The following is a 57,671-nucleotide window of genomic DNA, read 5'->3' on the forward strand; positions in this document are numbered from 1 at the left end:
GCCGAGTTCGATGCGGTAGCCTCGAATTTTCACCTGATGATCGATTCGTCCCAAATATTCGATGTTCCCGTCCGGCAGCCACCTCGCTAAGTCTCCTGTCCGATACATCCGCTTGCCAGCTTCGAATGGATGGTCCACGAACTTCTCTGATGTCAGTTCCGGGCGGTTTAGGTAGCCCCGCGCCAGTCCGTCGCCTGCGATACACAGCTCTCCCGGTACCCCGACAGGCTGCAGCTGCATCGATCCCGGCGTCATCATGTACAACTGTATATTTGAGATCGGCTTGCCGATAGGTACAGATGCATACGCTTGGTCCGCCTCACAGTTAAAGTACGACACATCCACCGTTGCTTCTGTCGGGCCGTACAGGTTAATCAGCCGGGCACCGTTCACAGGCGTGATAAAGCGATGGAACCTTGCTGTATGTGCTGGAGTCAACGCCTCCCCGCTCGCAAATACCTGCCGCAACGTACGAAGCTTCATTTGTCTGTGCGCCGGTTGTCCTTCCGCATACTCCAGGAAGGCATGCAGCATAGCCGGGACGAAATGCATCGTCGTGATGCCCTGCTCTTCAATCGTGTTCCAAATCATTTCAAGGTATTTCTCACCGCCGGGCGGCAGCAGACACATCTTTGCACCAGCCAAAGCCCACCAGAACAGCTCCCACACTGATACATCGAAGGTGATCGCCGTCTTTTGCAAAATTGTATCGCCGCTGCCGATCGGGTAAGTCTCTTGCATCCACATCAGCCGGTTTATAACCGGCCGGTGTTCCACCATAACCCCCTTTGGTTTTCCGGTCGATCCCGAGGTATAGATGACATAGGCCATATCGTCCGCACCGGCCAGCGGCTTTAGGTTCGAACCGTCGTCATCGTAAACAGAAGTATCATCGAGATCGACGACCGTACCCGCAAAAGCAGCCGGTTCCTTCACGTGACGCTGTGTAAGCAGTATTCTTGCTCCTGAATCTTCCAGAATGTACCGGATGCGCTCCTCCGGGTAATCAGGGTCGATCGGCACGTAGGCGCCGCCCGCTTTCAGGATTGCATAAATCCCGACCATCATTTCCAGCGAACGATCCGCCATAATGCCGACAAGCTGCTCAGATTGAAGTCCTTTGGCGACCAAGGTTCGGGCCAGCTGATTGGCGCGTTCATTTAATGCGCGATACGTCAGCTTCTTATCCTCAAAAACTATCGCCGTCTGCTCCGGCGTTCGCTCCGCTTGTTCCTCAAACAATTGATGAATCGTCTTTTCCTTTGGATACTCGGCCGCCGTATCGTTAAACTTGTCTGCGAAGAGCGATCGTTCGTCCGCTGTTAATATATCCAGTTCTTTGACGCGAATCGCCGTATCTTCCGCCATTTTCTTGATGATTTGCATAAAATGCGCCTGCATCCGCTCGACACTTGCTTGATCATAAACATAACCATTGTACACAAAATGAATTTCAATTTCCTCAGCCGGTATCACAATGAAATTAAAATCGTAATGGGTATGTTCATCCATATGAAAATCGGTAATGTCTAATGAGGTGTGGTCCTGCTTCATATGCTCCATTTGTTTCTCGACAGGGTAATTCTCAAACACCATAATATGACTGACCAACTGCTGTTTTTGCTCAGTTTGAGCCTGAATTTCATACAAGGGAAATGTATCGTATGCCTGAGAAGCCAGTGCCCGCTCCTGATTCGTTTTCAATGCTTGTTCAACTGTCATTTCAGGCTGAGTATAAATACGTACGGGAATGGTATTGATAAATAAACCGACCATGGTTTCAATTCCCGGAATTTCTGCCGGCCGGCCGGATACGACCGTGCCGAAAACGACATCCTGACTCCCGTTATATCTTTGCAGCAATAAGCCCCATGCGGTTTGTATCCATGTATTGACGGTGACTTGATGGTGGCTTGCGGCCCGTTTGATCTCGTCTGTGAGCTGCTTTCCTAAACGAAACGCATGCTCTCCTTTTTCGTATCCTTTGGCCTGGTTGGAAGATTGTTCTTGTAACAAAACAGTTTGCCCTTCATAGCCTTCCAAATAATTACGCCAATAGGCTGCTGCCTGCTTGTGATCTTGTTTATCCAGCCATTCGATATATCGGCTGTATGGAGTGACGGCTCCCCGCTTCGGCTGCCTCCGCTCAAGAATCGCATAATAGGTTTCAAACACTTCTTTCGTAATAAGAGGCAAACACCAGCCATCCATTAAAATATGATGAAAGCTCCATATCAATCGCGCTTGGTCTTCATCTGTCCGCAGGATCGATACGCGCATTAAAGCATCTCGGGTGAGATTGAATCCTCGCGCCTTATCTCTTTTCGCAAAATCGGCAATAAACTCGCTGCGTTGATGACTGTTCATGCTGCGAATATCTTCAACAGCCGTTTCGATCCCTTTGGACCGGAATACGATCTGCAGCGGCTGTTCTTTCCATTCGGTGTAAAAATGAGTTCGAAGAATGTCGTACTTTTCGGCCAGTTGTGCCAAACTCATCTTAAATGCCTCGATATCCAAGAGGCCTTTCAAGTCAAAAGCGGCTTGTTCAAAATAAGCTCCGGAAGCCGAATCGATCAAGCTATGGAACAGCATTCCCTTCTGCATAGGGGTTAAAGGGTATATATTTTCAATTTCGCCAAGATGCTGTGTTAGCTGTACAAATCGATCTAATTCGTCGATTGTCATTTCTTTTAGCGACATATCGCTTGGCGTCAGCTGAATTTGTTCTTGAGCTGCACAATGTTCAATGACTTGCTGCAAACTGCTTTTTAAGAGATCTGCGCATGTTTCAATTGTTTCTCTGCGATATTGTTTTCCGGAGTAACTGATTGCCAGCGACAATTGGCCGTTTGAAATCATGCCGTTGATATCAAGTGTATAGGCTATAGGGTGTTTGTCGCTGGCTATTTTCCCGCTGGAGTAAGGAGATACCTCGATTCCCCCATTTCGGATATCTTGATCAAATTGACCCAGATAATTGAAACTGATTTCCGGATGTCCGATGCATTCGGGAGCCTTCAGATGATCTGACAAATACTTGATCAGGCCATAACCTATTCCTTTTTGGGGAATCTGACGCAAAGTTTCTTTCACTGTCTTAATTCGCTGTGAGATATCCTGGTCTGCCTTGATTTGGAGCGAAACCGGGTATTGGCTTGTGAACCAGCCAATTGTACGTGAAATATCGAGATCTGGAATAATAGACTCTCTGCCATGTCCTTCGAGATGAATGAGAATGTCTTCATGTCCAGTCCAGCGATGTATAGCGATACCAAGTCCGGTCAGCAATAAATCGTTAATTTCAGTCGTATAAGCCCTGTTTGATTTTTTTAATAAACACTCGGTTTCCTCGACCGTCCATTGGACGATGAACGTTTCCCGGTCTTCGGCCAGACCGATCTCGTGCTCGTTATCCTTTGGCAATGCATGTACTGGGATATCTTCACGTCCGAACCAGTATTGATTTTTCTTTTCAAATTCAGGGCTTATTGCATAACGTTTCAACTGTTCGGCCCACAACAGGTAGGAGTCCGTTTTCTTCGGAAGCCGGATCGCTTCTCCGTTTTGAAGCTGCTCATAAGCAGCAGCAATATCCTCGATTAAAATTCTCCATGAAACGCCATCGATGACCAAATGATGGATCGCAATCAGCAAATGATCCCCCTCTTGGCACTGAAACAATCCGAGTTTCACAAGCGGGCCTTCGGCTAGATGAATGGATTGCTGAATTTCATTAGATACCGTTTCTATCGCTTGGGAAACATTGGTTTCTTTGAATAATGAAATCACTTCGAGGCTGAACAGATCGCCTTCATCGATCCCCCGATTTCGAGCTTCGTATCCATGTTCTGTCGGAACATGGACCATGCGCAAAGCATCATGATGCTCCGTAATCTTTTTCATGACTTCCCGAAGCTTCGATTCATTCAATCTCTCTTTCCAAAAAAGCATAACCGCTTGATTAAAATGGTGTGATTCGGGGTATTGCTGGGCAAAAAACCAATGCTGAATCGGGGTCAGCAAAGCCTGACCTTTGATTTCTCCTTGTTCTGCGATTCGGGTTATTGATTCTACGTAAGGAACAAGCTCTGAGATCGTTGGGTACTTAAACAAGTGTTTGATTTCAAGCTTATATCCAGCTTCGTATAAGTTTGAGGTCACTTGAATCGACTTAATCGAATCCCCCCCTAATTCGAAGAAATGATCCGAGACTCCGACCCGTTCTAAGCCTAAGACCGACTCCCATACTGCGGCTAGTATTTTTTCCAGTTTTGTACGCGGAGCTATATAGTTCATACCTGTGAGATTTCCTAATGGAGAAGGCAGCGCCTGACGATCTATTTTTCCATTGGAAGTAAGCGGCATCGCTTTCAACTGAACGAAATAAGCAGGTATCATATAGGAAGGAAGCTTGTGGGATAGCTGTTCCCGAAGCTCGCCTGCGGTTAAAGGATGATGTGCGGTATAATAGGCGCACAAGGATGCGTCCCCGTTGATTTCTTGCACAATAACGGTGACTTCTTGAAGCGACGGTATATGGAAAAAGGCTGCTTCGACTTCACCGATTTCAATACGGTAACCTCGGATTTTCACCTGGTGATCGATCCGGCCTAAATACTCGATATTTCCGTCCGGCAGCCGTCTGGCTAAATCCCCCGTTCTGTACATGTTCGCTCTGGGCACGAAAGGATGCTGGACGAACTTCTCTGCTGTTAATTCCTGCCGGTTCAAATATCCTCTGGCTACTCCGGCCCCGCCAATATACATTTCTCCGGGAACGCCGATCGGCACCGGCTTCATATCGGCATCCAGCACATAAATGTTCATATTGGCCGCGGGCGTACCGATTGGCACGAATTCTCGTCTGTCTTTCTCCGGATCGCAGGAATGAATCATACATCCGACGACGGTTTCCGTTGGCCCGTATTCGTTAAAGATTTCAATTTGATCTTGAAATTGCTCGCTGATGCTTCGGGCCAGCCCTGCGCTTAAATTGTCGCCGCCTACAATCATTTTCCGGATTGTGCACTCATGGGAAATGTTCATTTCTTTCAATAACTTCAAGTGAGCAGGGGTCAGCTTGATAATATCCACTCTGGAATCCTGTACAATGGCTGAAAGCAAAGACGCCTTGTCTTCTCCTCCATAGACAATGATGGCATTTCCGCTGATGAGCGGCGTAAAAATAGACGTTACCGTTAAGTCGAAAGCGATGGACGAATATAGCGGAAAAGTGGTTTTCTCTCCTTTCACATATATCCCGCAAGCCCACCAAATATAATTGGTTAAGCCTTGTTGCTCAATTAATACGCCTTTGGGGCTGCCCGTAGAACCTGACGTATAGATCACATATGCCAAATCCTTCGCACTGCTGATCTTCTCCAGATTAGAGTGATCTTCGTGATAAGAGCTTTCCTCATCCAACAGAATGTTCGTGCCTGCATGGGCTAATCGCTTCCGAAGATGGCGCTGCGTCAAGACGATCTCCGCTTTGGAGTCGTCTAATATATACTGTATGCGATGCTCCGGATAATCCGGAGCAATCGGTACGTAGGCTCCGCCGGCTTTTAATATGGCCAGTATTCCCACAACCAACTCGATGCTATGTTCGCTGACGATAGCTGTGAGCCGATCCGCTTGCACGCCATGGGCCCTTAACGTTCGAGCTAATTGATTGGCCCGTTCATTGAGTTGACGATACGTGAATTGCTTCTCCCCATAGATGACAGCCGTTTGATCCGGCGTTCGTTCCGCTTGTTCCTCAAACAATTGATGAATCGTTTTTTCCATTGGATACTCGGCTGCCGTATGATTATAGTCAACGAGGAATTTATTTGTTTCCGCCTCGGACAAAATATCAAGATGGCCGATGGCAAGATCGGCTTGAAATAACATGATCGAAAAAATACGATTTAAATGTTCGATCACTTGCATCATATACTGGCGATCATAAGCTTGTTCATCATAAGTTAACTTTAAATGAATCGAATCATTTTCTATGGAAAACTGAAATAACGTATCAGAAGCAGCCGTTTCTATAAAACGAATGGGGTGAATTTGATCTAATGATACGATCGTATGGATCATTGGCAAATGAATCGAATCATAGTTCAAATTTAATGGACCGACCATTTTATCGAAAGGAACGTGCTGATTTAAGATGGCTCCGTTCAGCGTATGTTTGAATTCATTAAATATGGATTTAAACGTGCTGTCCGCATTTATGTTTTGTTTGATTAACATGATTTGGTCTAATCGAAGGTCTTCATCGGTTTCGTCTTCAAAGGTTGGAACACCTATAATAACGCCCTCTTCCCCCGTATATTTGTACAAAAGACACTCAATTCCAACCAGGAGAACCATATAGACGGCCATTGGCGTTTTATTCGTAATGGTCATGATGCGCAGGGATACATCGGAGCTCAATGAACTTTGAATACAGTTAGGGGCACTCGATGCATCGTGTTCTAAAGTTGAGCTCGACATTTGAAACGAAGGGACTGCACTGGGACGATCTTCCGCATTGAACATGCTGCTCCAGAACAACTCCTGTTGCTTAAATTCTGACATTAATATCCCTCCAGTAAGTTTTAGCCGGCTGGCGGCTGTCACCGCATAAAATCATGCCGGGGGACAGCCGTTATCGGCCATTTTTAGAAATTCAATTCAATTTCGCTTGCAAAGTGTTCACTTTTATTTACTTTCTCACTTAATTGAATTTCTTTTAAAGGAATCGATGGGTCTTTTATAATCGCCGACAGAATCATGATGTAATCTTTGGCCAAGGTAGCGATGGTTTTCTTTTTAAATAGCTTCGTACAGTAATCAAAGCTGCCTTGAATCTCGTGCGGGTTCATCACGAAGGTCAGCTGCAAATCAAATTTGGCCGCCGTATTCGTTTGTTCATATGGTCTGACAGTGAGAGAATCCACTTCGATATCCGTTTGTTCCGTATTTTGCAGCACGAACATCGTATCGAATAACGGATTGCGGCTTAAATCACGTTTCACTCCCAGTTTCTCAACTAATTCTTCAAAAGGATACTCTTGATTTTCATAAGCTTTCAGCATCGTTTCTTTTGTTTCCGTTACATAGTCCATAAAGGTCTTTTCTCCAGCCGGAGCCGTACGGATGGCCAGCGTATTCACGAACATCCCGATGATATGCTGTAAATCTTCATGCATTCTTCCCGCAATAGGCGTACCGACGACGATATCTTCTTGACCGCTGTATTTGGCCAGCAGTATGTTATAGGCGGACAGCAAGATCATATAAGCGGTCGACCCGGTCAATTCTTCCATCTGTTTTATACCTTGGACCACAGTCTCGTCGAGAACAAAATTGTATCGCTTCCCTTCAAAGCTTCGAACTCGCGGTCTGGCAAAATCTTTCGGCAGCTCAAATGGCGGAAGCTTCTCGTGAAAGACACCCAACCAATAGTCCTCCTGTCTCTTGATGCGTTCCTTCTGCTCTGCCTGCTGCTGCCATACAGTGAAGTCTTTGTACTGAATCCGGAGCGGGGCTAATTCTTGCCCATCATATAGTTGAATCAGTTCTTCGACGAAAATATTCATGGAAACGCCGTCCGTAACGATATGGTGCATGTCAAACATGAAAACGTGCTTGTCCTGTTCCAATTCAATGAGTCCGGCTCGAAGCAATGGGGCCTGGCTAAGATCGAACGTTCGCACGAAATTGCGGAAAAGCTCCTCGACCTCCTCAGCAGCTGCCTTATACCTTTCTATAGAGAACTCCGCCAGAGGCTTGATCACCTGCATCGGTTCTCCGCGAATCATTTCAAATCCGGTACGAAGCGATTCATGGCGCTGAATCAGTCTGTGGAACGCAGTTTGTAAACGATCCGTGTCGATCCTTCCTTCCAGCGTCAAAATCCCCGGCATGTTGTAACTTAGTTCTCCGCCTTCAATTTGCGTAGACAGATATACCATCTTTTGTACGGAAGATACAGGATAAACATCTTTGACTTCTGCAACAGGGATATCATCCGGTCCGCAGGTTTCCGCGCCTGCAATGACCTTCGCCATTTCTTCAATCGTCGGGCGTTGAAACACTTCTCTTAACGATATGCTTTTGTTGAATTGCTTATGGATTTTGGCAACGAGCGTCATCCCCCGTAACGAATGCCCGCCGAGATCGAAAAAGTTATCTTTCACGCCAACTTGTTCTAATTTCAATACTTCTTTCCAGATGCGGACTAACTGCTCTTCCGGTTTCGTTCTTGGAGCAACGTAGTCGATCCCGGTTTGCAGCCCTGCTTCAGGCAGCGGCAGTGCGCTGAGATTCACTTTTCCATTGGAGGTTAACGGCATTTGCTCCAGCTGCATCAGGTATGAAGGAACCATGTAGCCCGGTATCTGATTGGAGAGCTTTTCTTTAAGCTGACTGATCGGCAATGATTGCTCCGCTGCAAAATAGGCATACAAATCGCTTTGCCCCTCTGCATTTTCTCTGGCCAGGACAACCGCTTCCTGTACATGCTCGATGTTGAGAAGAGCGGCTTCAACCTCGCCAAGTTCGATCCGGTATCCGCGAATTTTGACTTGATGGTCCATTCTTCCGGCATATTCAATGTTTCCATCGGGCAGGTAACGGGCAAGATCGCCTGTTTTATACATCCGTTGATTTGTATCATAGGGATGCGGAACAAATTTTTCGAGCGTCAAAGATTCCCGGTTATGATAACCTCTTGCCAAGCTGATCCCGGAAATACAAAGCTCACCGACGATACCGACAGGCTGAAGCGTTCCGGCTTCATTCAAAATTAAAATTTCCGTATTCGAAATCGGTTTGCCGATAGGCTGAAGCTCTTGATGAATTTCCGGATCAACGGTATACATGGTCACGACATGCGTTTCTGATGGACCGTAATGATTATGCAGCGTGACATGGTGGCGCACCAGCATTTCTTTCAGCATACTCGTTACGATGAGCTGTTCTCCCGCGGCGATAATATGATCCACGCATTCGGCAAACGGTTCGAAATATTGTTTCTCCGATGCAAGGAGCTTAAGGAACGCGGTCGGAAGAAACGCCGTTTGTATCCTGTATGTCTTGACAAAATCGTTGAGCTGACGAATTTCGCGTTTTGCCTCGTTGTCAATGATATAAAGTGTCCCGCCGCTTAAGATCGTGGAGAAAATCTCTTGATAGCAAACATCGAAGCTCATCGCGGCAAATTGCAGCACCCTGTCAAAACGAAGCTGCGTATGTTCCCACTCATAAGAGAGCAGATTCAACATGGTTTTATGCTCTAATTGAACCCCTTTAGGCTTTCCTGTTGTACCTGATGTGTAAATGACGTACAATAAATGATTTTCCTCATAAGAAAGGTTGAGATTGCTTGCCTCGCCTTGATATACCGCCGGATCGTCAAGCAGGACCACAGCGCCTTCAAAAGAAGGCGGAACGGTATGATCGGCACAAGTTAAAAGCAACCTGGCGCCCGTGTCTTTCATTAAAAACGCACGTCGTTCATCAGGAAGCTCCGGATCTATCGGAAGAAACGCCCCGCCGGCCTTTACTATTGCTAAAATCCCAATAATCATATTTGCCGAGCGTTCCGTGAGAACGGCAACCACTTGATCAGCGCCTGCTCCTTTATTCAAAAGGACGCGTGCAAGCTGGTTGGAGCGTTCATTCAACTGACGATAGGTCCAGGTCTGACCTTCAAACGAAACGGCGACGTGGTCAGGAGTGCGCTCAGCCTGCTGTTCAAATCGTTGATGAATTGTTGTCATCCGTTGATCGTTCACCGCGGTATCGTTGAAGAGCTTCCAAATATCGGTTTTCTCTTGCGGTGTCATCATATCCAAAGAAGCAAGCTTGGCTTCAGGATGTTCGATAATCGCATCGATCAGCTGTATAAAATGCTTCATCATGCGTTCAATCGTTTCCGGTTTGAACAGTGTCGTCAGGTATTCCATCGTGCAATGAATGCGTGTCTCTTCTTCTACAGCCGTTAAGGTTAAGTCGAATTTAGCCATCGTATGTTCGCTGGGATAAGGTTCAAATGTCAAGTCATTCATCACTAATTGTTCCTGCTCCGTATTCTGCAGCACAAACATGGTGTCGAACAACGGATTGCGGCTTAAATCCCTGGTGATGCTCAATTGATCGACCAGCGCTTCAAATGGATAATCTTGATGCTCGTATGCTTTTAATGCATTCTCCTTCACTTCGGAGAGATATTGAGAAAATGTCTTTTCTTTAGCAGGGTAATTACGCATCGCCAGTGTATTGACAAACATGCCAATGATAGAATCTAAATCTGCGTGCGGCCTCCCCGCTATAGGGCTGCCGACAATAATGTCTTCCTGGCCGCTGTATTTGGACAACAATAAGGTATAGGACGCAAGAAGCACCATATATAAAGTCGATTCTGTGTCGAGTGCCAGTTGTTTTAACCGCGCGCTTCTTTGCTCATCAATCGCAAAGTGCATTGCAGCCCCCGAAAAATCTCTTGCGGAAGGCCGTATATAATCGGTTGGCAGATGAAGGATAGGGATATCCCCGCTGTACAGCTCCAGCCAATAGGCTTCTTGCTTTTGTATCTGCTTTAATAGCGCTTCTCCGGTTTGCCACACTGCGTAGTCTTTGTACTGGATACGCAGGGGCGGTAATGCCTCTCCTTCATACGTCCTTACAAATTCTTTGATCAGGACGCTCATGGATGTCCCGTCAGAGATAATATGATGCATATCAAACAGCAGGATTCCGTGATTAGGTTGAAGCTCAATCACCCCAACGCGAAGCAGCGGAGGCTCATCCAGTTGAAATGCACGAACAAACTGACGGATACAAAGGTCCGTTTCATCTTCACTGGCCTGATACGTCTCTACTGCAAATTCAACGTGATCCAAGACGTATTGAACAGGTTCTCCTTCAACCATTTTAAAGCCGGTGCGCAAAGATTCATGGCGCTGAATCAGTTGAGCAAAGGACTGCTGTAATTTATCTTTATCCAGCTTCCCTTTGAAAGCCATCATGCCCAGCATGTTGTAACTGAGCTCTCCGCCTTCCAAATGGTTGAGAATATACAATCTTTTTTGGGCAGAGGATACCGGATAATATTGTCTCTTTTCAATTGCAGGAATAGAAGCATACCCGGTTTGCTCCATCATCGTGATCGCCTGTGCGAGCTGTTCAATAGTCGGGAACTGGAACACGTTTCGCAAAGGGATTTGAACATGCAATTGCTTTTGAATCTTTGCAATGAGCGTCGTCGCTCGCAGGGAGTGTCCTCCGACATCGAAAAAGTTATCTCGAATTCCCACCTGCTCTAATCCGAGAACATCCTGCCATATTTTCGTTAGCTGTATTTCCGTCGCAGTTCGCGGCGGCAAGTATTCCGTGTCCCCGTATCGCTTTCCGTCCGGCTTCGGCAATAATTGACGATTCAATTTTCCGTTCGCCGTTAGCGGCATCTGATCCAGTTGCACAAAATAAGCCGGAATCATGTATCCGGGTAAATATCGGGCGAGACCATCCCGAAGTTCGCTGATCGGAAATGGCTCATCTGCCACATAGTACCCGCATAAATAATGCTCGCCGTCTGCATCTTCAAGAGCAGAAACGACGGCTTCTTGAATCTCCGGAATGTTCAACATCACTGATTCGATTTCACCGATTTCAATCCTAAAGCCATGAATCTTCACCTGATGATCGATCCGCCCGATAAATTCTATATTTCCATCCGGCAGAAGGCGAGCCAGATCGCCGGTTCTATACATTCGGCTTGATGGAACAAACGGGTCGTCAACGAATTTTTCATTCGTCAATTCCGGCAAGTTCAAGTATCCGCGTCCGACTCCGTCCCCTGCGATGTACAACTCACCTTGGACGCCCGCTGGCTGCAGTCGCTGCTTGGAGTCGAGAATGTACATACGATTGCTGCCCAGCGGCTTGCCTATAGGGACGTGAATTTGACTGCGAGTCCAAGCATCGGATGAAACCTTGATGTTGAACAGGGACGCATCCACGCAAGTTTCGGTAGGGCCATATACATTGGTGATCGCCGGGGCTGACCCATGAGCGGTAAATAAGTGCATGAACTTGGTTACCGTCGTTTTAGGAAGCGCCTCTCCGCCGATTAAAAGATGACGAAGCGGTACTCCCTGCCTATCATCTGCAGCTGTCAGCAGCTTTAAGTGGGCAGGCGTTCCGTCAGTTACGTCAATGTGATGCTGCCGATAGTAATGACATAAGGACGCACCATCGGATACCACCTCTTTAGGAACGATAAACAGGGTATGTCCTAACAACAAGGAAGCATACATTTGCTGGACCGAAGCATCGAAATAATATGGAGCGAGCATGGCCACATTCACCGCATCATAGGCAGAGTAAACCTGGAGACGCAGCCCTTCGATGAGGTGAATCACCTGGCGATGTTCAATCAGCGTGCCTTTGGGCTTGCCCGTCGTGCCGGAAGTATAAATGGCATAGGCCAGTTGATTGGACGGGCATGGCAGCGCCAGATTGACATTTGTTTCATGATAGGCATGTTCCTCCTGCATATTGATACACGTTCCGGAAAAGACGACGCTGTCTGGGATTTTCCCGCGTATAAGCAATACGTTAATGCCTGAATTCCGTACAATATAATGGATGCGTTCTAAAGGAGAATCCGGGTCTATTGGCAAATATGCTCCGCCCGCTTTTAAAACTGCTAAGATTCCTGTCATCATCTCCAAGGAACGATCAACCATAATGCCGACAAGTTGACCCGCTTGCACGCCTTCAGCTCGCAAGGTTCGCGCAAGCTGATTGGCTCGTTGGTTCAGTTCCCTGTAGGTTAACTGTTCTTCCTCGAATACAACCGCTGTACGGTCCGGCGTACGAAGCGCTTGTTCCTCGAACAGCTGATGAATCGTTTGTTCACGTGAGTAATGCATTTCGCTAGACTGAAAACGGTTGAGCTGGTGCTCTTTTTCTTGCTGAGTCAAAAGCTCCAATTCTTCTATTTTGATGTACGGATGCTGGGATACTTGATTCATTAGCTGGTCAAAATGTCCGCGGATCCGCTCTACTTCTGATTGTTCATATTCATTTTGGTTAAAACCAAAATGAACGGCGAGTTGTTCGCCAGGGATGACAACTACATTAAAATCGTAATGGGTATGTTCTTCTATATGGAAATTCACGATATTTAATTCCGCAGCACCATTGCCTGCTTGCCCGACTTGTTGTCCTATCGGATAGTTTTCAAAGATCATTATATGGTCAATCAGATTTTGCTTTTGTTCCGTTTGTGTCTGAATTTCATATAAAGGATAGGTATCGTATGATTGGGAAGCCAGTGCATTTTGTTGAACCATTTGCATCGTTTCAGCAAAAGAGCTGTCCTCATCGCAGCGGACTCGAACCGGAATGGTATTGATGAACAGACCGATCATCTGTTCCACACCGGGAATTTCCGCCGGCCTTCCCGACACGACACTGCCAAAGACGACGTCCTCGGACCCGCTATATTTCTGTAATAAAATTCCCCACAACGTTTGGATCAACGTATTTAACGTAACTTGATGCTGATTTGCGATCTGCTGTAATTGTTTTGTCTGTTCGTGATCGAATTGACAGATTACATTGGCATAGGCATATGCTTTTCGTTCATGCTGCGGTCTTTTATGAAGTAGCCTGGTTTCACCTTTATACCCTTCAAGATACTCGCTCCAGTACCGTTTGGCCGCTTCATGATCTTGACGGTCAAGCCATTCCATATAGTCGCTGTAAGGAGCTGTGTAAACGGATTCTATTTCTCTGCCCTCTTGAAGGGCGATATAATGCTCAAACACTTCCTTCGTGATAAGAGGCAGGCACCAGCCATCCATGACAATATGATGAAAGCTCCAAATGATATGATATTTGTCATCTTCCATACGGAAAATCGCTATCCGCATCAACCGATCTTGAGCCAAGTCAAACCCTTTCGCCTTATCTTCTCTTTGGTAGGCTCGGATTTCGTCCTCACGCCGGTTCTTATCCATGTCACGCAAATCTGCAAAATGAACTTTCGGTCTTTGCGTTTTATAGACAATTTGTAAGGGAATATCGTTCCAGCCGCTATAAAAACGGGTTCTGAGCACGGCATATTTTCCAAATAAACGTTCCAAGCTTGCTGCAAATCTGTCAATCTCTAACGCTCCCTGCAAATCAAACGATGCCTGTTCGAAATAAGAACTTGAGTCCTCATCCAGCAAGCTGTGAAACAGCATTCCCTTCTGCATCGGAGTGAGTGGATACACGTTTTCAATCTCGCCTGCATGCGGCAGTTGAATAAGGAGCTGGTCCAATTCGTCAACGGTCATGCCTTTTAACAAAATATCGCTTGGCGTCAGTTCCGCTTGTTCTTTATGAACGCAATGGTCAATGATTGTCCGCAGGCCGCTTTGAATAAATGCCGATAACCGCTTGATCGTTTCTCTTACGTACTGTTTGCTGCTATAGCTGATCGTCAGCATTAACCGCCCCTTGGCAATCATTCCGTTTATATTCAATACATACGGCCTGACATGATTCCCGCTTGAGTCTGTACCGCTGGAGTAAGGAGATAATTGAATCGCATGATGCTGCAAATCTTGGTCAAACTGCCCCAGGTAATTAAAACTAATCTCCGGACACATTTTGGCTGATGTTGAACCGCTTAAATACCTTGCTATTCCATATCCGATCCCTTTATGCGGAATTTGGCGCACCCCTTCTTTGGTCGTCTTGATATAATAAGATATTTCTTTGCCTGGCTGTGCGTGAAGCACAACCGGATACAGGCTTGTGAACCAACCCACCGTGCGGGAAATATCCATATCCGGGATAATCTGTTCTCTTCCGTGCCCCTCTAAATGAACCGGAATTTGTTCAAGCCCAGACCAGTGCGATACGGAAAGTCCCAGTGAGGTTAACAGCAGATCGTTTATTTCGGTGTTATAAGCGCGATTCGCTTGTTTTAATAACAGCTCCGTTTCTTCTTTGGTCCATTCCACGGTTACCGTTTCACTGTCTTTTGCGAACGTATGCGTTTCATGAAAATCTTTAGGCAGCGGTTTCACATCGGTTTTTTCGATCTTTGTCCAATATTCCTGTTCTTTCTTTAAGACCGCACTTTGCGCATACTCCGACAGCTTCTCGGCCCATAGCCGGAAAGAGTCTGTTTTTTGCGGCAATTGAATCACGTGCCCATTCTCGGCTTGCCTGTAACCGCTAGCGATATCCTCCAGTAAAATCCGCCATGAAACCCCGTCTACAATCAAATGGTGGATGACAATAAGCAAATGATCCCCATCTGCACATTGAAACAATCCGGCTTTCATTAACGGCCCGGCGCTTAAACGCATACTGCCTTGTATCTCGTTAGCCTTAGCTTCAATTGCGGTACCAGGGTCGGCTTCTGCTTTCAGATTCATGATTTCAAGATGATACAGCTCGCTTTGGGCGATCTCTGCATTCCAAGCCTCGTATCCATTTTCCGTCGCCTGGAACGTCATGCGAAGCGCATCGTGATGCTCTCCCAGCTTTTGCAGTGTTTGGCGAAGCGGTGATTCCTGAAAGCCTTCCGGTGCATACAGCATGACAGCTTGATTATAATAATGCGGATCTATCGTTGTTTGATCAAAGAACCAATGCTGAATAGGAGTCAGGTTGAGCTTTCCTTTAACTTCACCTTGATCGGGTATACGCAGATTCTGCTCGATATGCGGACTCAATTCGGCAATTGTCGCATATTGAAACAAGTGTTTGATTTCCATTTTGTATCCTTGCTGATTTAATCTGGAAGATACTTGAATGGATTTAATGGAATCTCCGCCAAGATCAAAGAAATTATCCAGAATACCTATGTTTTCAGCCCCTAACACCGATTCCCAAGCAGAAACCAATATTTCTTCCACTTTTGTTCGGGGGGCCTTATACTCTGCTCTGTCCTGCATCCGTATATCCGGGGCCGGCAGCGCTTTTCTGTTTATTTTCCCATTGGAAGTTAAAGGCATTTTATCCAGCTCGATAAAATAGGCAGGAACCATATAGCCAGGCAGGGCATGAGACAATTGTTCCCGGAGCCGGGATACCGTTATTGGCTGGCCGCTTACGTAATACGCACACAATTGTTTAAATCCGTGGACATCTTCTCTGGCTGTGACGACCGCTTCTTTGATCGCTTCTGCTTGATGCAGCGCCGCCTCGATCTCGCCTAATTCGATACGATAGCCTCTGATTTTGACTTGTTCATCCATTCTGCCTGCATATTCGATGTTCCCGTCCGGCAGCCACTTTGCCAAATCCCCCGTCTTATACATCTTGGCTCCGGGTACAAACGGATCATTGACAAATTTCTCTGCCGTCAATTCCGGACGGTTTAAATATCCTCTTGCCACACCGGCGCCGCTAATATATATTTCTCCAGGGACACCGATCGGCACCGGCTTCATGGTCTCATCCAGCACATAAATACTCGTGTTTGCAGCCGCCGTACCGATCGGTACCGATTCTCGCCTGTTTTTCACGGCGTCGTATCGGTAAATCATGCATCCGACAACGGTTTCCGTCGGTCCGTATTCGTTGCATATTTCAATTCGGCCTTCGAACTGTTCATGAATACTTTGGGCTAACCGGGTGCTTAAATTTTCCCCGCCCACAATCATTCTTCGGACAGCTGTTTTATCGGCAATGTTCATTTCCTTCAAAACCTGCAGATGAGCCGGGGTCAATTTAATGATATCTACCCTCGGATCTTGCACAATCGATGCAAGCAAAGCGGTTTTGTCCTCTCCGTCATAGACGATGATCGTATTACCTGTGATCAACGGTGTGAATATGGAAGTCACCGTTAGATCAAAAGAGATCGACGAGTACAACGGGAAGTTGGTTTTCTCGCCTTTTACATAAACCTCTCTCGCCCACCAAATATAATTGGTCAAGCCACGGTGCTCGATCAATACGCCTTTGGGCTTGCCTGTAGAACCTGACGTATAAATGACATACGCCAAATGGTTCGCGTCACTGAGCGGTTCAAGGTTAGAGGAATCTTCGTGATAGGAGCTTTCCTCATCCAATAAAACCGTGGCGCCTTTATAGCCGATCTGCTCCCGGACATCACGCTGCATCAAGACGACCCCGGCTTTGGAGTCTTCCAGCATATACTGGATGCGGTCTTGCGGATATTCCGGATCTATGGGGACGTAGGCTCCGCCGGCTTTTAGAATGGCAAGTATCCCTACCACCGATTCGATACTGTTCCGGGTGATGATGGCCACGGGGTGATCCGCTTGCACGCCCTTCGCTCTTATCGTTCGCGCCAGTAGGTTTGCCCGGTCGTTGAGCTGCCGGTACGTGAGCTGCTCGTCCTTATGGATAATGGCTGCTTGATCGGGCGTTCGCTGCGATTGCTCTTCAAACAATTGATAAACCGCCGTCTGCGGATATGGCGAAGACGTATCGTTCAGCGTCTGAAGAAGGTGTCTTTTTTCACCTTCCGTTAACAATTCCACTTGTTCCACCTGGATATCCGCATCTGCAACGACTTGATGCAAGATTTGTACGAAATGCTCCCGAATCCGCTCCATGCTTGTCCGATCATACACCTTGGCGTTGTATTCAAAATAGATGTTCATCGCTTCACCCGGTATAACGGTTATATTAAAATCGTAGTTGGTTTGTTCCTCCATTTGCACGTTGGAGATTGCAATAGATGATCCGTTATCCTGACCTATGCTTTCCATATACTGACCAACAGGGTAATTTTCAAATATCATTAAATGTGTAATTAAATGTTGTCTTTGGGTTGTCCGTGCTTGTATATCGTACAACGGATACGTCTCATACTTTTGAGATCCTACGGCCTTTTCCTGCGCCTGTTTCATGAGTTCGGCAAAAGTCGTTCCAGCTTCACATTGAATTCGCACAGGAATGGTGTTAATGAATAAGCCAATCATGGTTTCCACGTTTGGAATCCCCGCCGGTCTTCCGGATACAACACTTCCAAAAACAACGTCCCGGCTCCGATTGTATTTCTGCAGCAAAACCCCCCATGCCGTTTGCAGCAGCGTGTTCAGCGTGACATGGCGCTTGCTGGCTGTCTGTTTCATTTTCAACGTGAGATCGGCGCCTATTTCACATGTCACTTTCTCCGGAATGTAATGTTCATCTTCCGTCAGGTGATTGTCCTTAGGGAGGACGGTTTGTTCTTCATATCCGTCCAAATATTGATCCCAATAACGCTGGGCCTCTTCCGCATCTTGCCGATCGAGCCATTCAATATATTGACTATACGGAGTAATCGTCGCTTGTTCAGGCTGCTTTTGCTGAAGTAAAGCAAAGTAATGGTCGAATATTTCTTTCGTAATAAGCGGCAGGCACCAACCGTCCATCAAAATATGGTGAAAGCTCCATATAAAACGATATGTCGATTCCTCCGTACGAAGAATAAATAACCGCATTAACGCGTCTTTCGCTAAGTCGAATCCCCGAGCCTTATCCTCTCTGGCATATGCCTGAATCATCTCTTCTTTTTGCGCGTCATTCATCTCGCGTAAATCAATGAATTGAAAACCGATCTTTTTGGTTTTCAATATGATTTGCAGCGGCTGGTCTTTCCAGCCTCTGTAAAAATTCGTGCGGAAAATATCGTATCTTCGCGATAAGCCATCCAAGCTTTTTGAAAATGAATCGATATCTAAATCTCCATGCAGATCAAACGTCGTTTGCTGAAAATAAGCGCCTGAATTCGGGTCAAACAAGCTGTGAAACAGCATGCCTTTCTGCATCGGCGTTAACGGATAGATATTTTCCACTTCGCCTAATTCACATGTTTGCTCCAAAAGCTGTTCCAGTTCGTCTATCGTGATATCCTTTAACAGAATGTCGCTAGGCGTCAATGATGTCTGCTGCTGGCTTACGCAATGCGCAATGACTTCTTGCAGACTATCTTTCAAGCTTCGGTAAAATTGCGCCATGGTTGATCTTTCGTATTGTTTGTTGCTGTAGCTGAGTGTCAGCGATAATTTCCCCTCTGCAATCATGCCATTCAAATCAAGCACTGCCGTTCTCACTTGGTTTTCATTCATCGATAACCCTGTGGAATAAGGCGATACCTGAAAAGCATGATGCTGAAGGTCTTGGTCAAACTGGCCCAAGTAATTAAACGAAATTTCCGGATTCAGCTGCAGGCTGCCAGCTTCCGGACGTCCCGATAAATATTTGATAACACTATAATTCATTCCTTTATTGGGGATACGGCGCAGCCCTTCTTTTACAGTCTTGATGCGCTGCGGCAGTTCTTTTCCTGCTTCCATCTTCAGTACGACAGGATACTGGCTTGTAAACCATCCTACCGTGCGAGTGATATCCGCATCCGGAATAACCGGTTCTCTTCCATGGCCCTCTAAATTCACGACAACTTCTTCCATGCCAGTCCACCTGTGAACAGCCAGTCCTAATGAGGTCAGCAGCAGATCATTAATGTCCGTGTTATAGGCGCGATTCGCTTGTTTCAGTAATTGATCTGTTTCTTCTTTTGTCCATTGAATCGTCATTACGTCGCTGTCTTTCAATAATGAACCTTCAACGCTGTTATCCTTAGGCAGCGGCTGCAGCTCCAGGCTTGAAAGCTCGGTCCAATAAGTAAGCGCCTGCTCCATATCGGTTTCTGACGCATACTTGGATAATTGCTCCGCCCAGAATGGAAACGAGTCTGTTTTTTGCGGAAGCCGGACCGTTTGTCCCCGCTCCGCCTGCTCATAGCCGCTGGCAATATCCTCAAGTAAAATGCGCCAGGATACCCCGTCGATCACTAAGTGATGGATCGCAATAAGCAAATGATCTCCGTCCGGGCATTGGAACAAACCAAGCTTCATCAAAGGCCCTTGGCCTAATTCCATACTGCTTTGAATCTGGGTCGCTTTATCGGCAACAGCTTTGGCCGGATCGGCATCCCCTTTACAATTCATCACTTCCAGATGGTATAATTCACTTTCTTCTGTTCCCGCAATCCGAGCAGCATATCCGTTCGGCGTTTCTTCAAAAATCATCCGCAGCGCATCGTGATGTGCTGCGACGTGTTCCATCGTCTGGCGAAGCGAGGCCTCTTTAAAGCCTTGCGCCGAATATAACATCACGGACTGATTATAATGGTGTGCATGCGGCATCTTTTGTTCAAAAAACCAATGCTGAATCGGAGTCAGACTTGTCCTGCCCTTCACTTCTCTTTGATCGGCCGTTCTGCTTACCGGCTCTATAAATGGGCTAAGCTCAGCAATCGTGGGATATTTAAACAAATGCTTCATGTCAACCTTGTATCCGGCTTGATACAATCTGGAAGAAACCTGGATTGATTTAATCGAATCTCCGCCAAAATCAAAGAAATTATCCAGAATTCCTATACGCTCAGCGCCTAATACCTCTTGCCAGATAGACGCCAGCCGTTCTTCTATTGGGTTTCGCGGTGCTATGTATTCGTTTTCCGTCCGCGTTTTTTCTTCGGTAACAGGCAATGCTTTCAGATCAATTTTTCCATTGGGAGTGAGCGGTATGCGTTCCAAATGGATGAAGTAAGAAGGAATCATATAATCGGGAAGTTCACGGGACAACATGGCTCTGAACTGCGCGGCGGTCAAAGAAGGCTCTCCGACATAATAGGCATACAATTGCTTGGCTCCGTCTTCGCCTTCCCGCGCAACGACTGCCGCCTCACGAACCTCTTCCAGATTGAACATGGCCGACTCCACCTCGCCAAGCTCGATACGGTATCCGCGAATTTTGACTTGATGGTCGATTCGCCCCAAATATTCGATCCTTCCATCTGGCAGCCATCTGGCGAGATCGCCCGTTTTATACATTTTTTGTCCAGGGAGAAGCAAATGTTGAACAAACTTTTCTTCTGTCAATTCAGGCCGATTGAGGTAGCCGCGGGCCACTCCCGCTCCTCCGACATACAGTTCTCCCGGTACACCGATCGGCTGGATTTGTTGGTGTGTTCCTAAAATATAGGCTTGATGATTGTCCACCGGCTTGCCAATTGTGATCTGTTCATCGGCAGAATGAACAGGATGAAACGTAGAAACCACGCTATTTTCGGTCGGACCGTATTCATTATTGAGCCGAATCTGAGGCTGCAGGGAAAACAGCTTTTCTGCCGTATCGGATTCAAGTTGTTCTCCGCCTACAACGACATGTTGAACGTGATGGAAGTCCTCTTCATTCATCTGTTCGATCATAGCTTTTAACAGTCGGGGAGAAGTCGAGAAATGGGTAATCCTTTCCTTCCTCAGGACGTTTTGAATCGCGAAAAGATCTTTGTTATCTTCATTAGGCAAAAGATACAAAGTTGCACCGGAGATAAGCGGGCCGAAGAAATTTAAAATGAACGCATCGAAAACATAGGGGTACAAAACAAGTACGCGATCCTCTTCGGAATGCTTGAAAAACGCCTTCTTCCACTGGAGCGAGTTCACAATCCCGCCGTGTTCCGCCATAACCCCTTTCGGCTTTCCTGTTGTGCCCGAAGTATAAATGACATAGGCCAAGTCGTTGTGGTCTGCTATTGGCGATAACAATGAGCAATCGGCATGATAAGATGTTTCATCATTCAGATCAATCGTCGGACCGTCAAAGACGAGGCTGTTTTTAAACTGCCGCTGAACAACGAATACGTCTGGATTCGCATCATTCAGCAAATATTGAAGCCGCTCTTTTGGATATTCAGGGTCCAGGGGCACATAAGCGCCCCCCGCCTTCCAAATGGCAATAATGGACACAATCATTTCCAGTGAACGCTCAGCCAAAATAGCGACCAATGTATCGGCTTGAACCCCGCAGCTTCGTAACGTTCTTGCCAAACGATTGGCTTTTTCATTCAATTCCCTGTACGTCAGGCGGCTGTTTTCGAACTTGACGGCTGGATGATCAGGCTTTCTTTCAGCTTGCTCTTCAAACAATTGATATACAGTTCGGCTTCCAGGGTAATCTGCGTGAGTGTCATTAAAATCAAACAGCATTTGATGCTTTTCCGCTTCAGGTATGACTTCTGCCGTATGAATTGCAGCTTGAGGCTGGAACAAGATTACGGACAACAGATAATCGAGATGGGACACGATTTGGTTCATATAGCGCTCATCATAATGATTGCCGTTATAAAAAAGCTTCAAATGAATCCCGTTGTTCTCCAAATCAAAGTGAAACAGCGTTTCGGTTGAAACGTCTTCCTTAAATTGCAAGGAATGAATTTCATTGAGTGAAACGACGGTATGGATCAGCGGAATGCGCTCATTGTCGTATTGCACGTTTAAATGCTGGACGATTTTTCGAAACGGCAGATTTTGATTTTTCAGCGAATCATTAACCGCTTCTTTTAGTTGTTCAAACATGGTTTTAAACGTACTCTCGCAACTAAGCGTATTTTTCAATGGGACAATGGTGTTAACAGCTGAAGGGCTGCTTTTTTGCTTAGATGACGTTGGAATGCCCAGAATCAGACTCGTCCGATCCGTATATTTATATAATAAGCATTCAATGCCTGCCAATAAAATCAAATAGGCTGCCATATCGGATTGATTAGCCATTGTCATGATTCTTTGAGATACTTCTGGAGATAAGGAACGGTAGATGCACTTTTCCTGATAGCCGGTACGGGCCAATGACGCTTTATCCGCTGCTTTAAAGTAAGGGAATACGCTTAGGCCATCCTCTTCATCAAACAGGTTATTCCAGTACGTTTCTTGATTTTTAAATACCGACATTGGAGCACCTCATTTTGTATAATTTAAAGAAAATAATGCATGTTCCCCTTGCTTCCTAAAAGTTCAATTGAATAGAATCGATCGTGTTATCTTCTTCCGCGCTGCTTCCGCTTAATTCGATATGATCGATTTGAACGTTTTGATGTTCTATAATCGCGGATAAGATACGTAAATAGTCGTTTGATAAAGCTTCGATTCTGCTTTTCTTAAATAGTTTCTTCGAGTATTCGAACAGACCGTAATGTTTGTCTTGGTCCACCTGGATCGACAAGGTCAGATCGAATTTGGCAACCGTATGTTGAAGCTTATACGGCGCGAACCGAAGGGAATCCATTTTCAATTCAGCTTGATCAAGATTCTGCAGCACAAACATCGTATCGAACAAAGGATTACGGCTTGAATCTTTTGGAAGATGTAAATGCTGGATCAATTCTTCCAATGGATAGTCTTGATTTTGATAGGCATTCAGCATGTTTTCCTTGACTTCGTTTAAGTAAGCATCGAATGTTTTACGGCCTGCCGGGTGATTGCGAATGACTAACGTATTGACGAACATTCCCACAACAGGCTCTACATCTATATGAGTCCTCCCGGTGATTGGCGTCCCTACGACAATATCCTCTTGTCCGCTGTATTTGGATAAAAGAATCGTATAGGCTGCCAATAAAATCATATAAAGAGTTGCCCCTGTGGTTTCTTCCATTTGGCTTAAGCGCTCTTTCAATGGTTCCGGTATAAGAAATTCAAATGATTCGCCTTCGTAACTGCGTATGGAAGGTCTCTCGTAATCCGCAGGCATATCCAGTGCAGGAATGTCATCATGAAACCGATTCAGCCAATACGCTTCCTGATTCTTGATGTTCCGTCTCTGGACTTCCGTTTGCTGCCAAACCGCATAATCTTTATATTGAATAGAAAGCGGATCCGGTTCGTTCCCCTCATATAGTTGACTTAGATCTTTCATCAGAATATTCATGGACACGCCATCAGAAATGATATGATGCATATCAACCAGCAGCACATGCCTTGAAGGTTCAAGTTCAATCAGTCCGACTCGCATCAACGGCGGCTTGGTTAAATCAAAAGCTTTGATGAAATCAAGCACACGATCTTCCACTTCTTCTTTTCTTGCTTGAATTCGTTCTATTGTAAATTCGACGCTCGGATGAATACGCTGTGCCGGTTCGCCTTCATATAGTTCAAAGCTGGTCCGCAAAGCTTCATGACGCTCGATTAATTTTTGGAAAGCGGCGTTTAATCGGACCGGATCGATGTTCCCTTCTACACTCATGGCGCCCGTCATATTGTAAGTCAGCTCGCCGCCATCCGCATGGCTTAACAAATACATCCGTCTTTGAGCCGAAGAAACTGGATAATAGGGCATTTCCTTTGCAGCAGGAATCGATGCATATCGATTTTTTTCCATGCGTAACGCCATGTCAGCCAACTGTTCAATGGTAGGAAACTTAAATATGTCTTTTAGAGACAGATTCACATCAAGCTCTTTGTGGATTCTGGCAGCTAAGGCCGCCGCCCGAATGGAATTTCCTCCAAGATCAAAGAAATTATGCTTGATCCCCGCATGGCTGATTCCGAGCACCTCTTGCCATAAGGCTGTCAGCTTGGTTTCAATCTCGTTGCCCGGCGGTACATACTCGGCTGTCTGCTGCAAAGTTGTCTCAGGCGCAGGCAGTGCTTTACGATTTATTTTCCCGTTGGACGTTAACGGCATATGCTCCAGTCGGACAAAATAGGACGGAACCATGTAGTCCGGCAGCTCCTGTGACAATTGTGCTCTAAGCTGTGCTGCTGTTACAGGTTTATCGCTCACATAATACGCACACAATTGTTTTAAGCCGTCTTCTTCTTCTCTGGCTAAAACTGCGGCCGCTTGCACCGCTTCCGCATTATGCATCGCTGCTTCGATCTCACCAAGTTCGATTCGATGCCCTCTGATTTTGACTTGTTCATCGATTCGGCCCAAATAGACAAGATTTCCATCCCGCAATCGCTTAGCCAAGTCCCCGGTCTTGTACATCTTCGTTCCCGGGGCAAACGGGTTCTCAACGAATTTCTCTGCCGTTAAATCCGGGCGATTCCAATAACCTCTGGCGACACCTGCTCCGCTGATATATATTTCACCGGGTACCCCGATCGGCACCAGATTCCTGCTGGCATCCGCCACATAAATGTTCGTATTGGCGGCCGCAGAGCCTATCGGTACAAATTCTCGCTTATCCCTTTTAGCGTCGTAATGATAAATCATACAACCAACGACCGCTTCCGTCGGTCCGTATTCATTGAATATGTCCAGCCGGCCTTTAAACTGCTCGCTTACACTGCGGGCCAGGCGGGTGCTTAAATTTTCTCCGCCCACAATCATTTTCCGAATTGCCGTTCCCTCGGCTATATTCATTTCTTTGAGTACATGTAAATGCGCCGGGGTTAACTTGATCATATCTATTCTTGGGTCCTGCATAATTGTTGAAAGCACCGCGCTTTTGTCTTCTCCATCGTAGACAATGACGGTATTTCCCGTGACCAACGGTGTGAAAATCGAAGTCACCGTTAAATCGAAAGAGACGGAGGAGTACAGTGGGAAGTTGGTTTTCTCGCCCTTCACATAGACCTCTTTCGCCCACCAAATATAGTTGGCCAGTCCTTGGTGCTCAATGAGTACGCCTTTCGGATTCCCGGTGGAACCTGACGTATAGATCATGTAGGCCAAATCATGGGCATCGCTGATCAATTCAAGATTCGAGCTGTCCTCATGATAAGAGCTTTCCTCATCCAAAAGCACAACGCCGCCATCATACGTTAATTGCTTATGCAGGTGGTGCTGTGTCAAAACAATCTCCGCCTTTGAATCTGTGAGCATATACTGTATCCGATCTTCCGGATACTCCGGATCAATGGGCACGTATGCGCCTCCGGATTTTAGAACAGCCAAAATTCCAACAATCAGCTCGATACGGTGCGGGCAGATGATGGCAACGAACCGATCCGCCTGTACGCCCTTCGTTCTCAACGTCCGCGCCAATTGGTTTGCCCGTTCATTGAGCTGCCTGTACGTGTACCGCTCATTGCCAAATATAACGGCTTCATGGTCAGGCCGCTGTTCTGCTTGCTTTTCAAACCATTGGCATACCGTTTCATCGTGCGGATACGGCGTCTTTGTGTCATTAAACTCCATCAGCAATTGATGCCGTTCGGCGTCAGATAGCATAGGAACGGCAGATAAAGACATCTCCGGCTCTTGGACAAGGCTATTCAAAATGAGGGTATAGTGCTTTGAGATCTGTTCAATGGTTTCTTGTTCAAACTGCTCTGGATTAAAATCGAAATGCATCTCTAATTGCTGTCCGGCATCTTCGATCGTTAGCATCAAATCATATAAAGAGACTCCGGGATTTCGTTCTTTTACCCTAAATGTACATCCATTTTGCTGGATCTCATAAAATTCAATGTTTTGAAACACAAACATCGTGTTAAACAGCGATTTTCCTGTTGTTTCCCGCTGCACATTTAATTTCTCCACCAGCCTGTCAAATGGGTAATCCTGATTTTCGAAAGCATCAAGTGTTTGCCGCTTTACTTCTTCCAAGTAATCTGCAAACCTTTTATTGGCGTTCGGCTTGGTCCGAATCCCGATGGTTTGAATGAAAATACCGATCATGCTTTCGATATCCGGATGATTTCTTCCGGAAGCAGGCGTGCCTACGACGATATCTTCTTGGCCCGTATATTTATGAAGCAGCACTTTGTAAGCAGCCAGAAGCAGTGTATACAGAGTCGTTCCCGCCTTTTGGGCCGTATCTTTAAGCGAACGGATGACATTTGGCTGTAAGGAGCACGTCACGCGCTGGCCCTCAGAAGACCATTCCATCGACCTTGAACCGTCTGCCGGCAGTTGAAGAATAGGGATTTCTTCCTGGAATTGCTCCAGCCAGTATTTCTCCTGCTGCTCCATGGTCTCTCCGCTCAACCACTGGTTCTGCCATTCTGCGAAATCTTTATATTCAAATTCAATTTCCGGCAATGGCTCATGATGGTATAAAGCAAACAGCTCATTCGTAAGTATGTTGATGGAGTAACCATCCGAAATAATATGATGCATATCGATGAGCAGTTCCGCCTGCTCGTTATCGATCTTGATCAGCTCTGCGCGAACCAAAGGAGCTTGTTCCAGACGGAAAGGTTTTACAAACTGATCTGCATAGCGTTCAAATTCATTTCGGTCCATCGCGCGGACATGAACGTTAAAATCAAGCTCACTTGCCATTTTCTGGATAATTTCACCATCTATAATCTCAAAAGAAGTGCGAAACGCTTCATGCCGCTGCATGACTTGTTGAAGGGATGCGACCAAGGCTTCCTCATTGTACTGCCCTATAATCGATATTTGGCCAAACATATTTTGCGACAGTTGAGTCGGTTCCAGCTGATGCAGGAAATATACTCTTTGCTGCGCTGGCGATGTCCGGTAATAGGCTTTCTTCTCAACAGCCTTCATAGGGTGGTGCATGACTTTCTTTTCGCTCCGGATTAAACTTGCCAACTCCTTAACGGTCTGATGATTGAAAAATTGCCCTATAGAAACTTTTTGGTGTAATGTTTTCTGTACTTTGGATAGCATAAGCGTTGCTTGCAGCGAGTTTCCTCCCAGAGCCAAGAAGTGATCTGATCTGCCCACCCGTTCAAGTCCGAACAGTTCCTCCCAGATCTGTGCCAGCTGCCGCTCCGTTTCATTTTCCGGCTCTTCGTAGACGGCAGCAAGATTTGCCGCATTGTTTAATGTTGCAGAGACTCGCTGCTGGTGACCGGCATACAGCTCTTGTAAAGCTTGCTGTTCTTCATCTGAAAACATCTTCAAGGTCTCAAAAGGGACTGAATCCCCCTCAGCCATTTTTTGCAGCAATTTCGCAAAGTCCGCTCCCCACTTTTCCATGATCTCAGGGCTGATGACGTTCGTATTAAAATCGAAATCAAGAATATATTCTTGATCCACGTCCGTTACGTTAAGAAATAAATCGTATGAAATGCATTTCACAGGGTAAGCAATGGGCTCGGCCTCCGCCTTTCCGAAATGCAGCTTTCGAAAAGGCCTGTCCAAATTAAATATAATACGCATATCCGGCACTTGATCGTGCGGAAGCTGTCTGGCCACCAGTGTCATCGGAACAGCTTGATGCCGCATTGCTTGATTCACGTTTTTCTTCATATTGTCAAGGAAACCGGATAAGGTGCTTTCTGAAGATGCCGTGTTCTTCACCGGAACCATATTGACGCAATTTCCAATCAGCACATGGTGATTCATATGCGATTGACCTGCCGTTGGAATCCCGATCACAAGGCCGGACTGTTTGGTAAGCTGGTGCAGAAAAAGGTGAAATGCGCCCAGCATGGTCACAAATACGCTATTTTTCATGCGAATGCTTAATGATTTTAAAGCCTCGCTTAAAGGCCGCCCCAGCCTAACCGTACACTGATCACCCTCAAATCCGTGGGAATAACGGGAAGAAGCCGCGCTTGGCAGGGCTGCCTGAGGTATCGGTTCAGAGAAGTGCCGCCGCCAATAACGGACTCCTTCTTCATACTGGCCGCTATCAATCTGCGCTTGCTGCCAAGCTAAATATTGGTGAAACGGAGCAGCCTCATCCGACGGAAGCGGTTTTCCTTCTGCAATGGCCGCGTAAGTGCTCTCAAGCTCTTGTACAAAAACAGCGATCGACCAGCCATCGGCAATGATATGATGAAAGGTAAGCACAATCAGATGTGCGTCTTGATTCGATTTAAGCACATGAATTCTAAACAATGGCTTCTGTTCGTGAAAATGAAACGGCTGCTTGGCATCTTCCGTCAGCCATTTCTGAATTTCCGCCTCTCGATGCTCATCCGGGTGACCGGTAAAATCGACGACAGGAATTTCCACATCCATCCGTGCCTGCACTTGCTGTACTTCGTCATCGACATGAATGACCGTGCGTAAAGCGTCATGGCGGCTGACAATATGCTGAACCGCTTGTTTTAACAGTGTATGCTGCACTTCACCCTTCACTTTTAACATAATGGATTGGTTTAAAGCTGCAGAAGCATCATTCCCATAATGGGATACCATCACCAATTGTTTTTGTTCAGGAGAAAGCTCGTACGCCTCGGGTTCTCTATGGCCCCCGTCATCAGGGGAATGCGGGCCTTCCGGAATAAATCCGCCCCGGCGAAGATCCTTCACTGTGTCTTGGACGGCTTGAATGATATAAGCAATATCATCCGCAGTATGAGCCGTAGACAAGAAGCAGTTGCGTCCTTCCCAAACATAGACCCCTTTATAATTGAGGTGGTAAAAGAACAAATCATTATCAACCGATGAGACAAAACGGAACAAGGATCCGAATTGAACCATACGAATAGGCACTTGGGACTGTTCAAAGTAGCGATTTAATTGATCGACCAAGTCTGTCGTCTTTTGATTTAACTGCTTATACAGATTTTCTCCCTCGGATTGAAGATGCCGAAGCACGGCTAGTGACATTCTCATGGTAAGCGGGTGAGTATTGAAGGTGCCGGCCACAAACGTGCGTTTCGCCTCGTCCGTCGGATAGGAGCCGTCCCCATACTGCCAGGTTCCGCCGTCGATCGCATTCATGAACTCAGCTTTTCCGGCAACAATACCTAACGGCTGCCCGCCGCCGATGATTTTTCCGTAGGTCACCAAATCGGCTTGAATGCCGAACCATTCCTGTGCACCGCCGAGACCGATCCGAAATCCGGTTATAATTTCATCCATAATCAAAGCTGTCCCGGATTGCTGCGTGAGCGCACGCAGTTCTTTTAAGAATGATTTCGGCTGCAAATCCGGCCTGCGGCTTTGCACCGGTTCCACCAGTACGGCTGCCAATTCATTTCCCAGACTGCGAATCACGTCCAGCGAATCCGGATTGTTGTAATGCAAAATAATCAAATCATTCATATAGTTTTGCAGGATGCCCGGAGCCAGCGGATTTGCAGGCGAAGCCCCGCCTTTCGTATTGGCTACACCTAATACGCCGTCAAACGTACCGTGATAAGAGCCTGAGAACACCACAACTTTCTTTCTTCCTGTGGCCGCCCTTGCCAAACGAAGGGCAACCATGACTGCCTCTGTTCCGGAATTATAGAAAGCGACCCTTTCTGTCCCGGTGCATGCGCGAATTCGATCTGCAACTTCTCCGGCGACATTCGACATCGGTCCGAGCGGCGGCAATGCCGATTGGGTTGAATCATTGATAACTTGCGTAATAAAGGACGGATGATGTCCAAAAAGATTAACCCCGAAGCCCATGGTGATATCGATATATTCGTTTCCATCAATATCCCACATCTTGGAGCCGTCCGAACGTTCGGCAATAATCGGGTAAACCATTTCCTTCCAATACGAACGGAAGCTGGACAAGTTGCGGTTATTTGCATGAGCAAATCGGGTTTCGTCCGTATATTGTTTGGAACCTTTCGTTTTGTCTGTGTATTTCTTGATAAAGGTTTCTAAATATTGTCTTTGCTGTGCAGTATAGTGTCCCTGTTCATGCAAGTGCTGCGGCTGAAAAGGAACATAAGGCTTCGCTTCTTGAGTCAATTTCTTTTCTGCAGTGACAGAGGGGGTCCCTTGCTTGGAAGAAGGGAACGATTTTTCTTGCGCTTTAGCGTATTCTTCCGCTGCGGAATGATGACTGCTGTTTCTCAACAAATTAAAGCTATTCAATTGAGCTTGTAAGGTGTCCTGAATTAATTGATTCTGAGAAGCAATAATTTTTTCCAGCATTTGCTCTTGGTGATCTTCTCTATGATCTGATTCGGGCTGTGTTTCTGAAACGACAAGCTTTTCATGCGCCGCCACACTCTCTTGAGGCGGAGCGGATGCAGCCGTTGGCGCGTCCTCAGCCAAGTAATCTACGACACTTTGAAGGTTGTTCATCGTATCAAAAAAGCGCTCCATCGGGATGTCCACATCAAATTCATCTGCAATGGCTTTTTTGACCTGGCTCAGCATGATGGAATCCATACCGAACCCGATAAAATGGGCATTCAGGTCGATTTCCTCCGCTCTGATTCCAGAAGCATTGCTAATCACAGTCTTGAGGAAGGATTCAATATGTGCCTTCGTATGATCGATACCCAATGCTGCTTCCCCTCTTTCTTTTCCTTCTTTAAAGCGCAAATGGTCAGCTTCAGCCCAGCATCGATTCCGTTCAAACGGATATAAGGGCAATGAAACTTTTCGTACAGCTTCATTGGAATATAAGGCGCGCCAATCAATTACGGCCCCTTGCACAAATAATTCAGCGGCACGATTCAGCCATGTGATTCGTTCATCCTTCGTGCTGGCACGATGCTGCATCAGATGAGCGGCTTGTTTATTCAGATCGTCTTTGTCGGCAGGCAGCATTTCCTTCATGTTCTTGTAGCCAAAGTATACCTGAGGAAGATTTCTCTCTCCTTTAATCAAGCAGGTCAGCTTATCTATTAATTCTTGCTTACTTGATACAATCATGGCCACACAATGATCCAAATGAGCCCTTCCTGTACTGGCTGTATAGCAAATTGATTTCAATGAAGCTTGATTGTCATCCGAAATATAATCCCGATACCGCTGAGTGAGTTCATAGAGCGAAGTTTCAGTATGGGCGGATAAAACAAATAGGTTCGGCTCATTCCCGGCTTTGGATGCATACTCACTTTGAGGAGTATATTCTTCCAGTACCACATGCGCATTCGTTCCGCTAAAACCGAACGAGCTGATTCCGCATCGCAGCGGTCTGTCAGCAGGTGTGAAATCCATCACTTCCTGATTTACATAAAATGGTGAAGATTGAAAATCAATTAACGGATTCGGTTTATTAAAATGCGCTAATGGCGGGATTTTTTTGTGATTCAACATGAGGACAGATTTTATCAGTCCGACAATGCCCGCCGCTTCAAACAAATGTCCGATGTTCGATTTAACAGAGCCAATCGCACAAAATTGTTTCTTTGCCGTATGCTTTTCAAACGCTTTACAAAGCCCGTTAAATTCAACCGGATCGCCAAGCTTGGTTCCGGTGCCATGCGCTTCGATGAAAGACAGTGTTTCAGGAGCAATTCCCGCGTCTTTCCAGGCCATCTCAATGACTTCGGTCTGAGCTGCCGGATTCGGTGCGGTGATTCCTGCGGTTGTCCCGTCTTGATTCATCGCGCTTCCCTTTATCACGCCATATATATGATCTCCGTCGCGAACCGCAGCCTGCAAAGGTTTCAACAGGACTGCCGCCACGCCTTCGCCGGATCCTGTGCCGTCCGACTCTTCGCTGAACGTTTTGGTGAGACCGTCTGAAGACTCCATATCGAGCCCGATACGCATCGGCAATAGCGATGTTCGAATACCTCCGGCAATTGCCATTTCACACTCGCCTGTAAGCAAAGATTTGCATGCCATATGAACGGCAACAAGTGATGAAGAGCAAGCCGTATCCACGGTGACCGCCGGCCCTTTTAAATTTAAAAAGTAAGCGATTCGGCTCGCTAACACGGAAGGAAGATTCCCTACAATATATTGATGAAGTTCCTCCGGATAATTCGCAGAGAGGAGACGTTCGTAATCGTAGCCCACCTTCGAGTACCCTGCATATACCCCGACCCGGCTCCCGCTAATGGTGTCGCCGGCATAGCCTGCATCCTCAATCGCATGCCATGCGGATTGCAAAAACAGCCTTTGATTGGGGTCCATGAACTGTGCGCTTTTGGGAGCTAAGCCAAAGAACGAATAATCAAATCGGTCGATTTCGTCTAAATAGCCGCCCTTAACAAACTGACTTTCATTGAATTCGCTTTGAATGGATTGTAAATAATCCTTCGCATCTTTGACTCTTGGTTCAGGATATTTTCGAATGCTGTGTTCTCCTCTTTCCAGCAGGTGCCAAAAACCGCTTTTATCCGATGCCCCCGGAACATTGAGCGACATTCCGATAATGGCGATGTCTTTCGACGAAACATGGCTTGGCTTCGCTGTATCGGCTTGCTTGATTTCAGCATGGTTTTCAGCCAGAAATGCCGCTAAATCTGTGATAGAAGGATACGTAAATAGATCGGCAACCGCAAGCTCACGGCCAAACTTTTGTTCTATGAGTTCGGCAATTTGAGATAATTGTAATGAAGTTGCGCCCATATCAAAGTAACTATCATTTAGATGAATCTTTTTCCCGGCCAGCACTTCGGAAAAGATAGACAGCAATTCCGTTTCTATCTCAGGAATAGCAGTCTGACCCGGTTCCTTCGGATTGCTCTCCAGAAATTCCTTGATTGCGGCAGACTCTATCGAAAATGTCCCAGTCTCATACTGCTTAGCCAGTTCATATCGCTTAACCTTTCCGCTAGTCGTTTTTGGCAGCTTTCGGATCGGAAGGACTTCTTTTATGCTCCAGCCGCCTCGTTGGTACAAATGCTTTTTAATGTCTTTGACAAGCGGCGCAAATTTTTCAGTGGATTTTTTGAAAACAACAAAGAGCACGATTTCGCCGCTTCGCGTCTCTTGATCGTATACACCGCAGGCTGCGACTCTTCCTAAATCAACCCCTTCCATTTCAATCGCGACCCGTTCAATATCATGAGGATATACATTTTTTCCGTTCACAAAAATAATGTCTTTTTCTCTGCCGGTTACGACGAAGTTACCTTCTCTGATGAAACCAAAGTCACCCGTTTTTATCCAGCCGTCGGAAGTCAGCGCTCTGTCCGTACTTTCGGGGTTGTTATAATACCCTCGGGTCACATTTTCCCCCTTGATCTGGATATGACCGATGATTCCGTCTTCTAATCTTTCGTTTGCTTCATCGCTGATTCGAATCTGACAGTAGTCAATAGGCTGTCCCACTTCGACGAAAGAAGCGCAGTTTTGGTCCTCCTTGCTGACTTCCACGGCTCTTTCACCAAGATTTAAGTGATCGCGATGCAAATAAACAGGAACAAATTCTTCACCTGTTTTAGAGAACGATGCGCCAACCGAAGCTTCCGCTAAACCGTATACATTCAAAATGGCGGATCTTTTCATATTGAACATGGCGCATCTTTTCAAAAATTCGTCACACAGCTCTGGCAATATGGGTTCCGCACCGTTTGCGATGACCCTGATATGGGATAAATCCCAGTCTAAATTTTGTTCGTTTTTCAGAAATTTAAGGAAATAGTTGTATCCGAAATTAGGAGAGGATAGAATGCTGGCTTTATGTTCATGAGCTTTTTTCATCCAAAGGATAGGTCTGCGGATAAATAATTCTGTCGGCATTAGATTTTGATTGATTCCAGCTAAGATGGGAACTAGGTGGCAGGCAATGAGCCCCATATCATGGGTTAAAGGCATCCAAGATAAAAAAGAATCTTTTAAGTCAATAGACAGAGCATTCCGAATGGCACACGTGTTATGTATTAAGTTATGATGCGTTAACATGACTCCTTTCGGGTCCCCTGTCGATCCGGAAGAAAATTGAATGAAGGCCAGTTCATCCGCATCAGGTTCATTTAATGAAGCGGGATGATCGTAGATTTGATCTTGAATCATGTCAGATTTCTCGTTTAATTGTTGATGGAAATCTTGTAAATCGTGTTCTGCAGCGTATTTTTTTATTTTTCCCAATACCTTTTCAGAGGCAATCAGAAACGGATTGTTTAATATATTCCAAATGCGCCATACCTTTAGTTTATGGTCATCATCTTCTCCGATACTGACCGGTACCGGAATCATTCCTCCTAATAAACAAGCCCAAAAAGCGACGACAAATGATTTGTTTTCTTGGATTTGAAACACAATTTCTTGCTTTGGCTGAATGCCGATATGTTGTAAGTAACCGAGAAATCCTTGCGCTTCGTCAAACAATTGGCGATAAGATATAAACGTCTCTTTTTTATCGGACTCGATAAAACGGACCCCGTGATCCGTTATATTGCTTCTTTCCCGAATGACATCGACTAAAGTTTGAAATTGATTGGTAAACATAGGTTTCCTCCAAGGCAGCTTTATTTTAAAATCCGCAATTGTTCCAAAGCCGGAATTTGTTTAGCCTCAAAAATGTGTTGACATAAATGGATCGAATGATCGAGCTCTTCTTCTGAAAGCTCGTTTTCATTTCTTTTCATTCTCTCTTTGAGCCGTTGTAACTGTGCAAATAATGGTGTCGCCAGATTGGAATATGCCAATGCATCTTTGTTATAATTTCGCGAAATGATGGATTGAATCATCATTTTATGCAGCTGCTTCTTGCGTAAATGGACAACATTTTTATGTCTTTCCGCCGAATTGGAAAGGTAATGAACGTCAGATGTTTGTCCTAAAGAATAAGCTGCAATATGATTCGTTATTTTTTTCAACAGACTGCCCAAGACGTTCTTGGGACCCATTTCGATGACTTCGGTGACACCATGTAAAAGCAAGTAATACATCGATTCCGCCCATCTTACCGGGCTCGTCATGTGCTGATGCAAATGTTCACTGACTGAATTTCCATTGCGGTACGGAACCGCTGTGACATTCGAAATGATCGGCCATGCGGCGTCCCGGAAGGTACACTGATGTAACGCAGCCTGGAATTGTTCGGACGCTGGCTGTATCATCGAACTATGAAAAGGAGCGCTGACATTCAAATACGTGTGCTTAGCCCCCCTTTCCTCCGCTATCTTGATGACACGTTCCACAGCTTGCCGGTGTCCGGAAATCACATGCTGCTGATCTGAATTCATACAAGCTATGCCTGCCGGAAAGTCTTCCGTCGACATTTCTGAACATATTTCTTGCAATGTTTGGAGCTCGATCTGAGTTACTGCGGCCATCGTCCCCAGCCGCTGGGGATCTGCATTTTGCATCAAAATTCCCCGCCGCCTTACAAGCTTAACGGCATCTTGAAATGAAAGAGCGCCGGCGCAGACAAGAGCTGAATATTCTCCTAAGCTATGACCTGCCAGAAAGTGCGGTTTAACTCCTATTTCCTGCATATACACTTGAAAAGCAATGACACTGACCGTTAAAATGGCGGGCTGCGCATTCATTGTCTTAGTCAATTCATTCATATCTCCGTCAAAACACAGCTTTTTTACATCCATGGAGATGGCATCGCCCGCCTCTTCAAATAATCTCTTCGCGAGCACAAAATCATTCCAAAAACTTTTACCCATGCCTACAAATTGAGAACCTTGTCCAGGAAATAAAAAGGCAAGACTGTTCATTAGCTCCCTCCAATCGCATTGAATAGGAATCCATAATCATACAAAATATCCCTATATATAGCATCGTAGCATTATTATAACAAAAATGTATAGAATACTTTTGTAGGAGTTATATTCGTTTTTGTAAGCGAACTAGATACATTTATTCATAAAAAATGGCACCAAAACCGCAAATCAGTACAATGATGAGAGCCAACAAGGAACCTTCAGGCGCTATAGCCAGCGATATGGCTGTGCGGCCGATCCTGTCAATAAGCATACCTGTAAAAGGTACATGGACGCCTATTAATCATCCTGCTTCACTCAAACCATGTCCGTGATGCTTCATATGTATTTCCAATGTCATAACGATTAGACCTTTGTTGTTCATTGTTAGGGATTCTTTGTATGTCTGAGAAGGTGTTTGTGATCTGACTGCGCTTTGATGAAAGCTGTTGCGACAAGGAATGTGTCTGGGCGGGAAAAAAACACCAAAGTGCAAGGGTGAAAAACCACGCAGATCGCTAGGGACTGGGTACCGATTGGGATAGCAATCGGCCCTTTTGGGGGAATAGAGTTTGATTGTTTGCTTTTTCTTATAAAGACAGATTTTTATTTTTCATCCAAATGGTCCTTTAAAAGGTTTTGCCATAAGGAGCAATATTTTCGTTCTCACGAAATATAGTTATTTTCCGCATTTACTGCTTGAATGGATAAATACATCATTAACACCCTTTATTTATAACATAATTCATTTATTGTAAGACATTTCTACATGATTTCCTCTATTCCCTTTCGAATTTCGTCAGATTTTGTAATTTTATTTATAATGGACCGCTTTTATGTCCTCTCTATTTACTCTTTTGTTTGATTACCATTCAAATAAACAATAAGTTACTATCTTTATTTTTTGTTTTTTAATTTTTTATTGTGAAAATGTAAAGAAAACCCGGTGTGAATAGAATTTTCGCGTATAAAAAAACAGCCGATTATTTCGGCTGTTTTGGTTGACCTGCGGAGTCAGAGAGATTCATAGTTTTTTTCTTCTGGTACTCAATCCGATACACTTTGCATTTGTGTACAGACTTGTTTTCCCGATGCGTAAAAGCTTTGCAGCTTCCGCTTTTTTCTGCCTCTTCGATAGTCTCTCTTTTAACGGTTTGACCGTTTGGGGATGTTGGCCTGTTTGTATTAAGGGGCGCTGTCTTTCTCTAACGTCCGGTTTGCGCGGAAGGTGCAGGTGTTCCGTACATATTCTCCAATTCTCTTATGTTTCCCGGCCGGGAATAGTATTACAATTCTTCCGCAGCTTCATCGGAAAGCTCCGGCCCATACCTTTACAATCTGGCAGTCGGGACAATATCCTCCATGCTTTCTGCTAACGGCGGGATCTGAATTGTAATCACATTCAGCCGTTAGCACAGATTCTGGCGGAATTTCTCTCCTGTACCATTTTCTCAAATCACACGTGTCACCGCCATTACGCGCTCATCAATCGGTACCGGACTTCTGCCGCCGATCCGTGCAAATTCTTTTTCCTGCAATATAAGCAGCAGAATGTTTTTATTGAATGTTTCATCGCAATCCGTCCCTTTTACTTCAAACATCATAAACGGGGACTTCTTGATAAATCTAGAGACGATTATTGAGCGGTATAGCCACCATCGAGAACAACAGCCTGGCCGGTGACGCCTTTCGCTTTGTCGCTGGCCAAAAATACTGCGTAATCAGCGATTTCTTTCACTGACAGAAGACGTTTTTGCGGCACCAGCGGAAAGATGACATCCTCCAGAACCCGGTCATACGGCACATTTCTTGTTTCGGAAATGTCCTTTAACTGATTGCGGACAAGCTGAGTATCCACATATCCCGGGCAAAGCGCGTTAACCGTGATTCCGTCAGCAGCGCCTTCAAGGGCGCCCACCTTCGTTAATCCGATGACACCATGCTTGGCGCTGTTGTAGGCCGACTTGCCGAAAAAACCGATTAATCCGTTAACGGACGCCATATTAATGATCCGTCCGAATTGCTGTTTTTTCATGATGGGAAACGCATGCTTCATTGCGATAAATGGCGCTGTCAGCATGACACGAATGAGCCATTCAAACTGTTCTGTGGGAAATTCCTCGATCGGTGCGATATGCTGAATGCCCGCATTATTAACGAGAATGTCGAGACGTCCGAATTGCTTCTCAACCGTTTGCAGCATGTCGACCACTTGCTTTTCATTTGTTACATCGCATGTAATGCTGACTGCTTCACAGCCTTCCTCTTTCAGCCTTGCCGCCGCTTCTTTTCCCGCTTGTTCGTTTACATCAGATATGATGACGGCGGCTCCTTCACGGGCAAATTCCTTTGCGATTTCAAACCCGATTCCTCTGGCGGCTCCTGTCACAATAGCTGTTTTTTCAATAAGCAATGAATTCATGATGCACCTCCTTATTTTTGTCTGACCCCGTTCTTTAACGACTGGCTGACAGTAAAATGACCTTCTGTTTTCTCAAAAACCTCCTCCATTGTTACACCTTCCTGCAGTTCGGTGAGTGTCATACGGCCATCGTGAAAATCGAATACAGCCAAATCTGTGATCAGCCGGTCGACCACTTGCCTGCCGGTTAAAGGCAGCGTACATTCCGTTTTCACTTTAGATTCTCCATATTTATTGACGTGCTCCATGATGACAACAATCCGTTTTGCTCCGTGGACCAAATCCATAGCGCCGCCCATTCCTTTGATCATTTTTCCGGGGATCATCCAGTTCGCCAAATCCCCTTGTTCGGATACTTCCATGCCGCCGAGGATGGCTAAGTCAATGTGGCCGCCGCGAATCATGGCAAAGGATTCGGCACTGTCAAAATACGAGGCTCCCTTTACCTCGGTAATGGTTTCTTTTCCCGCATTGATCAGATCCGGGTCCTCCGTTCCTTCCATCGGGTAAGGACCAATTCCGAGCAAGCCGTTTTCAGACTGAAGCAGGACGTTAAAATCATTCGGTATCTCATTGGCTACAAGCGTCGGCATCCCTATCCCTAAGTTCACATTCATTCCGTCCTTAATTTCCATTACAGCCCGTTTGATCATTCGTTTTCTGCTATCTCTCATTCTGTCAGCCTCCTTTATCATGCTTGCCGGACGGTGCGGCGTTCAATCCGTTTTTCATGAACCGTGCCGAGCAGCACATGCTGCACAAAAATACCCGGCGTGTGAATTTGATCCGGATCAAGCTCTCCGACATCGACGATTTCTTCAGCCTCTGCAATCGTCACTTTGCCTGCCATTGCAGCGAGCGGATTAAAATTCCTCGCCGTCTTTCTGAACATCAGGTTGCCGAGAGAATCGGCTTTCCACGCCTTTACAATGGCGGCGTTCCCTGTAATTCCTTTCTCCAAGAGATAGGTGCGTCCGTCAAATGTTTTATGTTCCTTTCCTTCGGCGACTGATGTTCCGACGCCCGCAGATGTATAAAACCCCGGGATGCCCGCACCTCCCGCGCGAATTCTTTCGGCGAGCGTTCCTTGGGGAACCAATTCGACTTCCAGCTCCCCGCTTAAAAATTGCCGTTCAAAGGTTTTGTTTTCTCCCACATAGGATGCGATCATTTTTTTGATCTGCCGATTCGCAAGCAGCAGGCCTAATCCCCAATCATCAACACCGCAGTTATTGCTGACAACAGTTAAGTTTTTCACGCCGCTGTCTCTGATCGCGAGAATTAATTGTTCCGGGATGCCGCACAGGCCGAATCCTCCTGCGATGAGGGTGTCTCCGTCCTTGATCAGTTCAGCAGCATTTTTATAAGAGTCCATCACTTTTCCTTTTCCCATATTCACGTCCCCTTTCTGTTTTGCCTGCACAAGGCCCGTCAGAGTGTAAATGGCGATGATGACAAACACAGCGGCTGTTTTAATGATGGTAATGGCAAAGATATCTCTGTAGGATTGGCGGTGGGTCAAACCGGTGACCGCGAGTGTAATGACGGCGCCATTATGCGGAAGAGTATCCATCCCGCCGGAGGCCATCGAGATCACCCGGTGCATGACCTCCGGCGGAATGTGAAAAGTATTGATTGCTTCTGTATATGCTGCTGACATCGCGCTTAAAGCGATGCCCATTCCTCCTGATGCCGATCCTGTAATCCCGGCAAGCGCAGTAGTTGTCACCGCTCCGTTGACAAGCGGATCAGTAAAGGTCTGCGATATGCCGCTGCTGACCATTTTGAAGCCGGGAAGCGCCGCGATGATGCCGCCAAATCCGTATTCGGCTCCTGTATTCATCGACGCCAGCAAGGCGCCCCAGCCCTTCCTTCAAATTGGCGAGTACTTTTTTCCAATCGAACAAAAACGTTGTGATGATACCGATGAACAATGCGAGTTCTACTGACCAGATCGCAGTGACGGAGGTAAGGTCAATCTTTCCGAACGCTTCTAAGCCGAGAGGCGCAAAATCAAATCCGTCGTGATACCAATGCGGGAGCCACATGGTGAAGCATTTGTTCATGACCCCAACAAGGATAAGCGGAACAAAGGCGAGCATTTGCTGCGTATACCGGGGACTGCCTCTTGCGGTAAACCAGGCGAGTTTTTTTCATAAGCCAAATCTGGGGATTCGTTTGCAGCGGAAACTTCAGATTGAAATCCCGCATAGCCTTCTCCTGCTTTGGCAGCTTTTTTGCGTCGCGATTCTAAATAAAGCATTCCGGCTGTAAGCACAAATACTGCACCAATCAGTCCGAGCCAGGGAGCGGCATAAATGTTTGTTTTAAAAAATGCTGTCGGAATGACATTCTGAATTTGCGGTGTGCCGGGAAGCGCATCCATTGTAAATGTAAAGGCGCCTAATGCAATCGTTCCCGGTATCAGACGCTTGGGGATATCAGCTTTGATAAATAGGTTCTTAGCAAATGGATAGACGGCAAACACCGCTACGAAAAGGCTGACGCCGCTGTACGTTAAAATCGCACCCATTAAAACGATGGCGAGAATAGCTCTTTTTGCTCCCACAAGTCTGACGATTGTTTTTGCAATCGACTCGGCGAGCCCGGATATTTCAACAACCTTGCCAAAAACAGCCCCCAAAAGAAATACGGGAAAATAGAGCTTAATAAATCCTACCATCTTCTCCATAAATATATTCGAGAAGAAAGGAAGTACGAAGCTCGGATCTGTCAAAAGCACAGCAAACAGCGCACAAATCGGGGCAAATAAAATGACTGAAAATCCCCGGTAAGCCGCAAACATCAGCAAGCCTAATGCCAATAAAATAATAATCATGTCCACAAGCACCCCTCTTTTCCGCTTAATAATGGTAAGCGCTTACAAAGAAGAATATAAACATAGGGCTTGCCAGTTTTGCGCAAAGTATCACAGCTTCATTGGGGAGACAGCCCCTGTTTCTTAGACCCGGCCGTGTTACATTGAATAATTGCTTGGATGAGGTTTTTAAGTTAGTAAGATGGTTCAGCGGAGATTTTGCTTCATAAATATTCAATTCTCTTCTCTTTTATTTATTTCCTGCAAGAGGAACCGGATTTTAAACCAGCCCCTCCTGCATAGTATCAGCCGAGGACAACGGGAAGCTCTGTCAGCGACCTGAAACCAAAAAGTTTGCGGTATTCAAGCTCAGATGCGGCCAGCCGTAGCTTAGGCATCCGCTCTAACAGTGTGAGAATTGCAATTTGGGCCTCAATGCGTGCCAATGAGGCGCCTGCGCAAAAATGCGCGCCTTTTCCGAATGCAAGATGCGGATTCGGATTTCTTTCGATGTCCAGTTTGTGAGGATGATCGAATATGCTCGGATCGCGATTGGCGGCGCCTAAAAGGATATATACCTGCTCTCCTTCTTTTATGATCTTTCCATTGATCTCGCAGTCTTCTGAAGCGGTGCGTGCGGTCAGCTGCGTCGGGCTGTCGTAGCGCAAACATTCCTCGACTGCAAATTCAATAAGCGAGGGGTTTTCCTTCAGTGCGCTAAGCTGTTCCTGGTGTTTCACTAAAGAAAGCACTCCGCTGCTGATGAGGTTTACCGTCGTCTCGTGTCCGGCTATGGCAAGTAAGATACATGCCGCGAGCACTTCCTCTTCTGAAAGCTGTTCCTGCATGATGAACTTGCTGATCAAGTCTTCCCGAGGCTGCACTTTCCGCTTGTGAATCAAGTCTTTAAAATATGCCGTCAGCTTGCCGGCGGTGTCGCTGGCTTTTACTAAAGCTTTTCTAGATCGGGTAAAATCAATGGCCTGAATGATGTCTGCCGTCCATTGTCTGAATTGATATCTCTCCTCTTTCGGCACTCCGAGTATCTTTGCGATGATGAGGCTTGCCAATGGAAAGGCAAACTCTGAAACAAGGTCCGCGGTTTTTCTGTTTTGGATTTGATCCAACAAGTCATGAACCGTTTCTTTTATACAGGGGCGAAGTGATTCCGCCGTCTTCGCGGTAAATTCTTTACCAATAATCATCCGCATCCGCTTATGGTCTGATTGATTTTTATATAACAGCATATCATGCTGGATATGTGTAAGATTTTCATATTTTGCTGATGATTCCGGAAAAGGAATGCGGTTTTTAAATCGGGTGTCTTTCAGAATCGCTGCCGCCTCTTCGTATCCGGTGACATACCAGCCCGGATATTTTAAAACGGTTCCTTTATAAACAGGATCAATGGACCGCAGTTTCTCATAAAACGGATAAGGATCTCTCCAAAAATCCGAATCAGTGAAGAGGCTTGGCTTTGGCGTATGTAACTCAGCCGTCATATTATCCCTCCGTATTGGAAGCAGCTTGTAAACTGGCTTTCATTTCTTCAACTGATTCGACCTCAAATCCTAAATCATGGAGCATCTTATGATCCTCTGTTTCATTCTGACCAGCCGTTGTTAAGTAATCTCCGACGAAAATCGAATTTGCGGCATAAAGCCCCAGCGGCTGGAGCGAACCAAGGTTGACTTCCCGGCCGCCTGAGATACGGATTTCCTTTGACGGATGAATAAATCGGAACATGGCCAAAACTTTCAAACAATAAACCGGGTTTAATTCACTCACCCCTTCTAACGGAGTGCCGTCAATGGCATGTAAAAAATTAATCGGAATGGAGTCGGCATCAAGCACTTTTAAACTTCTCGCCATATCGACGACGTCCTGTTTCGTCTCCTTCATGCCGACGATGACGCCTGAGCACGGAGACATACCCGATTTTTTAGCCGTTTGGACTGTGTTGACTCTGTCGTCATATGTGTGTGAGGTCGTAATGTTTGAATGATTTCTTTTGGATGTATTGATGTTATGATTGTAACGGTCAACCCCGGCCTGTTTCAGGCGCTGCGCCTGCTCCGGCTTTAATAGCCCAAGACATGCGCAAATTTTTAAACCGTAGGTCTCTTTAATTTCTTTGACAGCCTCAACAACTTGGTCTACTTCTCTATTTGACGGGCCTCTGCCGCTGGCGACGATACAGTATGTTCCTATATTTAAATCATGAGCGCGTTTTGCCCCTTTAAGCAATATATGTTTATCAACCATCCGATAAGACTCGATCGGCGCTTTTGATATGGCGGATTGGGAACAGTACCCGCAATTTTCAGGACACAGACCGGATTTCGCATTCATAATCATGTTGAGCTTTACTTTTTTTCCGTAGTAACGTTTCCTGATTTGAAAAGCGGCATGCATCAGCATTAAGATATCTTCATCCGGACATTCCAAAATAGCAAGCGCTTCATTGTCTGTTACTTCCGCTCCATCTAACACTTTCTCTGCAAGATCCATCCATTGATTCATCTTTCTCGCCCCATTTTCATTGGATTCATGAATAAGGACACATCTACATGCTCCTCTATCATGTTTTGAATGTTTTCAGCCGTAACGTGTTTCAGCTTTGGTGTTATTCCTAAAATCGGAACACCGCATAATGTTTCAATCATCTTTGGGTTGGTCTCTTCATCTAGCCCCGGGCGGCCGCTTGTTCCATTGATCACGATGCCGATGATGTGAAGCCCCATTTTTTTCGCATATTCAACGGTTAAATACGTATGATTAATCGTCCCGAGATCAGGCCTTGTTACAATGACAACCGGCAATTCCAAAGCTTTTATGAGATGACTGACTAAGTAATCCTCTCCCAGAGGAACTGAGATTCCGCCTGCTCCCTCAACTATGAAACAATCATGCTTATCTTTTATATTCCTCCAATGATTGATGACCTCTTCCATGCCGACGGACCTTCCTTCAAGCATTAAAGCAACGTGCGGAGCAAGCGGCTCTTTGCATTCAAAGGGAGTAATGTCCTCATGAGAGAGGCATGTTTGTGACATTTGTTTCAGCAAGGATGTGTCGCTTTTCGGATGGCTGCGCGGCACTCCGCTTAAAAACGGTTTAAATACCCCGACATCGACACTCTTTTGTTTGAATAAAGCGGCAAGGCCGCAAGATATAACGGTTTTTCCCACTCCCGTATCTGTTCCTGTAACAAAAAAACTCTTCATTTGATCATGTTCAACTCTTTTCCAGTGAGATAAAACGCCTCTAACAATTCGTCTATGTCCCTTACGCTGCGGTCAGCGGTGACTGTCAGCCTTATTCTGCTTTCTCCTTCCGGAACAGTCGGCGGACGAATGGCCGGCGCATAAATTCCCTTTTCCTCCAGGCTTTTTGCAAATAAAACAGCTTCTTGAGCACCCCCGATTATGACGGGTATGATCGGAGTATCTCCTCGCTTTAAGCTGAATCCCATATCTTTGAGGCGTGTTTTTATCATCTTTACAGATGACTGCAAATGGCGGCGTGTATCCTGAAGGCCTTCTATAATGTCAAAGGCTGTATATGCAGCGGCACAAACCGCCGGCTGGACGGCTGTCTGAAAGATAAACGTTCTGGCATGATTCAGCAAGAAATCGATTAATACTTTCGAACCTGCGGCAAAACCGCCTTCTGTTCCGACGGCTTTACTTAAAGTGCCGATCACAACATCAGGGGAAACGCCAAAATATTCACTCGTTCCTCTGCCGTGTTCGCCTAAAACCCCTGTTGCATGTGCGTCATCCACAATTACAAAAGCCTGATATTCTTTTGCAAGCGGAATGATCCGGTCAAGAGGCGCAATCGTACCGTCCATGCTGAAAACGCCATCTGTGACAATAAAGCGCCGCTGATCACCCTGTACAGCTGCAAGCTTTTCTTCCAGATCACCCATATCAATGTGGCGATAAACGATCGTTTCAGCTTTTGACAAACGGCATCCGTCAATCAGACTGGCATGATTGAATTGATCGCTTAAAATGACGTCTCCTTTTTCAGGCAATGAAGAAAGTACGCCGATATTCGCCAAATATCCGCTTGAAAACAACAGAGCCGCTTCCGTCTGTTTAAAGTCTGCAATTTTCCGTTCGAGTTTCTCATGCCAGACAGTATTGCCCGTCGTTAACCGCGAACCGCTGCTTCCCGCTCCAAATTGGCCCAATGCCGTTTTAGAGGCCGTTATCAATCGTTCATCATTTGCCAGCCCCAAATAATCATTTGAGGCCCAGATCATGTGAGATTGAAGTACAGGGTCCCTCGTCCGTAAAGTCCGATACAGCCCGGCTTCTTTCGTCATGTCCAGCCTTCTGGTTAACAAGCCGTCAAAATTCACGGCTTGTAACCTCACGGATCGCTTCTTTCATGATGGATACCATCGCTTTCAGTTCTTCGGTTGTGCTGGCGAGCGGTGGAAGAAAGGCTACTACGTCTCCCAGCGGTCTCGTCAGCATGCCAAGCTCTCTCATTTTTAAAGACACTTGGTATCCGACCCGCTGCTCAGGAGGATAAGGCTGTTTTGTTTCTTTTGTCTGAACAAGCTCTATACCGGCCATCAAACCGAGCTGGCGGACATCGCCGACGTGAGGAAGCGATGTCAGGTCATGAAGAAGCAATTCCGCCGTTTTTGATTTTTCGGCAACCTGTTCAACGATGCGTTCAGCTTCAAATAAACGTAAATTTTCAATCGCTACCGCACAGCCGAGCTGATTTCCTGTGTACGAATGGCCGTGATAAAATGTTTTTCCTTTTTCATAGTCGTCGTAGAATGCTTCGTAAATCGCTTCTGTCGCAAATGTGACGGCAATCGGCAAATAGCCTCCTGTAATTCCTTTTCCTGCCGCCATTAAGTCAGGCTGAACGTTTTCATGCTCACAGGCAAACATTTTCCCGGTACGGCCAAACCCCGTCGCCACTTCATCAACAATCATTAAAACATCGTATTTTGTACAAAGCTGACGCACACCTGACAAAAATCCGTCAGGCATGACAATCATGCCGGATGCTCCTTGAACCATCGATTCAATGGTAAGCGCAGCTATTTCTCCGTGATGCTCCGTAAGCAGCTGTTCGAGCGCTTCTAGGCATTCATCGCGGCACTGTTCCGGGTCACCGCTTTCCGAACGATAAACATAAGGGATCGGAGCCTTGAAGCTTTCAAACATAAGCGGTCCGTATACATGGTGAAAGAGTTCGATTGAACCGACACTGACAGCTCCGATCGTATCGCCATGGTAGCCGTTTTTCATAGAGATGAATTTTTGCTTTTCCGGTTTCCCTCTATTCTTCCAATATTGAAATGCCATTTTCAGAGCAATTTCCATTGCTTCCGCTCCGCTGTCAGAATAAAAGACACGTGTCAGCTTATCTGGGGTGATGTTGATTAACATTTCGGCAAGCTCTGTCGCCGGGACATTCGTCATGCCCAGCAACGTCGAATGAGCGATTTTTTCAAGCTGTTTTTTAATGGCCTCATCTAATTCTTTTTTGCGGTGTCCGTGCACATTGAGCCATACCGAAGAAAATCCGTCATAGTATTCCTTGCCGTTAATATCTTTCAACTTGATTCCGTTTCCGCTTTCGATGATTAGTGGATTTTCATCGTAATCTTTCATTTGTGTAAAAGGCAGCCAAAGATATTTTTTGCTTTTTTCAATAATCGATTGCCTCATCTTTTCTCCTCCCGCTGAATCAGTACTGGCTGTTTTTCTAAAAAATTGATGCAGCTGTCCGTATCTATGAATCCATCAACAAAAAAAATCCGGCAGCCGCTTTCGTCTCCGGCGTCTTTCATTTTTGTGATCCGCTGATAGCCCATCTTTTTACCAGAAACGTAGCCTGTTATGTAATCAGGGTCATCTGACCAGCACAGTTCGGCCGCAATATTTGGATGCTCACAAACCTTTGCCGCGATGGCAAGCGCCTCCTTTATTCGGGAATTTGCCGCCATTCCGTGTTCGGATGCCCATTGATGAAAATCGGGTTCCGGCCAATCTATGCGGGAGACCCGAACACCCTTTTCGTTTCTGTCATCAATTCGTTTTCCTGAACGGATATCAAACAAGACGGCGCCCCTCACTTCTGAGTATGCAGCAATGTCCAGAAACGCTTTATCAATCATATTTTCGGGAATGTCTGCCTTTTTTAGAAGTTCTCGCGCGAGCGCTTGTCCTTTTTCTGCTGTATCGACTTCATTGGTTTCAACGGGCAAAGGGTGAATCGACCTGATCGGTTCGTTTATGCCTTCAAATTGAATCTGCATAAAATCCGGTGTTCCCCTTGAATGGGATAAGCCTTTATGTAATAGGTCGTTGACCGCTTGGTTCAAGCCGCTGAAAGTGATGAGCCGCTCTCCTCCGGATATATGTTTTCCGCCCTTTTCATGAGAGCCATGTTGGGAAGCTCTCATTCTGACACTGTAATATTTTTCTCCCAGCATCCTTTTTGTCCCCCCTTCTGTTTACAACTAAATGTTAACCTAAAACAAATAATAGTTAACACTTTATATAGAATATTAGTGTGCCTTCCCAAATATGTCAACATAAACTCTGATTTTCCCAGTGCAGACGGGTTGGCATCAAAAAAAGACAAAAGAGAATGAAAGGCCTCTTTTGTCTTTTCGCTGAGATAAAATCATAGTGTTCAAATGGAATAGATGTGCGCAGGCTGTCCGTTAGCATCATACTCTTTATCGAAGAATATCCAGCGTTGCCCGAAGCTTTTCCCTCTTGATTCAGGGGCGGTATACAAACAGGCAAACCACGGCATTATTTCCTGCCGGTTGATTAAATCATTTTTTAATATGTCCCGATAAGCGTGCCTTTTTTTCGGCATGCAGTATGCAATCATCATAAAACTGATAATTGAAGTCAACAAACTTTTTCATTTTTTGTTCATATTTTAGTAATTGTTTATTCAACACTGTCCGCTAAAGTAATCACTATCACCAATAAAGACAACTATCAGCAATTTGTTATGAAGGGAGGGCAAAATCGTATGCCATTATGCTGAAAGAAAAACTAATGACGTTATGCCGTTTTTGCACGGTCGGCGTCGGCAATACTTTGATTGATTTCGGTGTCTTCTTTCTTCTCGCCGCTTTTCATGTCCCTTATCTGCTGGCGCAGGTCTGTTCCTATACGGCGGGTGTCGCAAACAGCTATGTATGGAACCGGAAATGGACGTTTCGTGTAGAGCATAAGGCTGACGGGAAGGAGATTGTCTTATTCCCGCAGCGGGATTAGGAACGAGATTTTTACCGGCGACAAAGGCGCAGCCGAAGGAGATGCTTCCGATCGTTGATAAACCCGCTATCCAATATATCGTAGAAGAGGCCGTCCAATCAGGGATTGAGGATATCTTAATCATTACAGGAAGAAACAAGCGCTCGATTGAAGATCATTTCGACCGCTCAGCGGAGCTTGAATTTAATCTGAAGGAAAAAGGCAAAACGGAAATGCTTGAGGAAATGCAGCAGATCGCAAACTTGGCCAATATTCATTATATCCGCCAAAAAGAGCCGCTCGGCTTGGGTCATGCGGTGCTGTGCGCGGAGCATTTTATCGGCGACGAACCATTTGCCGTTCTCTTAGGTGATGATATCATGGTGTCTGATACTCCCGCTCTTTTGCAGCTGATAGACGTATATGATCAATACGGCACTGAGGTGGTCGGCGTCCAGCCTGTTGAGCCTGCTGACGTCAGCAAGTACGGCATTATTCAGACGCCGCATCACAAGCAGCATGTGTATCAGGTTGAGGATTTGGTTGAAAAGCCGTCTCCCGATGAGGCGCCTTCCCATATCGCGGTAATGGGCCGCTACGTATTAAACCCTTCCATTTTTCAAGTTTTGAAAACAATCGGAAGAGGTGCGGGAAACGAAATTCAATTAACCGATGCGCTGCGGGAGGTGTGCCGCAGCCGCAGCATCTATGCACGGGAGCTTGAAGGGAGCCGTTTTGATATAGGCGATAAGCTCGGCTGCTTTATGGCGAGCACGGAAATCGGACTGATGCGGGGTGAAATGAGACCGAAACTTTTATCTTATTTAGAAGAGGTTTTAAAAAGAGAATCTAAAGAAATAATGAGATAAAAAATAATTTGTAACCATTTTGCTTGTCAATCAGTCATATAATTGGGTAAAAAGATAAAGAGGTTGTGAACAATGTGGGCAATTTTATTAGTGAAATATTATCCTGGCTGACAAGTATGGGCTATTTAGGGATTGCGATCGGATTGATGATTGAAATTATTCCGAGTGAAATCGTATTGGCTTACGGAGGCTACATGGTATCAGAAGGCACGATCACTTTTATCGGCGCGATTATCGCCGGCGTGATCGGAGGTACGATCGCGCAGTGCTTTATTTACTGGATCGCCCGTTACGGCGGCAGGCCGTTTTTGGACAAGTACGGCAAGTATTTGCTGCTGAAAAAACATCATATTGATGTCGCTGAAAACTGGTTTCGAAGATACGGCGCCGGAGTGGTGTTTTCGGCACGTTTTATTCCCGTCGTGAGACACGCGATTTCCATCCCGGCAGGTTTGGCGAAAATGCCGTTTTCCAGATTTGTCATATTGACGACGCTGGCGATTATTCCGTGGTCTATCATCTTTGTTTATCTCGGGTATCAGCTCGGCGGACAGTGGAAAGATGTTGACAATTATGCGGGAATGTATACAACGCCGATCATTATACTGGCTCTCGTATTTATTGTTGTATACTTTATCATCAAGAAAATGAAAGCCAGACACTAAAAAACGAGACTGCATAGAAGAACGGTTTTTGACCGGACTCTATGCAGTCTTTTTTTACGAATTTCCAGCATTTTATACAGGATAAACGGGATGTTTCCGGCGGGTGAATGTCATTTGTTTGGACATGTAGGCTGTCAGCCGCTGATTGAGCTCCGCGCGCAGTGAATCAGCGGGAACGATGCCGTCAATCACCATTTCAGAGGCAAGGCGGTAAAGGTTGATGTCTTCTTTGTATTCGTCACGTTTTTCTTGGATAAAGGCAGCCCGGTCTTCAGGAGAAAGTTCGTTGATTTTGTTTGCGTACACCGCATTAACCGCGGCTTCCGGTCCCATTACGGCAATTTGCGCCGTCGGGAGCGCTAAGCAGCAATCCGGTTCAAATGCAGGACCCGCCATCGCGTATAAACCGGCCCCGTAGGCTTTTCTGACGATGACTGAGAGCTTCGGCACGGTCGCTTCCGCCATTGCAGAAATCATTTTTGCGCCATGGCGGATAATGCCGGCCTGCTCAACCTTCGTTCCGATCATAAAACCGGGTATGTCAGCTAAAAAGAGGAGCGGAATATGAAATGCGTCGCACAGGGCGATAAATTTAGCCGCTTTATCCGCGGAGTCGAGAAATAAAACCCCGCCTTTCACACGCGGCTGGTTGGCGATGATGCCGACCGGCTGTCCGTGAATTCTTGCGAGCCCCGTAATTAATTCCTGCGCAAATAATGCTTTTATCTCAAAAAAGGAATCCTCATCGATGATCCGTTCGATTAAGTCCATCATGTTGAACGGCGCGTTTTGATGTGTTGGAATCACGTCTGAGAGCGGTTTTTCAAATACTTTTGGCTGTCTGGAGCCGCTTACGGGAGCTTTTTCTGTATAATTGGCCGGGAAGTAAGTGAGATACGTCTGCGCCAATTCAATTGCTTCCTGTTCCGTTCGGGCCAGTATATCTCCGCAGCCTGAAACGGAGCAATGCATGCGAGCCCCTCCCATTTCTTCAAGTGATACTTTTTCGCCGATTACCATTTCAGCCATGCGCGGAGAACCTAAGTACATGGAAGCATTGCCTTCCACCATGATGACGATGTCGCAAAATGCCGGAATGTATGCGCCGCCTGCCGCAGATGGGCCGAACAATAAACAGATTTGCGGAATGCGTCCCGACAGCTTTACTTGATTGTAAAAGATGCGCCCTGCTCCCCTTCGTCCCGGAAACATGTCGACTTGATCCGTGATTCTCGCACCTGCTGAATCGACTAAGTATAAAAGCGGGCATTGCAATTTTTCCGCCGTCTCCTGAATGCGAATGATTTTTTCCACTGTTTTCGCGCCCCAGGAGCCGGCCTTTACGGTTGAATCGTTTGCCATGACACAGACCGTTTTTCCATTGATGGTCCCGATTCCGGTAACGACTCCGTCAGCCGGCAGCCCGTCTGACATGCATTCGGCAAAAAAAGCGTCCTCAAACGCTATGCCGTCATCAAATAAAAGCTTCAGCCTGTCTCTGACAAAGAGTTTCCCTTTCTTTTCGTTGCTTGCATGATACTTCTCCGCTCCTCCCTTTTCAATGGTTTTGCTCCGTTCCTGTCTTTCTTTTTCGTAATCCATCCGATTCCCTCCATGTTTTATTTCCCTTTATATTCAGGGAGTCTTTTTTCTTTAAAGGCGCGCAAGCCCTCTTCTCTGTCAAGAGTCGGTATGACCGTTTCGTAAGCTTTTCGTTCAATGTCGAGTCCTGTATTGAGATCGGTCTCTAAGCCTTTATTTATAGCGGATTTTGCTTGTCTGACGGCAATGGGGCCGTTTGTGGCGATCCGGCTGGCTAATGTTTTCGCTTGTTCCATGAGTTCTTCTGGATCACACACATGCTCGATCAGTTTGATCTCTTTTCCTTCTTGTGCTGAGATGCGCCGTCCGGTGTAAATCAGTTCTTTTGCCGCACCGGGCCCGACGAGCCGAGGCAGTCGCTGCGTCCCTCCCGCTCCCGGAATAATCGCTAACCCTGTTTCCGGGAGACCGAGACGGGCATGGCTTGTGGCCACTCTGATATCACAGGCGAGCGCCAGTTCAAGACCTCCTCCGACCGCGGTTCCGTTTAAAGCCGCAATAACCGGCTGCGGAAGGGATTCAATAGAAGAAGCGGTTTCTCCGATGCGTCCGACGCTTTGTTTAACTTGTTCGTGATCCATTCCCGCTCTTTCTTTCAAATCAGCGCCCGCGCAAAATGTGTTTCCAATGCCTGTAAGAATGACGCAGCGGATAGATGGTGTGTTTTTAAGATGGCGGATGGTGCTTTGTAATTCATCAATCATTTGTGATGACAGCGCATTTGCGGCTTGCGGGCGGTTCAGCGTGATCAGGCCGATTGTTTCTTTATATGGTGAAAATAGGACGTGATCTCCCATGGCTTCTCCTTTCTCATTTTGTTTTAAAAGCTTGCAGATTTCTGCTTGGCAGGCTTTTTCCGATTTTTTTCTCTATCCATGCAGCGGCCGTGAGAAGTTTGTTCAGATCCGTTCCAGTGTCGATTCCCATTTGTTCGAGCATATAAATGACATCTTCTGTGGCGGCATTTCCAGCTGATCCGGGGGCATACGGACAGCCGCCCAGACCGCCTGAAGAGGTATCAAAGGATGTAATCCCCATATCTAGGGCGGGAATGATATTGGCGAGTGCCGTGCCTCTTGTATCATGAAAATGCAGCGCGATTTGCGAGGCGGAAAACCTTGGCAAAAGGGTTTCAAGAACGGTTATGACCTGTACAGGGTTTGCCGCGCCGATTGTGTCACCCAGCGATAGTTCATCAACTCCCATTTCGAGCAGTGTCTCTGACAGGCGCACGATTTGCTCGATCGGCACGTTCTGTTCATAAGGGCAGCCAAACACCGTAGACAGATAAGCCCTTGTTGCCAAATTTGCTTCTTTCGCCTCAGCAATGACCTGTTTCAGCTGCTGAACGGTTTGGTCAATCGGTTTGTTTACGTTTTTTTGATTATGGGTTTCACTTGCTGATAAAAATACACAAGCCTGATTGATTCCGCCTTCTATCGCACGTTCCAGACCGATCCGGTTGGGGACGAGTGCCGCGTAAACCGTGTTTTCTGATCGTGTGATGCCCTTTGCGACTTTCAGCCCGTCCCGAAGAGCCGGAATCCATTTGGGGTGCACGAAGGAAGTCACTTCAATGTAAGGCAGGCCTGTCTGTGACAGCATGTTGATCCACGTAATTTTATCCTCTGTTTCCACCCATGCCGATTCATTTTGCAAGCCATCACGCGGTCCTACTTCATTGATGCGGACATGCTTCGGACATTTCATGCTGCACCTCCTTGTTTATTGAAGCTCTATCAATACCTCTCCTTCATCCGTAAAATCACCTTCATTTTTTTTCACTTCTTTTACGGTTCCCGCGGTATCTGCAATAATCGGAATTTCCATTTTCATAGATTCCAGGATAGCGACTTCCTGGCCTTCCTTAATGATATCGCCTGCTTTGACATGGATTTTCCAAAGGTTCCCCGCCATTTGAATCTTTATGACACTCATCTTGTGAGCCTCCTTATTTCGCTGATTCTAAAAAACCGGTCGTTGCTTCGCCCTTTTCAAAAGCTTCTGAATGGGCAATCTTCTTAAGCAGCGGAATATTGGTTTTGATTCCTTCTACATGATATTCGCGAAGAGCGGTTTTCAGTTGTTCAATCGCTTGTTTTCTCGTTTCCCCCGTGACAATCATCTTAGCGATCATCGGGTCGTAAAAAGGGGAAACGGTGCTCCCTTTTGCGACGGCGCATTCATGTCTGACTGCTGGGTGCTGTAAGACGGAAAAGGACGAGATGGTTCCGGGTGACGGATAAAAGGTGACGGGGTCCTCTGCATAAATCCGCACTTCTATCGCATGCCCGCTGTGGGTAATGTCCTGTTGGGAGAAGGACAATGCTTTCCCTGCCGCGATTTTCAGCTGCTCTTCTACGAGATCAAATCCCGTAATTTCCTCTGTTACCGGGTGCTCGACTTGGAGCCTTGTATTCATCTCTAAGAAATAGATGTGTTTTTCTTGATCTACGAGAAATTCAATCGTACCTGCATTGCGGTAGCCGATCGATTTGGCGGCTTTTACAGCGGTTTCGCCGAGCCTTTGCCGCAATTCGCCGTCGACAAAAGGAGAAGGTGCTTCTTCTATCACTTTTTGGTGGCGTCTTTGAACAGAGCAATCACGTTCAAACAAATGCACGGTGTTTCCCAAAGAGTCTGCGAGGATTTGAATTTCGATATGACGGGCGTTTTCAATGACTTTTTCCATATACATCGAGCCGTCTCCGAAGAAGGACGCGGCACGCTTTTGATTCCCTTCAAAGGCTTTTACCAGCTCATCTTCTGTATGCACAAGCTGCATGCCGATTCCGCCTCCTCCGGCTGAAGCTTTCAGCATGACCGGAAAACCGATGGCACGGGCTGCGGCCAAGGCTGATTGAACATCAGGCAAGGGCTCAGAGACGCCGGGCACAATCGGGACTTTCGCGTGTTCCATCGTTTTTCTGGCTTCTATTTTGCTGCCCATCTTTGTGATGATAGAGGCCGGGGGGCCGATGAAGGTTATATTTTCTTTTTGGCAGCGTTCAGCGAAACGGCTGTTTTCTGACAGAAGGCCGTAGCCTGGGTGGATGGCGTCTGCCCTTGCTTCTTTTGCGGCCTCTATGATTCTATCGATATGTAAATAGCTTTCATTTACTCTCGATTTTCCGATCGGATAAGCCTCATCTGCGGCTTTTGTATGCAGTGCATTTTCGTCGGCTTCTGAATATACAGAAACCGTGGGGATGCCGAGACGTTTGCATGTGCGAATAATTCTTAAGGCGATTTCTCCTCTGTTGGCAATCAGGACTTTATTAAACAAATGTGAAGCCCTCCCTTATCGTTAACATAACTTAAGCTCTTCCATCGTTTTTTCTCTCAGCTTGAATTTCTGAATTTTCCCTGACGCTGTCATGGGATACTCATCAGTGAATAAGACATACCGGGGCACTTTGTAGCGGGCTATTTTTTCTTTGCAGTATGCTTTAATGTCCTCTTCTGAAGCGGTTTGTCCCTCTTTCAGCCTGATCCATGCAGCAGCTTCTTCTCCGTATTTCGGATCAGGCACTCCGACGACTTGGACATCGGCTACTGCGGGGTGACGGTAAAGTAATTCTTCAATCTCCCGCGGATAAATATTTTCTCCGCCCCTGATCAGCATATCTTTTAATCGCCCTGTGATCCGGCAGTATCCGTCTTCGTCCATGACAGCCAAGTCACCGGTATGGAGCCAGCCGTCAGTGTCAATGGCTTCTTTTGTTGCTCCTTCGTTTTTGTAGTAGCCTTTCATGACATGGTATCCGCGGGTGCATAGCTCTCCCTGTTCGCCTCTAGGCACTTCATCCGATGTTCCGGGGCGCACGATTTTGATCTCGATATGCGGCAAAGCGCGCCCAGCCGTTTCTACTCTTCTTTTGAAGGAATCATCCGTTCTGGTTTGCGTAATGACCGGTGACGCTTCCGTTTGTCCGTAGGCAATCGTAATGTCTGTCATGCCCATTTTGCCGATTACTTCTTTCATGACCTCCGCCGGGCATGCAGATCCGGCCATAATTCCCGTTCTGATGTGAGAAAGGTCGTATTGAGAAAAACGGCTGTTATGAAGCAGGGCGATAAACATTGTCGGAACGCCGTGCAGCGCCGTACAGGCTTCTTGTTCTGCCGTTTTCAGTACGGTCTCGGGTGAAAACTGTTCTATGGGTATCATCGCCGCGCCTGCTGACACACATGCCAGTACGCCGAGCACGCATCCGAAGCAATGGAAAAACGGCACGGGGATACATAAGCGGTCACTGGACGTAAGTTTCATACATTCTGCAATATTGGCTGCGTTATTTACGATATTAAAATGTGAGAGCATGACACCTTTCGGAAATCCGGTCGTGCCTGATGTATACTGCATGTGGATGCAATCATCTTTTTCCAGGCTGTCCATTCTCCCGTCAAGCTCTTCATCCGTCACGGATTTAGCGTCCTCGAGCAATAAATCCCATTGATACATTCCCGGCGGGCTTTTATCACCGATGAATAAAACCGTTTGTAAAAACGGATAACGCTTTGAGCGAAGCCGCCCGGGGTCGGAATGCTTCAGCTCAGGAATCAGTTTATTCAAAATATCGGTATAAGATGTCTGCCGGTATGACTCCATGATGATGAGAGCAGAAACATCTGAATGGGTAAGCAGATAATCCAGCTCAGCGATCTTAAAGTTTGTATTAATCGTGACCAGAACGGCTCCGATTTTCGCCGTGGCAAATTGCGCGGCCAGCCATTCCGGTATATTGGATGCCCATATGGCCACATGATCTCCTTTTTGAATCCCCAGCTTCATGAGGCCTTTTGCTGTTTGGCGGCATAACAGATTAAACTCGGCATACGTATAACGAAGACCGCGATCGGGATAAACAACGGCGTCATGATCGGGCACCAGTTCGGCAGTCCGCTCTAATAGCCTGCCGGCTGTCAAATGGATAAGGTCAGCCATATGATCCGCCTCCTTTCACTGTCGGTAAACGTTTTCATTTTATTTCAGCAGCTGTCTTGCGATTACCATTCTCTGAATTTCTGAAGTTCCTTCGCCGATTTCCATCAGCTTCGCGTCACGAAGCATGCGTTCTACCCCGTATTCTTTCATATAACCTGATCCGCCGTGAATTTGAATGGCCTGAAGGCATGTTCTGACAGCCATTTCTGATGCAAACAGCTTGGCGTAGGCCGCTTCTTTTGTAAATTGGAGGTCCTGATCTTTCAGCCAGGCCGCTTTTAATACCATTTGTCTGGCGAGCTCAATTTCCATTGCCATATCCGCAAGCTTAAATTGAATCGCTTGAAAAGAGGAGATTGAGCTGCCGAACTGCCTGCGTTCTTTCGCGTAAGACAGCGATGACTCCAGTGCTCCTTGAGCGATGCCGACAGCAAGCGCCGCGATGGAAATCCGGCCGCCGTCCAATGTATAAAGGAATTGTTTAAAGCCCTTTGAAGGATCGCCAAGCAGATAATCAGCGGGAACCCGGACATCTTCAAGCAAAAGCTCGGCGGTATCCGATCCTCTGACGCCCATCTTGTCGTAAGGATTAGTAATTGTAAATCCCGGTGTGTCTGTCGGGACGATGAGGGCTGAGATGATATTTTTTCCTGCCTCGTTTTTGCCGGTGACGGCTGTGACAATAACCGTGCGGGCGTAATTAGCGTTTGTGATCCAGCATTTCTCTCCGTCGATCACATATTCATCGCCCTTCCGCTCTGCTTTTGTCTGCGTTCCCCCCGCATCTGAGCCGGCGTTTGGTTCTGTCAGCCCGAATGAGCCAAGCGCCTTTCCGGAAGCAAGCGGGAGAAGGTGTTCTTGTTTTTGCTGTTCTGTTCCGAAGTAATATAAGGGGCTTGCGCCGAGTGACACGGCTGCCGCATAGCTTAACCCTGTACTGCCGCAGGCTTTTCCGATTTCTTCAACGGCTAATGCATAAGAAACGGTGTCGCCGCCCGATCCGCCGTAAGCTTCCGGAAACGGAATTCCGAGCAGCCCGAGCTCGCCCATTTTTTTAAATGTATCAATCGGGAAGACGGCTGATTGGTCAACCTCGTGTGCTTTCGGGGCAATTTCTTTTTTGGCGAAATCTCT

Annotated in this window: 23 protein-coding genes and 2 pseudogenes (2 of these 25 cut by a window edge); 3 read left to right on the top strand and 22 right to left on the bottom strand. The window is 46.3% G+C overall.

What is annotated here, in order from left to right; all coding sequences use genetic code 11:
- The 15 genes and pseudogenes from AXI59_RS17195 to AXI59_RS17260 form a co-directional block, all read right to left on the bottom strand.
- Nucleotides 1-6,573, bottom strand: partial view of a non-ribosomal peptide synthetase gene (locus AXI59_RS17195; protein ID WP_061528815.1) — the 5' portion only. Its footprint begins 1,275 nt before the window's first position; only the first 6,573 of its 7,848 coding nucleotides appear in the window; the start codon lies at nucleotides 6,571-6,573; its stop codon lies beyond the left edge, outside the window.
- A gap of 83 nt (nucleotides 6,574-6,656) precedes the next feature.
- Nucleotides 6,657-22,745, bottom strand: coding sequence for a non-ribosomal peptide synthase/polyketide synthase (locus AXI59_RS17200; protein WP_061528816.1), 16,089 nt, complete (start codon nucleotides 22,743-22,745; stop codon nucleotides 6,657-6,659).
- 55 nt (nucleotides 22,746-22,800) lie between these two features.
- Nucleotides 22,801-34,746 (bottom strand): non-ribosomal peptide synthetase/type I polyketide synthase, encoded by an 11,946-nt coding sequence (locus tag AXI59_RS17205; RefSeq protein WP_061528817.1) that lies wholly within the window; start codon nucleotides 34,744-34,746, stop codon nucleotides 22,801-22,803.
- A gap of 20 nt (nucleotides 34,747-34,766) precedes the next feature.
- Nucleotides 34,767-35,969, bottom strand: coding sequence for an ACP S-malonyltransferase (gene fabD / locus AXI59_RS17210; RefSeq protein WP_061528818.1), 1,203 nt, complete (start codon nucleotides 35,967-35,969; stop codon nucleotides 34,767-34,769).
- Nucleotides 35,970-37,405: 1,436 nt separating this feature from the next.
- Nucleotides 37,406-37,558: a hypothetical protein gene (locus AXI59_RS19865; protein ID WP_156476314.1), complete on the bottom strand. Its 153-nt coding sequence runs from the start codon at nucleotides 37,556-37,558 to the stop codon at nucleotides 37,406-37,408.
- 32 nt (nucleotides 37,559-37,590) lie between these two features.
- The gene (locus AXI59_RS17215; RefSeq protein WP_061528819.1) at nucleotides 37,591-38,376 is read right to left on the bottom strand and encodes a 3-hydroxybutyrate dehydrogenase; all 786 of its coding nucleotides are present in this window, start codon (nucleotides 38,374-38,376) and stop codon (nucleotides 37,591-37,593) included.
- An 11-nt stretch (nucleotides 38,377-38,387) separates the two neighbouring features.
- Nucleotides 38,388-39,050 (bottom strand): 3-oxoacid CoA-transferase subunit B, encoded by a 663-nt coding sequence (locus tag AXI59_RS17220; RefSeq protein ID WP_061521202.1) that lies wholly within the window; start codon nucleotides 39,048-39,050, stop codon nucleotides 38,388-38,390.
- A 17-nt stretch (nucleotides 39,051-39,067) separates the two neighbouring features.
- Nucleotides 39,068-39,769 carry a CoA transferase subunit A gene (locus AXI59_RS17225; RefSeq protein ID WP_061528866.1) on the bottom strand — a complete coding sequence of 234 codons (702 nt, stop codon included), beginning with the start codon at nucleotides 39,767-39,769 and terminating at the stop codon, nucleotides 39,068-39,070.
- A gap of 27 nt (nucleotides 39,770-39,796) precedes the next feature.
- A pseudogene (locus tag AXI59_RS17230) lies at nucleotides 39,797-41,221 on the bottom strand (GntP family permease); the annotation flags it as partial.
- 278 nt (nucleotides 41,222-41,499) lie between these two features.
- Nucleotides 41,500-42,696, bottom strand: coding sequence for a cytochrome P450 (locus AXI59_RS17235; RefSeq protein WP_061528820.1), 1,197 nt, complete (start codon nucleotides 42,694-42,696; stop codon nucleotides 41,500-41,502).
- Nucleotide 42,697: 1 nt separating this feature from the next.
- Entirely contained in the window at nucleotides 42,698-43,717 is a 1,020-nt protein-coding gene (bioB, locus tag AXI59_RS17240; RefSeq protein ID WP_061521199.1) for a biotin synthase BioB, read from the bottom strand.
- Complete coding sequence (gene bioD / locus AXI59_RS17245) at nucleotides 43,714-44,421, bottom strand: dethiobiotin synthase (RefSeq protein WP_061528821.1); 708 nt, start codon at nucleotides 44,419-44,421, stop codon at nucleotides 43,714-43,716. The genes bioB and bioD overlap by 4 nt, the downstream gene beginning before the upstream one ends.
- Nucleotides 44,418-45,566: an 8-amino-7-oxononanoate synthase gene (gene bioF, locus AXI59_RS17250; protein ID WP_156476315.1), complete on the bottom strand. Its 1,149-nt coding sequence runs from the start codon at nucleotides 45,564-45,566 to the stop codon at nucleotides 44,418-44,420. The genes bioD and bioF overlap by 4 nt, the downstream gene beginning before the upstream one ends.
- The gene (bioA, locus tag AXI59_RS17255; RefSeq protein ID WP_061528822.1) at nucleotides 45,556-46,902 is read right to left on the bottom strand and encodes an adenosylmethionine--8-amino-7-oxononanoate transaminase; all 1,347 of its coding nucleotides are present in this window, start codon (nucleotides 46,900-46,902) and stop codon (nucleotides 45,556-45,558) included. The genes bioF and bioA overlap by 11 nt, the downstream gene beginning before the upstream one ends.
- Nucleotides 46,899-47,669, bottom strand: a complete 771-nt coding sequence (locus tag AXI59_RS17260; protein WP_061528823.1) for a 6-carboxyhexanoate--CoA ligase — start codon at nucleotides 47,667-47,669, stop codon at nucleotides 46,899-46,901. The genes bioA and AXI59_RS17260 overlap by 4 nt, the downstream gene beginning before the upstream one ends.
- A gap of 565 nt (nucleotides 47,670-48,234) precedes the next feature.
- On the opposite strand from AXI59_RS17260, the pseudogene AXI59_RS17270 reads away from it, so the two are divergent.
- The 3 genes and pseudogenes from AXI59_RS17270 to uptA all read left to right on the top strand — a co-directional run.
- Nucleotides 48,235-48,459 (top strand): annotated as a pseudogene (locus AXI59_RS17270) (GtrA family protein); the annotation flags it as partial.
- Nucleotides 48,456-49,322, top strand: a complete 867-nt coding sequence (galU, locus tag AXI59_RS17275) for a UTP--glucose-1-phosphate uridylyltransferase GalU (RefSeq protein WP_061528824.1) — start codon at nucleotides 48,456-48,458, stop codon at nucleotides 49,320-49,322. The pseudogene AXI59_RS17270 and the gene galU, both read left to right, overlap by 4 nt.
- A gap of 74 nt (nucleotides 49,323-49,396) precedes the next feature.
- A complete protein-coding gene (uptA, locus tag AXI59_RS17280) occupies nucleotides 49,397-49,987 on the top strand; it encodes an undecaprenyl phosphate transporter UptA (protein ID WP_061521192.1) in 591 nt (196 codons plus the stop codon).
- A gap of 72 nt (nucleotides 49,988-50,059) precedes the next feature.
- Here the strand turns inward: uptA and AXI59_RS17285 are convergent, their stop codons facing one another.
- The 7 genes in view from AXI59_RS17285 to AXI59_RS17315 are tightly spaced (at most 39 nt apart) and all read right to left on the bottom strand, a layout consistent with a single transcriptional unit that may run on beyond the window.
- Nucleotides 50,060-51,589, bottom strand: coding sequence for an acyl-CoA carboxylase subunit beta (locus AXI59_RS17285; RefSeq protein ID WP_061528825.1), 1,530 nt, complete (start codon nucleotides 51,587-51,589; stop codon nucleotides 50,060-50,062).
- A 17-nt stretch (nucleotides 51,590-51,606) separates the two neighbouring features.
- Nucleotides 51,607-52,386 (bottom strand): enoyl-CoA hydratase, encoded by a 780-nt coding sequence (locus tag AXI59_RS17290; RefSeq protein WP_061528826.1) that lies wholly within the window; start codon nucleotides 52,384-52,386, stop codon nucleotides 51,607-51,609.
- A gap of 13 nt (nucleotides 52,387-52,399) precedes the next feature.
- Nucleotides 52,400-53,299, bottom strand: coding sequence for a hydroxymethylglutaryl-CoA lyase (locus AXI59_RS17295; protein WP_061528827.1), 900 nt, complete (start codon nucleotides 53,297-53,299; stop codon nucleotides 52,400-52,402).
- A gap of 15 nt (nucleotides 53,300-53,314) precedes the next feature.
- Complete coding sequence (locus AXI59_RS17300) at nucleotides 53,315-53,527, bottom strand: acetyl-CoA carboxylase biotin carboxyl carrier protein subunit (RefSeq protein WP_061528828.1); 213 nt, start codon at nucleotides 53,525-53,527, stop codon at nucleotides 53,315-53,317.
- Between the two features lie 13 nt (nucleotides 53,528-53,540).
- A complete protein-coding gene (locus tag AXI59_RS17305; protein WP_061528829.1) occupies nucleotides 53,541-54,875 on the bottom strand; it encodes an acetyl-CoA carboxylase biotin carboxylase subunit in 1,335 nt (444 codons plus the stop codon).
- Nucleotides 54,876-54,896: 21 nt separating this feature from the next.
- Complete coding sequence (locus tag AXI59_RS17310; protein ID WP_061528830.1) at nucleotides 54,897-56,537, bottom strand: AMP-binding protein; 1,641 nt, start codon at nucleotides 56,535-56,537, stop codon at nucleotides 54,897-54,899.
- Nucleotides 56,538-56,576: 39 nt separating this feature from the next.
- Nucleotides 56,577-57,671: the 3' portion of an acyl-CoA dehydrogenase family protein gene (locus AXI59_RS17315; RefSeq protein ID WP_061528831.1), read on the bottom strand. 48 nt of this gene lie beyond the right edge of the window; 1,095 of the gene's 1,143 nt are visible here — the last part of the coding sequence; its start codon lies beyond the right edge, outside the window; it ends in the stop codon at nucleotides 56,577-56,579.

It is taken from the genome of Bacillus nakamurai (assembly GCF_001584325.1).
Lineage (GTDB): Bacteria > Bacillota > Bacilli > Bacillales > Bacillaceae > Bacillus > Bacillus nakamurai.

What these genes read in the sequence shown, in the direction of transcription:
- AXI59_RS17295 (WP_061528827.1), bottom strand. Translation starts at nt 53,299, where the DNA reads ATGAAATGTCCGAAGCATGTCCGCATCAATGAAGTAGGACCGCGTGAT.
- AXI59_RS17300 (WP_061528828.1), bottom strand. Translation starts at nt 53,527, where the DNA reads ATGAGTGTCATAAAGATTCAAATGGCGGGGAACCTTTGGAAAATCCAT.
- AXI59_RS17200 (WP_061528816.1), bottom strand. Translation starts at nt 22,745, where the DNA reads ATGTCGGTATTTAAAAATCAAGAAACGTACTGGAATAACCTGTTTGAT.
- AXI59_RS17235 (WP_061528820.1), bottom strand. Translation starts at nt 42,696, where the DNA reads ATGACGGCTGAGTTACATACGCCAAAGCCAAGCCTCTTCACTGATTCG.
- AXI59_RS17260 (WP_061528823.1), bottom strand. Translation starts at nt 47,669, where the DNA reads ATGCTGGGAGAAAAATATTACAGTGTCAGAATGAGAGCTTCCCAACAT.
- AXI59_RS19865 (WP_156476314.1), bottom strand. Translation starts at nt 37,558, where the DNA reads ATGATGTTTGAAGTAAAAGGGACGGATTGCGATGAAACATTCAATAAA.
- bioD (WP_061528821.1), bottom strand. Translation starts at nt 44,421, where the DNA reads ATGAAGAGTTTTTTTGTTACAGGAACAGATACGGGAGTGGGAAAAACC.
- AXI59_RS17310 (WP_061528830.1), bottom strand. Translation starts at nt 56,537, where the DNA reads ATGGCTGACCTTATCCATTTGACAGCCGGCAGGCTATTAGAGCGGACT.
- AXI59_RS17285 (WP_061528825.1), bottom strand. Translation starts at nt 51,589, where the DNA reads ATGGATTACGAAAAAGAAAGACAGGAACGGAGCAAAACCATTGAAAAG.
- fabD (WP_061528818.1), bottom strand. Translation starts at nt 35,969, where the DNA reads ATGAACAGTCTTGCCTTTTTATTTCCTGGACAAGGTTCTCAATTTGTA.
- bioA (WP_061528822.1), bottom strand. Translation starts at nt 46,902, where the DNA reads ATGAGGCAATCGATTATTGAAAAAAGCAAAAAATATCTTTGGCTGCCT.
- bioB (WP_061521199.1), bottom strand. Translation starts at nt 43,717, where the DNA reads ATGAATCAATGGATGGATCTTGCAGAGAAAGTGTTAGATGGAGCGGAA.
- AXI59_RS17290 (WP_061528826.1), bottom strand. Translation starts at nt 52,386, where the DNA reads ATGGGAGATCACGTCCTATTTTCACCATATAAAGAAACAATCGGCCTG.
- AXI59_RS17225 (WP_061528866.1), bottom strand. Translation starts at nt 39,769, where the DNA reads ATGGGAAAAGGAAAAGTGATGGACTCTTATAAAAATGCTGCTGAACTG.
- AXI59_RS17215 (WP_061528819.1), bottom strand. Translation starts at nt 38,376, where the DNA reads ATGAATTCATTGCTTATTGAAAAAACAGCTATTGTGACAGGAGCCGCC.
- AXI59_RS17220 (WP_061521202.1), bottom strand. Translation starts at nt 39,050, where the DNA reads ATGAGAGATAGCAGAAAACGAATGATCAAACGGGCTGTAATGGAAATT.
- AXI59_RS17205 (WP_061528817.1), bottom strand. Translation starts at nt 34,746, where the DNA reads ATGTTTACCAATCAATTTCAAACTTTAGTCGATGTCATTCGGGAAAGA.